This is a genomic window from Bradyrhizobium sp. HKCCYLS3013 (assembly GCF_051167615.1).
Classification (GTDB): Bacteria; Pseudomonadota; Alphaproteobacteria; order Rhizobiales; family Xanthobacteraceae; genus Bradyrhizobium.
In genome coordinates this window covers 283581-340287 of sequence record NZ_JBNPTK010000006.1, presented here as the reverse complement: position 1 = coordinate 340287, position 56707 = coordinate 283581, and the positions used below count along the sequence as shown (strand labels likewise).

Annotated in this window: 49 protein-coding genes, 1 tRNA gene and 1 pseudogene (2 of these 51 only partly in view); 27 read left to right on the top strand and 24 right to left on the bottom strand. The window is 66.6% G+C overall.

The window, feature by feature from the left end:
• The 4 genes from ACQR1F_RS14340 to ACQR1F_RS14325 form a co-directional block, all read left to right on the top strand.
• A protein-coding gene (locus tag ACQR1F_RS14340; protein ID WP_315800816.1) for an adenylate/guanylate cyclase domain-containing protein crosses the window boundary here: on the top strand, window positions 1-404 show its 3' end. 1006 nt of this gene lie to the left of the window's left edge; the window shows 404 of its 1410 coding nt (coding positions 1007-1410); the start codon falls outside the window, past its left edge; the stop codon is at window positions 402-404.
• Between the two features lie 126 nt (window positions 405-530).
• Window positions 531-998: a TerB family tellurite resistance protein gene (locus ACQR1F_RS14335; protein WP_434838772.1), complete on the top strand. Its 468-nt coding sequence runs from the start codon at window positions 531-533 to the stop codon at window positions 996-998.
• A gap of 217 nt (window positions 999-1215) precedes the next feature.
• Entirely contained in the window at window positions 1216-1995 is a 780-nt protein-coding gene (locus ACQR1F_RS14330; RefSeq protein ID WP_315800818.1) for an SDR family NAD(P)-dependent oxidoreductase, read from the top strand.
• An 80-nt stretch (window positions 1996-2075) separates the two neighbouring features.
• Window positions 2076-2882: a glutamine amidotransferase gene (locus ACQR1F_RS14325; RefSeq protein WP_434838771.1), complete on the top strand. Its 807-nt coding sequence runs from the start codon at window positions 2076-2078 to the stop codon at window positions 2880-2882.
• Window positions 2883-3064: 182 nt separating this feature from the next.
• On the opposite strand, the gene ACQR1F_RS14320 is transcribed toward ACQR1F_RS14325, so the two are convergent.
• Window positions 3065-3140 (bottom strand) — tRNA-Ala (locus ACQR1F_RS14320).
• A gap of 198 nt (window positions 3141-3338) precedes the next feature.
• Here ACQR1F_RS14320 and ACQR1F_RS14315 point away from each other — a divergent pair.
• Genes ACQR1F_RS14315 through folD form a run of 3 tightly spaced genes read left to right on the top strand, consistent with a single transcriptional unit; the run spans window position 3339 to window position 4916 of the window.
• Complete coding sequence (locus ACQR1F_RS14315; protein ID WP_315716734.1) at window positions 3339-3629, top strand: YggT family protein; 291 nt, start codon at window positions 3339-3341, stop codon at window positions 3627-3629.
• An 18-nt stretch (window positions 3630-3647) separates the two neighbouring features.
• Window positions 3648-3980 (top strand): DUF167 domain-containing protein, encoded by a 333-nt coding sequence (locus ACQR1F_RS14310; protein ID WP_315800820.1) that lies wholly within the window; start codon window positions 3648-3650, stop codon window positions 3978-3980.
• A 51-nt stretch (window positions 3981-4031) separates the two neighbouring features.
• Window positions 4032-4916, top strand: coding sequence for a bifunctional methylenetetrahydrofolate dehydrogenase/methenyltetrahydrofolate cyclohydrolase FolD (folD, locus tag ACQR1F_RS14305; RefSeq protein WP_315800821.1), 885 nt, complete (start codon window positions 4032-4034; stop codon window positions 4914-4916).
• 120 nt (window positions 4917-5036) lie between these two features.
• Here the strand turns inward: folD and ppa are convergent, their stop codons facing one another.
• Both ppa and ACQR1F_RS14295 read right to left on the bottom strand, forming a co-directional pair.
• A complete protein-coding gene (gene ppa, locus ACQR1F_RS14300; protein WP_011923519.1) occupies window positions 5037-5573 on the bottom strand; it encodes an inorganic diphosphatase in 537 nt (178 codons plus the stop codon).
• A 172-nt stretch (window positions 5574-5745) separates the two neighbouring features.
• Window positions 5746-6255, bottom strand: a complete 510-nt coding sequence (locus ACQR1F_RS14295) for a GNAT family N-acetyltransferase (RefSeq protein WP_006611902.1) — start codon at window positions 6253-6255, stop codon at window positions 5746-5748.
• 240 nt (window positions 6256-6495) lie between these two features.
• Between ACQR1F_RS14295 and ACQR1F_RS14290 the strand changes: the two genes are divergently transcribed.
• From ACQR1F_RS14290 to ACQR1F_RS14265, 6 genes are all read left to right on the top strand, one after another.
• The gene (locus ACQR1F_RS14290) at window positions 6496-7401 is read left to right on the top strand and encodes a dienelactone hydrolase family protein (protein WP_316180190.1); all 906 of its coding nucleotides are present in this window, start codon (window positions 6496-6498) and stop codon (window positions 7399-7401) included.
• Window positions 7402-7410: 9 nt separating this feature from the next.
• Entirely contained in the window at window positions 7411-7878 is a 468-nt protein-coding gene (locus ACQR1F_RS14285; protein ID WP_316180188.1) for a DUF2269 family protein, read from the top strand.
• A gap of 10 nt (window positions 7879-7888) precedes the next feature.
• Window positions 7889-9217, top strand: a complete 1329-nt coding sequence (locus tag ACQR1F_RS14280) for an SDR family oxidoreductase (RefSeq protein WP_434838770.1) — start codon at window positions 7889-7891, stop codon at window positions 9215-9217.
• Window positions 9217-9627 carry a thiol-disulfide oxidoreductase DCC family protein gene (locus tag ACQR1F_RS14275; protein ID WP_434838769.1) on the top strand — a complete coding sequence of 137 codons (411 nt, stop codon included), beginning with the start codon at window positions 9217-9219 and terminating at the stop codon, window positions 9625-9627. The genes ACQR1F_RS14280 and ACQR1F_RS14275 overlap by 1 nt, the downstream gene beginning before the upstream one ends.
• Window positions 9628-9760: 133 nt before the next feature.
• Complete coding sequence (locus ACQR1F_RS14270) at window positions 9761-10822, top strand: YeiH family protein (protein WP_410051952.1); 1062 nt, start codon at window positions 9761-9763, stop codon at window positions 10820-10822.
• Window positions 10823-10829: 7 nt separating this feature from the next.
• Window positions 10830-11732 (top strand): LysR family transcriptional regulator, encoded by a 903-nt coding sequence (locus ACQR1F_RS14265; protein ID WP_316180184.1) that lies wholly within the window; start codon window positions 10830-10832, stop codon window positions 11730-11732.
• A 142-nt stretch (window positions 11733-11874) separates the two neighbouring features.
• Here ACQR1F_RS14265 and ACQR1F_RS14260 read toward each other — a convergent pair whose 3' ends face one another.
• From ACQR1F_RS14260 to ACQR1F_RS14250, 3 genes are all read right to left on the bottom strand, one after another.
• Entirely contained in the window at window positions 11875-13119 is a 1245-nt protein-coding gene (locus tag ACQR1F_RS14260) for a flavin monoamine oxidase family protein (protein WP_434913322.1), read from the bottom strand.
• A 166-nt stretch (window positions 13120-13285) separates the two neighbouring features.
• Window positions 13286-15112 (bottom strand): translational GTPase TypA, encoded by a 1827-nt coding sequence (typA, locus tag ACQR1F_RS14255; protein ID WP_315800830.1) that lies wholly within the window; start codon window positions 15110-15112, stop codon window positions 13286-13288.
• A gap of 413 nt (window positions 15113-15525) precedes the next feature.
• Window positions 15526-16287: a Crp/Fnr family transcriptional regulator gene (locus ACQR1F_RS14250; protein WP_315800831.1), complete on the bottom strand. Its 762-nt coding sequence runs from the start codon at window positions 16285-16287 to the stop codon at window positions 15526-15528.
• A gap of 168 nt (window positions 16288-16455) precedes the next feature.
• On the opposite strand from ACQR1F_RS14250, the gene ACQR1F_RS14245 reads away from it, so the two are divergent.
• Entirely contained in the window at window positions 16456-16830 is a 375-nt protein-coding gene (locus ACQR1F_RS14245; protein WP_315800832.1) for a response regulator, read from the top strand.
• Between the two features lie 45 nt (window positions 16831-16875).
• Here the strand turns inward: ACQR1F_RS14245 and ACQR1F_RS14240 are convergent, their stop codons facing one another.
• Together ACQR1F_RS14240 and ACQR1F_RS14235 are read right to left on the bottom strand one after the other, a co-directional pair.
• On the bottom strand, window positions 16876-18447 hold the full coding sequence (locus ACQR1F_RS14240; RefSeq protein ID WP_316180181.1) for an alkaline phosphatase D family protein: 1572 nt from the start codon (window positions 18445-18447) through the stop codon (window positions 16876-16878).
• A 139-nt stretch (window positions 18448-18586) separates the two neighbouring features.
• Complete coding sequence (locus ACQR1F_RS14235) at window positions 18587-19933, bottom strand: TAXI family TRAP transporter solute-binding subunit (protein WP_316180179.1); 1347 nt, start codon at window positions 19931-19933, stop codon at window positions 18587-18589.
• Window positions 19934-20282: 349 nt separating this feature from the next.
• Here ACQR1F_RS14235 and ACQR1F_RS14230 point away from each other — a divergent pair, with 349 nt between their 5' ends.
• Window positions 20283-20585: a 4a-hydroxytetrahydrobiopterin dehydratase gene (locus ACQR1F_RS14230; RefSeq protein WP_434838765.1), complete on the top strand. Its 303-nt coding sequence runs from the start codon at window positions 20283-20285 to the stop codon at window positions 20583-20585.
• A 105-nt stretch (window positions 20586-20690) separates the two neighbouring features.
• Entirely contained in the window at window positions 20691-21104 is a 414-nt protein-coding gene (locus ACQR1F_RS14225) for a YkvA family protein (protein ID WP_315800836.1), read from the top strand.
• Between the two features lie 120 nt (window positions 21105-21224).
• On the opposite strand, the gene ACQR1F_RS14220 is transcribed toward ACQR1F_RS14225, so the two are convergent.
• The 3 genes from ACQR1F_RS14220 to ACQR1F_RS14210 form a co-directional block, all read right to left on the bottom strand.
• Window positions 21225-22400, bottom strand: coding sequence for a TAXI family TRAP transporter solute-binding subunit (locus ACQR1F_RS14220; protein ID WP_315800837.1), 1176 nt, complete (start codon window positions 22398-22400; stop codon window positions 21225-21227).
• A 148-nt stretch (window positions 22401-22548) separates the two neighbouring features.
• On the bottom strand, window positions 22549-23559 hold the full coding sequence (locus ACQR1F_RS14215) for a hypothetical protein (protein WP_315800838.1): 1011 nt from the start codon (window positions 23557-23559) through the stop codon (window positions 22549-22551).
• 528 nt (window positions 23560-24087) lie between these two features.
• Window positions 24088-25062 (bottom strand): NADPH:quinone oxidoreductase family protein, encoded by a 975-nt coding sequence (locus tag ACQR1F_RS14210; RefSeq protein ID WP_434913321.1) that lies wholly within the window; start codon window positions 25060-25062, stop codon window positions 24088-24090.
• Window positions 25063-25324: 262 nt separating this feature from the next.
• Between ACQR1F_RS14210 and ACQR1F_RS14205 the strand changes: the two genes are divergently transcribed.
• The 5 genes from ACQR1F_RS14205 (at window position 25325) to argG (ending at window position 30184) form a co-directional block, all read left to right on the top strand.
• Entirely contained in the window at window positions 25325-25936 is a 612-nt protein-coding gene (locus ACQR1F_RS14205; RefSeq protein WP_316238585.1) for an invasion associated locus B family protein, read from the top strand.
• A gap of 115 nt (window positions 25937-26051) precedes the next feature.
• Window positions 26052-27263, top strand: coding sequence for a 23S rRNA (adenine(2503)-C(2))-methyltransferase RlmN (rlmN, locus tag ACQR1F_RS14200; RefSeq protein WP_434913320.1), 1212 nt, complete (start codon window positions 26052-26054; stop codon window positions 27261-27263).
• A 168-nt stretch (window positions 27264-27431) separates the two neighbouring features.
• Window positions 27432-27917 (top strand): hypothetical protein, encoded by a 486-nt coding sequence (locus tag ACQR1F_RS14195; RefSeq protein WP_434913319.1) that lies wholly within the window; start codon window positions 27432-27434, stop codon window positions 27915-27917.
• 46 nt (window positions 27918-27963) lie between these two features.
• Window positions 27964-28743, top strand: coding sequence for a phosphatase PAP2 family protein (locus ACQR1F_RS14190; RefSeq protein ID WP_434913318.1), 780 nt, complete (start codon window positions 27964-27966; stop codon window positions 28741-28743).
• A 103-nt stretch (window positions 28744-28846) separates the two neighbouring features.
• Entirely contained in the window at window positions 28847-30184 is a 1338-nt protein-coding gene (gene argG / locus ACQR1F_RS14185) for an argininosuccinate synthase (RefSeq protein WP_434913317.1), read from the top strand.
• 233 nt (window positions 30185-30417) lie between these two features.
• On the opposite strand, the gene ACQR1F_RS14180 is transcribed toward argG, so the two are convergent.
• The 10 genes and pseudogenes from ACQR1F_RS14180 to sdhC form a co-directional block, all read right to left on the bottom strand.
• Window positions 30418-32466, bottom strand: coding sequence for an OmpA family protein (locus ACQR1F_RS14180; RefSeq protein ID WP_434913316.1), 2049 nt, complete (start codon window positions 32464-32466; stop codon window positions 30418-30420).
• A gap of 243 nt (window positions 32467-32709) precedes the next feature.
• Window positions 32710-32926 (bottom strand): annotated as a pseudogene (locus ACQR1F_RS14175) (hypothetical protein).
• Window positions 32926-33411: a pyridoxamine 5'-phosphate oxidase family protein gene (locus ACQR1F_RS14170; protein WP_315800847.1), complete on the bottom strand. Its 486-nt coding sequence runs from the start codon at window positions 33409-33411 to the stop codon at window positions 32926-32928. The pseudogene ACQR1F_RS14175 and the gene ACQR1F_RS14170 overlap by 1 nt, the downstream one beginning before the upstream one ends.
• Window positions 33412-33497: 86 nt before the next feature.
• Window positions 33498-34325 (bottom strand): FkbM family methyltransferase, encoded by an 828-nt coding sequence (locus tag ACQR1F_RS14165; RefSeq protein ID WP_316215445.1) that lies wholly within the window; start codon window positions 34323-34325, stop codon window positions 33498-33500.
• 118 nt (window positions 34326-34443) lie between these two features.
• Window positions 34444-36399 carry an ABC transporter ATP-binding protein/permease gene (locus tag ACQR1F_RS14160; RefSeq protein WP_434913315.1) on the bottom strand — a complete coding sequence of 652 codons (1956 nt, stop codon included), beginning with the start codon at window positions 36397-36399 and terminating at the stop codon, window positions 34444-34446.
• Between the two features lie 64 nt (window positions 36400-36463).
• Window positions 36464-38614, bottom strand: coding sequence for an ATP-binding protein (locus ACQR1F_RS14155; protein WP_434913314.1), 2151 nt, complete (start codon window positions 38612-38614; stop codon window positions 36464-36466).
• 116 nt (window positions 38615-38730) lie between these two features.
• Window positions 38731-39513 carry a succinate dehydrogenase iron-sulfur subunit gene (locus ACQR1F_RS14150; protein WP_315800851.1) on the bottom strand — a complete coding sequence of 261 codons (783 nt, stop codon included), beginning with the start codon at window positions 39511-39513 and terminating at the stop codon, window positions 38731-38733.
• A gap of 48 nt (window positions 39514-39561) precedes the next feature.
• Entirely contained in the window at window positions 39562-41400 is a 1839-nt protein-coding gene (gene sdhA / locus ACQR1F_RS14145) for a succinate dehydrogenase flavoprotein subunit (RefSeq protein WP_315800852.1), read from the bottom strand.
• A 3-nt stretch (window positions 41401-41403) separates the two neighbouring features.
• A complete protein-coding gene (sdhD, locus tag ACQR1F_RS14140; RefSeq protein WP_315800930.1) occupies window positions 41404-41778 on the bottom strand; it encodes a succinate dehydrogenase, hydrophobic membrane anchor protein in 375 nt (124 codons plus the stop codon).
• A 20-nt stretch (window positions 41779-41798) separates the two neighbouring features.
• Complete coding sequence (sdhC, locus tag ACQR1F_RS14135) at window positions 41799-42197, bottom strand: succinate dehydrogenase, cytochrome b556 subunit (RefSeq protein ID WP_315800853.1); 399 nt, start codon at window positions 42195-42197, stop codon at window positions 41799-41801.
• A gap of 555 nt (window positions 42198-42752) precedes the next feature.
• On the opposite strand from sdhC, the gene ACQR1F_RS14130 reads away from it, so the two are divergent.
• Window positions 42753-43010, top strand: coding sequence for a hypothetical protein (locus tag ACQR1F_RS14130; RefSeq protein ID WP_315800854.1), 258 nt, complete (start codon window positions 42753-42755; stop codon window positions 43008-43010).
• 7 nt (window positions 43011-43017) lie between these two features.
• On the opposite strand, the gene ACQR1F_RS14125 is transcribed toward ACQR1F_RS14130, so the two are convergent.
• Entirely contained in the window at window positions 43018-44544 is a 1527-nt protein-coding gene (locus ACQR1F_RS14125; RefSeq protein WP_434913313.1) for a malonate--CoA ligase, read from the bottom strand.
• Window positions 44545-44723: 179 nt separating this feature from the next.
• Here ACQR1F_RS14125 and ACQR1F_RS14120 point away from each other — a divergent pair, with 179 nt between their 5' ends.
• Window positions 44724-45482 carry an SDR family oxidoreductase gene (locus ACQR1F_RS14120; RefSeq protein WP_434913312.1) on the top strand — a complete coding sequence of 253 codons (759 nt, stop codon included), beginning with the start codon at window positions 44724-44726 and terminating at the stop codon, window positions 45480-45482.
• 1246 nt (window positions 45483-46728) lie between these two features.
• On the opposite strand, the gene bamA is transcribed toward ACQR1F_RS14120, so the two are convergent.
• On the bottom strand, window positions 46729-49233 hold the full coding sequence (gene bamA, locus ACQR1F_RS14115; protein WP_434913311.1) for an outer membrane protein assembly factor BamA: 2505 nt from the start codon (window positions 49231-49233) through the stop codon (window positions 46729-46731).
• Between the two features lie 887 nt (window positions 49234-50120).
• On the opposite strand from bamA, the gene ACQR1F_RS14110 reads away from it, so the two are divergent.
• The 3 genes from ACQR1F_RS14110 (at window position 50121) to ACQR1F_RS14100 (ending at window position 54781) form a co-directional block, all read left to right on the top strand.
• Window positions 50121-51335, top strand: coding sequence for an aminotransferase class I/II-fold pyridoxal phosphate-dependent enzyme (locus ACQR1F_RS14110; protein ID WP_434838756.1), 1215 nt, complete (start codon window positions 50121-50123; stop codon window positions 51333-51335).
• Between the two features lie 11 nt (window positions 51336-51346).
• On the top strand, window positions 51347-53824 hold the full coding sequence (locus ACQR1F_RS14105; protein ID WP_434913310.1) for a DNA translocase FtsK: 2478 nt from the start codon (window positions 51347-51349) through the stop codon (window positions 53822-53824).
• Between the two features lie 168 nt (window positions 53825-53992).
• A complete protein-coding gene (locus ACQR1F_RS14100; RefSeq protein WP_409997877.1) occupies window positions 53993-54781 on the top strand; it encodes an outer membrane lipoprotein carrier protein LolA in 789 nt (262 codons plus the stop codon).
• 19 nt (window positions 54782-54800) lie between these two features.
• Here ACQR1F_RS14100 and ACQR1F_RS14095 read toward each other — a convergent pair whose 3' ends face one another.
• Window positions 54801-55871: a DUF2336 domain-containing protein gene (locus ACQR1F_RS14095; RefSeq protein WP_315800860.1), complete on the bottom strand. Its 1071-nt coding sequence runs from the start codon at window positions 55869-55871 to the stop codon at window positions 54801-54803.
• Between the two features lie 213 nt (window positions 55872-56084).
• Here ACQR1F_RS14095 and ACQR1F_RS14090 point away from each other — a divergent pair, with 213 nt between their 5' ends.
• Window positions 56085-56707: the 5' end (the start) of a YifB family Mg chelatase-like AAA ATPase gene (locus ACQR1F_RS14090; RefSeq protein WP_434913309.1), read on the top strand. The gene runs 916 nt beyond the window's last position; the window shows 623 of its 1539 coding nt (coding positions 1-623); it begins with the start codon at window positions 56085-56087; its stop codon lies off the right edge, out of view.

Here is a 56707-nt window from a genome sequence, read left to right as displayed (position 1 = left end):
TCAACGCCGAGAAGGGCGCGGTGGTGAAGACGATCGGCGACGCCGTGATGGCGACCTTCATCAAGCCCGAGCATGCGCTCGCCGCGGGACTGCGCATGCGCGCGGCGATGCAGCGGCTGAACGCCGAGCGGGGCACCGAGGACCTCGTGGTCAAGATCGGCATCCATGAGGGGCCGTGCCTCGCGGTGATGCTGAACGACCGCCAGGACTATTTCGGCCAGACCGTCAACATCGCCGCCCGCGTGCAGAGCCTGTCGACCGCGCAGGAGATCCACCTCACCGCGCCGGTGATCGAGAGCCCGGGCGTCGCCGACATCCTGCGCAGCGCAAAGATCGCGCCGATCCAGAAGCACGCGGCGCTGCGCGGCATCGCCGACCGGATGATGGTGTACGAAATCCCCTGAGGCCTTACCGAAATGTCATGCGCTGCGCAGGCCGCGGCGGATTGCCGGCGGCGCGTGGCATTTGCATATAATGAGCAGTTGCCGACCGGCTTGCGGCCGCCAAGGGATCCAACAGCGAAGGACGTCATGCTCGAAGGACTGCGCCAATTCATCGCCGACGTGGTTTCGCCGCACGAAACCCCGGCCTTCGACGACAACAGCTATCAGCTGGCGGCAACCGCGCTGCTGATCCACGTGATCTCGCTGGACGGCGAGCCGAGCGAGATCGAGCGGCGCAAGCTGCACGGCCTGATCGAGCTGCGCTTCGGGCTCGACCACGGCTCCGCCGACCGGCTGATCGCCCAGGCCATGCTGGCCGAGGGCGAAGCGGTCGATCTCTATCGCTTCACCAGCGTGATCATGCGCGAGGTCGATGAAGCCGGCCGCCTGCGCATCGTCGAGATGATGTGGGAGCTGGTGTTCGCCGACGGCAAGGTGACCGAGTTCGAGGACAATGTGGTCTGGCGCGCCTCGGAGCTGCTCGGCATCTCCACGCATGACCGCATCGACATCAAGCACCGGGTCGCGGCGCGCAAGTCCGGCGCTCCCGCGTGAACCGCTCTGTCTCGGCCGGAACCGGCGTGATCCGGAGATGAACAAACTTTAATTTTGTTCCGGACCTCGCCCCTGCATTTAAACCTATGTGAATCCGAAACTATTACTGCAATCTGGTGCAGGACTGCCGATCGCGGCGTCTTGCATGTTCCCGTCCGCCTATGCTCTCGTCCGCCGCTATTGGATGATGTGTGGATTGTGATCGAAGAGCAGGATTGTGGGTGAACGTGTCACGCTGGTAACGGGTGCGTCGGCCGGGATCGGCAGCGAATTGGCGCGCGTGTTTGCCGCGAACGGGCACCGGCTCGCATTGACGGCCCGGCGCGAAGACCGGCTCGCCGCGCTGGCGCAGGAGATCGCGGCCAAAGGCGGCCCGGCGCCGCTGGTGATCCCCTGTGATCTCACCTCCGCCGACGCCGGGGCGACCATCGAGGCCGCGCTGGCCGCCGCCGGCGTGGAGCTGGAATATCTGGTCAACAATGCCGGCTTCGGCCTGTTCGGCAAGGCGGTGCAGCTCGACCGCGCCGAGCAGCTGGACATGATCTCGGTGAATGTCCGCGCCCTGACCGAGCTGTCGCTGCGCTTTTCCGAGCAGTTGATCCGCAACAAGGGCGGCATTCTCAATCTGGGCTCGGTGGCCGGGTTCCTGCCGGGGCCCGGCATGGCGGTCTATTACGCCTCCAAGGCCTATGTGATCTCGTTCACCGAGGCGCTGCGCAAGGAGATGGCGCCGCATGGCGTCCGGGTCACCGTGCTGTGCCCCGGTCCGGTGCCGTCGGAATTCCAGGATCGCGCCGGGTTCAAACCGGGCGTGGATTCGGTGATCCTCAACGTCTCGCCCAAGGCGGTGGCAGAGGCCGGCTACCGCGGCCTGATGGCCGACAAGCGCGTGGTGCTGCCCGGGCTCGGCATCAAGATCGTACCGTTCCTGCTGCGCTGGTTCCCGCGGGGCTTCATCCTCGATGCGGTCGGGCGGCTGCAATTGAAGCGGAGCTGATCGCGCTGGCCCGGCCCTTGCTTTGCAATGTGCGCTCGCTCACGCGCCGTTAACCTTTGCTTAGCTATGATCGCCAGGTGATGCTCAGGCAAGACCCTTCGTTCCATCCGAACGGGCCCCAGGCGGACGTTCGGCAGCTCCATCCGAAGCCGGCCATGGCGGCTACGCCGCATCGGCCGGTCCTCATCATCCTGCACCAGGAAACCTCGAGCCCCGGCCGGGTCGGCAATGCGCTGCGCGCCCGCGGCTATCCGCTCGACATCCGCCGGCCGCGGTTCGGCGATCCGCTGCCGGAGACGCTCGATGGGCATTCGGGTGCCGTTATTTTCGGCGGTCCGATGAGCGCGAACGATCCGGATGATTTCGTCCGCCGCGAGATCGACTGGATCGAGGTGCCGCTGCGGGAGCAGCGTCCGTTTCTCGGGATCTGCCTGGGCGCGCAGATGCTGGCGATCCAGCTCGGCGCCGAGGTGGCGCCGCATCCGCAGGGGCGCGCCGAGATCGGCTATTATCCGATTCGCCCGACCCGGGCCGGACGCAAGCTGTGCCCGCATTGGCCCGACCATGTCTATCATTGGCACCGCGAAGGCTTCGACCTGCCCGACGGCGCCGAGCTGCTCGCCGAGGGCGGCGATTTTCCGGTCCAGGCCTATCAATACCAGAACGCCACCGGGCTGCAGTTCCACCCCGACGTGACCTACGCGATGATGTGCCGCTGGACCACCCGCGGCCATGCCCGGCTGGACACGCCCGGCGCCCGCCTGCGCCACCATCATTTCGAGGGCCGCGCCGTGCATGACGCCGCCGAGCGGGCCTGGCTGGCGCATTTTCTGGATGGCTGGCTGGCACGCGAGCCGGTGGCAGCGATGGCGGAGGCTGCGGAGTAGGACCGGTGATTTGAGCGGATTGGCTTGGGCGATGCTGAAACAGCCCGGCTTCGCCCTTCAGGCTACTTGCGCGGCTGCGGACGACGGCCCGCCGCCGCCCTTCGGGCTATGGCGTGGCAACCTTCGCTATCGAATTGTTGAAATCGGCTTGCCGAGCCGAAGCTCGCGAAGCGAGCGAAGGTTGGTGGAGCCAGGCGGGATCGAACCGCCGACCTCGTCATTGCGAACGACGCGCTCTCCCAGCTGAGCTATGGCCCCGTAACACGACCGCTTCGATGTTGGGAAAAGGCGGCCGGCAGATCGGGCGCCATTTACAGTGGGTGCCGAGGTCAAGTCAAGAACGGTCACATCGGCCGTTAGCCTTGACGGGCACCTTCCCTTGTTTGCGCCGGGGGGAACCGATATCTAGCGGTCGTCACAGGTCGAATTCGCGACCTCGCCCCCGAGTGGACCCGCATGCGTGCCGTTCTCGACATCGTTCTGATCGTTCTCGACCTCTATGTCTGGCTGCTGATCGCCTCGGCGATTCTGTCGTGGCTGATCGCGTTCAACGTCGTCAACACGCGCAATCAGTTCGTCTCCGCCGTGGCCGAGTTCCTGTACCGAATCACCGAGCCGGTGCTGGCGCCGATCCGCCGCATGCTGCCCAATCTCGGCGGCCTCGACATCTCGCCGATCATCCTGATCCTCATCATCATGCTGATCCAGCGCGTGATCACCTACTACATCTATCCATTCGTGTTCTGATCGGCCTGGCCGCCCGCCATGGAGCCCTGGCGCGCCGCCGCTGACGGTCTCACCGTCGCGCTGCGCGTCACGCCGCGCGGCGGCCGCGACGCGATTGACGGCGTCGAAACGCTGTCCGACGGCCGCAGCGTGCTCAAGGTCCGCGTCCGGGCCATCGCCGACGGCGGCGAGGCGAATCGCGCGGTGACCGAGCTGCTCGCCAAGGCGATCGGCGTCACCAAGGCCTCGGTGCGAATCACCTCGGGCACCACCTCGCGGCTGAAGCAGGTTGCCATCGATGGCGATCCCGCCAAGCTCGATCAGGCCTTGCGCGACCTCATTGCAGCCCATAAGCCGACCGGGAAATCCTAGAGCGGGCCGCGCTCGTGCGACCAGCGGCGAACGACGAGGCAGAGAGCAGACATGACGGCGCGCATCATCGATGGAAAAGTGATTGCGGCGGATCTGCGCGCGCAAGTCGCCCGTGAGGTCGAGCGGGTCAAGCGCGAACATGGCCTGACGCCAGGGCTGGCCGTGGTGCTGGTCGGCAACGACCCGGCGTCCGAGGTCTATGTCCGCAGCAAGCACACCCAGACCCAGGCGGCCGGCATGGCCTCGTTCGAGCACAGACTGCCGGCCGACGTGTCGCAGGACGCGCTGCTGGCCTTGATCGGCAAGCTCAACCGCGATCCCGCCGTGCACGGCATCCTGGTGCAGCTGCCGCTGCCGAAGGGGCTGGAGACCGAGGTCGTGATCAATGCGATCGATCCGGCGAAGGACGTCGACGGGCTGCATCCGCACAATGCCGGCCGCCTCGCCGGCGGGCAGCCGGCGCTGGCGCCATGCACGCCGCTCGGCTGCATCATCCTCAGCAAGACCATTCACGCCTCGCTGGAGGGCCTGAACGCGATCGTGATCGGCCGCTCCAACCTGGTCGGCCGTCCGCTGGTGCAGTTGCTGCTCAACGAGAACGCCACGGTGACCATCGCGCATTCCCGTTCGCGCGACCTGCCGGCGCTGACCGCGCGCGCCGATCTGGTCTACGCCGCCGTCGGCCGCCCGGAGATGGTGAAGCGCGACTGGATCAAGCCGGGCGCGACCGTGATCGACGTCGGCATCAACCGCATCCCGACGGCCGAGGGCAAGACGCGGCTGGTCGGCGATGTCGCCTATGCAGAGGTGTCGGAGGTCGCCGGCGCGATCACGCCGGTGCCGGGCGGCGTCGGCCAGATGACCGTGGCCTGCCTGCTGGTGAACACGCTGCGCGCCGCCTGCGCCATTGCCGGGCTGCCGAAGCCGGCGGTCTGAGCTCACCGTCATTCCGGGGCGATGCGCAGCATCGAGCTGAGGTGCGCAGTTGCGCACCTGAGAATCTCGAGATTCCGGGTTCAGCCGCTGCGCGGCTGCCCCGGGATGACGTCAATCGTTTTACTTCTTCGCCGCCTTGGCGCGCGCGATGCCCTCGGCGATCAGCTGGTGGGCGTCGTCGGCATTGCCCCAGCGCAGCACCTTCACCCATTTGCCGGGCTCGAGATCCTTGTAGTGCTCGTAGAAGTGCTGGATCTGCTGCAGCGTGATGTCCGGCAGGTCGCTGTAGGTGCGGACCTTGTCGTAACGCTGGGTCAGCTTCGAGGACGGCACAGCGATGATCTTCTCGTCGCCGCCGGCCTCGTCCTCCATCAGCAGCACGCCGACCGGACGCACGCTCATCACCGCGCCCGGCACGATCGCGCGGGTGTTGGCGACCAGCACGTCGCAGGGATCGCCGTCATTGGACAGCGTGTGCGGGATAAAGCCGTAATTGCCGGGATAGCGCATCGCCGTATAGAGGAAGCGGTCGACGAACAGCGTGCCGGCTTCCTTGTCGAGCTCGTACTTGATCGGCTCGCCGCCGACCGGCACTTCGATGACGACGTTGACCTCGCGCGGCGGATCTTTCCCGATCGGGATGGCGTCGATGCGCATGGATGCTCCGTAGAACTTGAACGTTTCAGGGTCGGACGCCCGAGGAATGAGCGCTGGCATTCGCAGTCGCAAAAAAATCGCGGCTGCGCAACAGCTACCTCAAGCCAACACTTTCAGTTCAATTCACCGGCGCGTTAACGCTTAACGCGCCCAGAGCACAGCCGGTCCAGGCTCAGTTGGTCCAGGCAAAGGCAACCTTGTCGAGCGACTTCGGCCCGAAGCGCTCCGACGACCGCGCGACCATCCGGCCGCCCAAGGCGCGGTAGAACTCGGTGGCGGGATCGTTGTCGGACAACGCCCACACCACCATGCTCTTCAGGCCGCTCTGCGCGAGGTCGCGCTTGGCGGACTGAAAGAGCCGGCGACCGAACCCCAGCCCCTGAAATTCCGGTCGCAGATAAAGCTCGTAGACTTCGCCGTCAAAATGCAGGCTGCGGGCGCGATTGCGGCCGTAATTCGCGTAGCCTGCGACCTTGTCGTTGAACACCAGCACGCTGACGCGGCTGCCTTTGCGGATCGCGCTGTCCCACCATTGGGGGCCGCGCCGGTTGATCAGCTTCTCCAGCTCTGCGCCAGGGATGATCCCCTGGTAGGCGGAACGCCAGGCTTCATCATGGGCTGACGCCACCGCAGCCGCATCTGCAGCCTTGGCCGGACGGACTTCGATCAGGGTTGTGCTCATGAGTGGATCAAAGCAAGTCGGCGGTCCGCCTTCAAGGTGCCACGTTAAAGATCGGTTAACCTGTGGACTTTCGGCATCACCGTGGCGGAAAGCTGTGCCGAAAAGGGACAATTTCGCAACATTGTTGAGGGTCGGCGGTGCCCTGTCACCGCGCGTTCATACGTCGAACGAGAAATCGCATCCGACGGGCCGCGGCCTCGGCTAGTGTGGCGCGGGCTCAACATCTTCCCGTTCGGCTGAATGGTGCTGCTTCGCTGCGTCTCATGGTTGCTCGCGCTGGTCGTCCTGTCAGTAGCAGCCGGCGCAACGGCACAGCCGTTCGGTCCCGCGTCGCCCGAAACCGAGCCGGCGCGCCGGCAGCAATGGCTGATTCCGTCGATCGAGCCAGAAATTCCCGCGCATGCGATCCTCTATCGGCCTGCTGGCGATGGACCGTTTCCGCTGGCGGTGATCGCGCATGCCTCGACGCAGAATCCGCTGTGGCGGGCACAGCTGCCGCAGCCCACCTACACGGCGCTGGCGCGTCTCCTGGTCGGCCGGGGCTATGCCGTGCTGGTCCCGGAGCGGCTCGGGCACGGCCGCACCGGCGGTCCCTATGTCGAAGACCAGGGCGGCTGCGCCGACGCGGACTACGAGAAGGCAGGACGCGCGACGGCGGCGCAGATTTCGCGCGCGCTCGCCTACATGCGCGAGCAGCCGTTCGCGGCGAAGGGCGGCGCCGTCGTCATCGGCCATTCGGCCGGCGGCTGGGGCGCACTGGCACTCGCCGATCAGCCGCCGCAGATCGTCTCGGCAATCATCGTGTTCGCACCCGGCCGTGGCGGCCATGCCGACGACGTGCCAGGGCGCGTCTGTGCAGAGGCGCGCCTGCTCGATACGGCCCGCGTGTTCGGACTCGGCGCGCGTGCTCCGGTCACGTGGCTGGTCGCGACCAATGACAGCTACTTTCCACCAGCGCTTTCGCGTCGGCTCGCGGAGGCCTTCAATTCGGCCGGAGGCCGGGCGGGCTTCAAGCTGTTGCCAGCTTCCGGCGCGGAGGGGCATTGGATGATCGAGCACGACGACGGCGTGGCACTGGCGGCGAATTTGTTGTTGAAGGCGCTGACAACGACTCGTCGGTCGACGCATCCGATGCCGCCGAACTAGCAGGACACGATGACGCTGTATTTCCTGGTCAAATATCTCCACGTGCTCGGCGCCATCGTCATTCTCGGCACCGGCACGGGGATCGCATTCTTCATGCTGATGGCGCATCTCAGCGGCGAGGCCGCGTTCATCGCGCGCACCGCCGGCGTCGTGGTGATCGCCGACATGCTGTTCACGCTGTCGGCCGTGCTGCTGCAGCCGATCACCGGCGGCACGCTTATGTGGCTGTCGTCGACGGCCGTCACCGACGGCTGGCTGCTCACCTCGCTCGCGCTCTACGCCGTTGCCGGCCTGTTCTGGGTGCCGGTGATCTTCATGCAGATCGAGCTGCGCGACCTGGCGCGCCTCGCGGACATCGGCGCCGAGAAGCTGCCGCCGCGCTATTTCATCGTCTTCCGCCGCTGGTTCCTGTGTGGCATCCCCGGTTTCGGCGCGGTCATGGCCATCCTGTGGCTGATGATCGCAAAGCCGTTCTGAGGACAGGCGCATGATCCGTTCGGTCAACTCCCGCATCCTCGTGCTCGGCGCCTCCGGCCTGATCGGACGCTTCATCACCGACGATCTGCGCCAGCGTGGCTGTACGACGGTCGGTGTCGCGCGCGCGTTCTCGCCCTCGCAACGCGCGTCGCCGTTCGACATCGAGCTGCCGATCATGGCGCTCGATGCGCCGGCCTTGGCGAGCCTGATCCGCGCTCACGAGAGCGACGTCGTCGTCAATTGCCTCGGCGTGCTGCAGGATGGTCCGGGGAGCGATACCGCTGCCGTGCATCGCGACTTCGTCGCGCGCCTGCTCGCGGCGATCACGGCGTGCGGCCGTCGCGTGCGCTTCATCCACATCTCGATCCCCGGCATGGCCGACCAGGATCACACCGCCTTCGCCACCACCAAGCGCGAGGCGGAGCGGCTGATTGCATCCTCAGGCATTGCCCACGCCATCCTGCGCCCGGGCTTCGTGATCGCACCGTCGGCCTATGGCGGCAGCGCGATGGTGCGCGCGCTGGCAGCGCTGCCGGTCGACCTGCCGGCGAAGGATGCGGCGACGCCGTTCCAGCCGGTGGCGGTCGCGGACATCGCCACGACCATCGCCTGGCTCGCGACGCAGCCGACCGATGACGAGGCGACGCGCGCGGTGAGCTGGGACCTGATGCAGCCCGAGGCGGTGACGCTCGGCGACGTCGTCGGCGCGTTTCGGCGTAGTTTGGGCACAATGGATTGGCCGCGCGTTGCCGTGCCCACGACCCTGATCAATCTCGGCGCCTTCGCCGGTGACCTCTGCAGCAGGCTCGGCTGGATGCCGCCGATGCGCACCACCGCGATCGCCGAGCTTCGCCGCGGGGTGCAAGGCGATCCCGCACCGTGGATCGCGGCAACCGGCATCACACCCGCGACGCTGGACCGCGCCGTCGGCGCGCATGGCGCCACCATTCAGGACAAATGGTTCGCGCGGCTCTTCCTGATCAAGGCGCTGATCATCGCGAGCCTCGTGCTGTTCTGGGTCGCATCGGGGTCGATTGCGCTGTTCATCTCGTTTCCCGCGACCACGGCGATCCTAACCACGCGCGGCTGGCCCGACTGGTTCGCCGTTCCGTTCGCGGCGATCACCAGCATGATGGACATCTCGGTCGGCGTGTTGATCGCGTTCCGCAAAACGGCGACTTTCGGCCTCGCTACCGGCATCTTCGTCTCGCTCGGCTACATGGCGGGCTGCGCGGTGCTGACGCCTGATCTCTGGCTCGAACCGCTCGGCGCATTGGTGAAGACGGGACCGGCGATCGTGCTGATGCTGGTCGCGCTGCTCATGATGGACAATCGCTGATGACCAACTGGCCCGACGACGACGTGATTCTCTACGACGGCGTCTGTGTGTTCTGCTCCCGCTGGGTGCAGTTCGTGATCGCGCGCGACACCGCCAAGCGCTTCCGCTTCACGCCGATCCAGTCGCCTTACGGCACCCGGCTGGCGCAGGCCTTCGGCATCGATCCCCGGGATCCCGACACCAACGCCGTCGTGCATGGCGGCACGGCGCATCTGAAATCCGATGCTGCGCTGACCGTCTTGTCGAACCTGCCGGGCTGGGGCTGGACGCGCGCGCTACTCGCCATTCCGAAGCCGCTGCGCGATGCGGTCTACAGCGTGGTCGCGCGCAACCGCTACCACATCTTCGGTAAATACGAATCCTGCTTCGTGCCGGATGCCGAGCTGCGCAATCGAGTGCTGGAGTCGTGATCGGGTCGGCGGAGAGATGCGGCAGCGAGCCAATTAATCGATTGAAACGAATGATACATACAATATAATCTGTTGGATCGATTGATAACAGCATGAAATTCTTCTCCCCAGACTTGGTTTGGGAGAGATTTCCATGACTGCCCCTTCGCATGATCTGATCGCCGATGCGCCCATTGCCGTTCATCATCGACCTGCGCACGCGCCGGCGGCATCGGCGCTGCTGCCCGGGCTCGCGCTGTCAGCCGCGCTCGCGGCCGGCGCCTTCGGGCTGCGGCTGCTGCCGGGCCTCGGCCTGTTCAGCCCGATGATCCTGGCGATCGTGGCAGGGATGGCGCTGCACAACGTGGTCGGCACCCCGGCGCGGGCAAAGCCCGGCGTCGCCTTCTCGATGCGCCGCGTCCTGCGGCTGGCGATCATCCTGCTCGGCCTGCAGCTGACGGCGGCCCAGATCGTCGAGGTCGGCGCGCGTGGTCTCGCCGTGATCGCCCTGAGCCTCACCGGCACCTTCCTGTTCACGGTGTGGATGGGACGGCTGCTCGGCGTCAACCGCAAGCTGGCGGAGCTGATCGCCGCGGGGACCTCGATCTGCGGCGCGTCCGCCGTGATCGCGACCAACACGGTCACGCGCGCCCATGACGAGGACGTCGCCTATGCGGTGGCCTGCGTCACGGTGTTCGGCTCGATCGCGATGTTCATCTATCCGCTGCTTCCGGCGCTGCTGCATCTCGACGCGCACGCCTTCGGCCTGTGGAGTGGCGCCTCCATTCACGAGATCGCCCAGGTGGTCGCGGCCGCGTTTCAGCAGGGCCAGCAGGCCGGCGAGTTCGGCACCATCGCCAAGCTGGCCCGCGTGATGCTGCTGGCGCCGGTCGTGCTCACGCTCGGCCTGCTGGCAACGCGGCGTGTGCGCCATGGCGGCGAGACCCGGGGCAATGCGCAGCCGCCACTGCCCTGGTTCGTGTTCGGCTTCATCGCGCTGGTCGGCCTCAACAGCGTGATCAGCATTCCCGCCGAGATGAAGACGGTGATCGTGACGGCGACCACATTCCTGCTGTCGATGGCGCTGGCCGCGATGGGACTGGAAACCGATTTCGCCAAGCTCAAGGCAAAGGGCCTGCGGCCGCTGGCGCTGGGCCTGCTCGCCTTCCTGTTCATTGCAGGCTTCAGCCTGGCTCTGGTGAAGCTGACCACATAGGACGCATGTGACGCTCGAACAGCTCAGGATTTTCGTTGCGGTCGCGACCCGCGAGCACGTCACCCAGGCGGCCCGCGACCTCAATCTGACCCAGTCGGCGACATCGGCGGCCGTGGCCGCGCTCGAAGCCCGCTACGAGACCAAGCTGTTCGATCGTGTCGGACGCCGCATCGTGCTCACGGCGACCGGGAAGGCGTTTCTCGTCGAAGCAAAGGCGGTGCTGGCGCGCGCGGCCGCAGCCGAGACCGTGCTGAACGATCTCGCCGGCCTGAAGCGGGGGCAGCTGGCGCTGGCCGCGAGCCAGACCATCGCCGGCTATTGGCTGCCGGCCTTCATTCACCGTTTCAAGACGGCGCATCCCGCCATCAAGCTGCAACTGTCGATCGGCAATACGGAGCAGGTGGCGGACCGGGTGCGCGAAGGCTCCGCCGATCTCGGCTTCGTCGAGGGCGACGTCGACGATCCCGCGCTCGCGGCCCAGCCGGTCGCCGAGGACGAAATGGTGCTGGTCGGGCCGATCGATCATCCCCTGTGCCGCGGCGCGTCTGTCACAACCAGAGACCTGAAGACGGCACGCTGGGTGCTGCGCGAGCAGGGCTCCGGCACGCGCGCCGTGCTCGAATCAGCGCTCGGCGGGTTCGGGATCGCGCCAGCCGGGCTCGACGTGGCGTTCGATCTGCCGTCCAACGAAGCCGTGCGCGGCGCCGTCGAGGCCGGCGCCGGCGTCACGGTGCTGTCGCGCCTCGTCGTGATGCGCGCGGTCAAGGCGGGCCTGCTTGCTGTCGCCAATATCAAACTGCCCAAGCGCCGCTTCTACAGCCTGCGCCACAAGGAGCACCATCAGACCCAGGCTGCGCGGGAGTTCCTGCGAATCGCAGGGGAGACCGCGGCTGTCGACACTCATCGGTGACGGCTGAACCGCGAAAATCACAGAGAGAATCGAATCTGGATCAACGAATTCCGTCATTGCGAGCGCAGCGAAGCGATCCAGAACTCCGGCCACCTGCGTGACCCTGGATTGCTTCGCTGCGCTCGCAATGACGAAGGAGAGGCTAGTGCTTATCCAACGATGCCAGCGCTTCTCGCGCCGCGCGCTCGCCGCTGTCGCGTGCGCCATGGGCGGTGGAGAAGAAGTCCGGTGGCGTCGCTTCCCCGGCGAAGAACAGGCGGTCATCGACCGGCGCGGCGAGTACCGCGCGCTTGTCGGCATGGCCCGGCAGCGCATGCGAATAGGCGCCGCGCGCGAACGGGTCGGCGGCCCAGCGCGACTCGGCGAGCGGCTTGAGACTTTTGCGGATGTCGCCGCCGAGCAGCGCGACGACGTCATCGATCGCCTGGGCCGCGAGCGCGCCCTCGCCGGCCGCTTCGATGTCGCGGGCAAAGCTGCCGCCGTAGAAGCCTTCGATGCAAGGCTGGCCGAACGGGCGCAGCTGGAAGCTGCCGACCCGCGCGGTGCTGCTGCGGCCGCGCATCCCGGAATCTTTTGGCAGGTGCTCCCAGCCGTCGAGCGCCAGCGTCACCTTGTTGTCGAGGCCGAGCGGCAGACCGGCGGCGGCTTCGACCTTGGCCGGCAATCCGGGCGTAAAGCGGATCGCCTCGTCCGCGATGAGATTGGTCGGCACGGTGACGATCACCTTGTCGGCGGTCAGCGTGCCCTGTGATGTCGTCAGACGGATAGGCTTGTCGCTGTGATCGATCCGCGTGACGTCGCAGTTCAGCGCGATTGGCAGGCCGGCACCGTAGGCGGCAACCAGCGCGCCATAGCCGCGGCGGATCCGCCAGTTCAGCTCGGTGTCCTCATAGGCCTCGAAGTCGAGCAGCGACATCTGCTCGAGCTCGCAGCCGTTGAGATAGGTGCAGATCGCATCGATCATGCCGTTCCAGCGATTGCCGGGCTCGAGGCAGATGCTCGCAGGCGCATCGCGGCCGCTCTTCGCAGCATCTGCCGTGCGGGTGAAGAACGACTCCAGCGCGCCAAGGAAATCCTCGCGCTCAGGCTGCGGGAATGCCGCGTCATAGGCCTGGTCGCGCCACGGCGGACGTGAGTTGTCGATGGCGAAAGCGAGCTGCTCGGCGATGGCGACGAACGAATTGCGATCGGCCGAATGCAGCCAGCCGCAGCCGAGATCGAAGGTCACCTCGGGCGAGGCCATGATGGTGTGGGCTCGCCCGCCGATGCGGTCGCGCGCCTCCAGCACGATGAAGGAGACGCCCGCGTTCTTCAGTGCGTGCGCGGCGCCGAGGCCGGCCGCGCCGGCCCCGATGATGGCGATGTCGGTGGAGAGTGGAAAGGACATTGGCTCATCCAACTCCGTCGTCATGCCCGGGCTTGACCCGCCTGCGCGGCCGAAGCCGCTTCGGCGCGGCGAAGGCCCGGGCATCCACGCCGTCGCTTCCACGGCGCCAGACCGTGGATGGCCGGGTCAAGCCCGGCCATGACGAAGGAAAGAGCAAAGGCTGGCCTTACGCCACCGCTTCCTTCTGCTTCTCCGCGCGCTTGCGCTCGTTCGGGTCGAGGTGCTTCTTGCGCAGGCGGATCGACTTCGGCGTGATCTCCACCAACTCGTCGTCCTCGATATAGGCCAGCGCCTTTTCCAGCGTCATCCGGATCGGCGGAGTCAGACGGACGGCCTCATCCTTCGAGGTGGTGCGGATGTTGGTGAGCTGCTTGCCCTTGAGGACGTTGATCTCGAGATCGTTGTCACGGGTGTGCTCGCCGACGATCATGCCCTTGTAGACCTTCCAGCCCGGCTCGATCATCATCGGGCCGCGGTCCTCCAGCTTGAACATCGCGTAGGCCACGGCCTCGCCCTGGTCGTTCGAGATCAGGACGCCGTTGCGGCGGCCCTGGATCGCGCCCTTGTACGGCAGGTAGTTGTGGAACAGGCGGTTCATGATCGCCGTGCCCTTGGTGTCGGTCATCAGCTCGCCCTGATAGCCGATCAGGCCGCGGGTCGGCGCGTAGAACACCAGCCGCAGACGGTTGCCGCCGGACGGCCGCATCTCGATCAGCTCGGCCTTGCGCTCGCTCATCTTCTGCACGACGACGCCGGAATGCTCCTCGTCGACGTCGATCACGACTTCCTCGATGGGCTCCAGGGTCTGGCCGGTGGCCGGGTCCTTCTCGAACACGACGCGCGGACGGGACACGGAGAGCTCGAAGCCTTCGCGGCGCATGGTCTCGATCAGGATCGCGAGTTGCAATTCGCCGCGGCCGGACACTTCCATCGCGTCCTTGTCCTGCGATTCCACCACACGCAGCGCGACATTGCCCTCGGCCTCGCGCAGCAGGCGGTCGCGGATCAGGCGGCTGGTGACCTTGTCGCCTTCGGTGCCGGCGAGCGGCGAATTGTTGACGATGAACGACATCGACACGGTCGGCGGATCGATCGGCTGCGCCTGCAGCGGGCTCTCGACGACCGGATCGCAGAACGTATCGGCCACGGTGCCCTTGGTGAGGCCCGCGATGGCGACGATGTCGCCGGCTTCGGCGAAGTCCACCGGCTGGCGCTCGAGACCCCTGAACGCCAGGATCTTGGTGATGCGGCCGGTCTCGATCAGCTTGCCTTCACGCGACAGCACCTTGACCGCCTGGTTCGGCTTCACCGTGCCGGACGCGATGCGGCCGGTGATGATGCGGCCGAGATAGGGGTTGGCCTCGAGAATGGTGCCGAGCAGCCGGAACGGGCCCTCTTCGACCACCGGCGGCGCCACATGCTTGATGACGAGATCGAACAGCGGCTGCATGCCGTCCTCGTGCGAGGCATCGGGCGAGGTGCCCATCCAGCCGTTCTTGCCCGACCCGTAGAGGATCGGAAAATCGAGCTGCTCATCGGTGGCATCGAGGGCGGCGAACAGGTCGAACACCTCGTTGACGACTTCGGTGATGCGCGCGTCGGGCCGGTCGACCTTGTTGATGGCGACGATCGGCTTCAGGCCGAGCTTGAGCGCCTTGCCGACCACGAACTTGGTCTGCGGCATCGGGCCTTCGGCGGCATCGACCAGCACGATCACGCCGTCGACCATCGACAGGATGCGCTCGACCTCGCCGCCGAAATCGGCGTGGCCGGGGGTGTCGACGATGTTGATCTGGGTATCCTTCCACTGCACCGAGGTGCACTTGGCCAGAATGGTGATGCCGCGCTCGCGCTCCAGATCGTTCGAATCCATCGCGCGCTCAACCTGACGCTGGTTTTCGCGATAGGTACCGGATTGCTGCAGCAGCTTGTCGACCAGGGTCGTCTTGCCGTGGTCAACGTGGGCGATGATAGCGATGTTACGGAGGTTCATGGTCGGTGTCTTCTAAGCTTTCTCAAGAGCCCGTGCTCTGTCCCCGGCGGGGCGCGCGCTTTATGATAGTCGAATCAAGCTGTTAGCTTTGCGACGCGCGCTCGCGAAACTCGTTCGGCGGCAGGGGCCGGCAGCCCCAAATAGGAAGCCCGGCCAATCGACCGGGCAGACCTCGCGCGTTGCGGCGCAATATAGGCAGAAAATGCCAAAAAACAATGACTGCTTTCAGGAGCGAGGAGCAGTTTCCGGGCGGCAAGCTGCCCGTTTCGCGCCTGCACGCTGCCGGGCGGCGCAGTAGACGAGACGAGTCCAACCGCCCCGACCGGCGATCCCCACGAGGACCAGCACCGGCCAGCTCATGGCCGAAGCCGTCGGCTGCGCCTATGCGCAGGGAATCGAGAGCGCCTGCGGGCTCAGCCCGCCTCGGCCTGCTCGGTCGGATAGACACCGCGCAGGACCTCCTCGAAATGGGTCTTCACGGCCTCGTTGCACAGGCAGGAACGGCGCTTCAGCGCGTCGAAGTCCCGCACCATGAAGGCGCCGCGGCGGGTTTCGAGAATGCCCTCGGCCCTGAAGGTCTGGACAACCCGGCTGACGTAGCTGCGGCCGACGCCCAGCAGGGTGGCCAGCTGCTCATGCGTCAGCGGCACGATCGGCTCGCCATCGGTGCGGTCCATCGCGGCCACGATCCACTTCGCCGTGCGCTGCTCGATCGAATGGATCGCGTTGCAGGCGGTCGACTGGAACATCTGCGCCAGCATGCAATCGGCGTAGCGCGCGAACACGTTGCGCAGCGTCTTGGATTGCAGCTTGGCGGCGGCCAGGCGGGACAACGGCAGCCGGGCGAACGGGCCGCCGAACTTGACGACGATCCGCGTATAGGCGGGCAGGAAGCCCTCGCTGACGATGCCGCCGACGGCGCCCTCGCGGCCGACCAGGATGGTCTCGACGTCGCGACCGTCCTCATTGGGAACGAGATAGGACGTCAGCGCCGGCCCGCAGGGAAAATGCACGATCTGCACGTCGTCGCCCGGACTGTAGAGCAGCTCGTTCGGCGTTGCCGTGTCCTCGACCAGATTCGGCGAGATCAGCGCGTAGTCGGCCGGACTGAGCCGCCGCAGCAGGTTGTTGTAGGGCCGTTCCCGGCTCAGCGTGGTCACACCCTGGCTCAGCATCGTCATCCCCCGTGCGCAACGCATGTGCGTGATCCGTGCTCCTTGTGTTCACAAGTGCACCGACAGAGGAACTCTGATATGCTGCCTTGGTTCCAGGAACCCGCCAGCGCGCTCGAGAGGAGGCGCCGGCCGCGGGGTCCGTCCCTCCTCCTGGAACCCGCAGATCCCATGACCAGCTCGCAATCAGGCGTGCCCGAGTTCTATCAGCATGTGCTGGTCGTCGAAGACGACCCCATCATTGCGCTCGGATTGGAAGACACGATCACCGACCTCGGCGTTCCCGACATCAGGATCGCAGCCGACGTCGCCACCGCGCTCGCCATGATCGCCGAGCGTGTCCCGCAATTCGCACTCCTCGATGTCGGCCTGGTCCGCGAGAAGAGCTTTGCGATTGCCGAGCGGCTGGCGGCGCTCGGCATTCCCTTCGCATTCTCGACCGGTTATGGCGCCGACCGCGTGCCGGCCGCATTCGCCGACCGGCCGCGGCTGCCGAAGCCGTGCCCGACCGAGGCGCTGGAGGCCGTGCTGCGGCGACGCGATTAGTTGCCGTCGCAGCACGCGATCGTGTTGCCGCCGAGCAACAAGACCTCAGCCGAGCTTCGGATCGAGCGTGGTCGACCACAGCGCGACGTCGGCGCGATCCCGCAGGGTCACGGTCATCTGGCCCGTTGCGCCTTCGATCTTGACGTGGCCGAAGAACTGCATCCCGGCCGATGGCGGCAGGTTCTGCTTGTCGAGGCCGGGCGCCTTGATGAAGCGCACCTCGGGGCCGAAGGTGTTGTCGAGCTCGTTCGGACCGAACGTGCCGGCATGCAACGGACCGGAGACGAACTCCCAGAACGGCTCGAAGTCCTGGAACTGCGCCTTGTTCGGATCGTAATAATGCGCGGCCGCGTAGTGCACGTCCGCCGTCAGCCACACCGTGTTCTGGATCGGCGCCGTCTTGATGAAGCGCAGGATCTCGGCAATCTCGAGCTCGCGGCCGCGCGCCGGGCCGTCACCCTGGGCGATGGCTTCCGAGCCCTTCTTGTTGGCCGCGTCGTCATAGACGATGATGCTGAGCGGCATGTCGGAGGCGATCACCTTCCAGGTCGCGCGCGAATTGAGCAGCGCCTGCTTCAGCCAGCGCATCTGCTCCGGCCCGATGAAGTAGGACGCCGGGCCATATTTGTCCTCGAGATTGGGACCGTTGGCGCCGCGGTAGCTGCGCTCGTCGAGCACGAACACGTCGAGATGCGGACCGTAGTTGATGGTGCGATAGACGCGGCCCGGCTCGATGATGCTCTCGCGCATCGGATACATCTCGTGGAAGGCGCGCGCCGCGCGGGCCGCGAGCAGCTGGATGTTGCGCTCCTTGTAGCTCGCCGGCAGCTCCTTGGAAGCCGACCAGTTGTTGGTGACCTCATGATCGTCCCACTGCACGAAGATCGGCACCTCGGCATTGAAGGCGCGAACGTTCTCGTCGAGGAAATTGTATTTGTGGGCGGCTCGGAATTCGTCGAGCGTCTCGGCGACCTTGGCCTTCTCTTCCACGGTGAGGTTCTTCCACACCTTGTTGTCCGGCAGCTTTACCTCGGACTTGATCGGGCCGTCGGCATAGATGGTGTCGCCGGAATGCAGGAAGAAATCCGGGCGGTGCTTCTTCATCGTCGCAAAGGTGAACATGCCGCCATCATCGGGATTGATGCCCCAGCCCTGCCCCGCCACATCCCCGCCCCAGACGAACGAGACGTCGCGCTTGTTGCCGGGCGCGGTGCGGAAGCGGCCGGCCACGGCCTCGCTTTCGACCGCGGTATGCGACAGGTCGCGGAACTTGACGCGGTAGAAGATGTCCTGGCCGCTCGGCAGGCCTTCGATCAGCATCTTGGCCGTGAAGTCGCTCTCCGGAAGCGCGGCGATCGGTGGCAGCGCCCGCGCGTCCTTGAACGATTCGGTGGTCGCCACCTCGACCAGCATCTGCGACGGCCGATCGGCACGCGCCCAGACCACGCCGCCATCCATGCCGACGTCGCCGGACTGCACGCCATGCGTGATCTGCGGCCGGTCGGCGGCGCGGCTCAGATAGGGCATCGCCAGCGTCGTGACGCCGGCTGCGGCGGCCGTCGACAGGAAGCGGCGGCGGGACAGGGCTGTGTGCGGTCGAGGAATGCGAAGCGTCATGCGGATCTCCTGGTCGGATCGCGCGCGGGAGCAGGCGCGAGTCACGGCCCGGCAGACCTAGGAAAGATTGATGACGCTGGAATTACAATCGCGCCCCGGCCGCCGCGTGACACGGCCGCAGCGCAAGCGTGGTCCGACCTCAGGTGCCGGCGGCACGCAACTGCGCGCCGGTTCGCTGCAGATTGGCGGGCATGCTCATCAGGATGAGCTTGCGATCGGCCACCGCGTTGTGGAACTGCTCGAGCGCGATGTTGAACGCGGTCAACGCAGCGTGCTCGATCGCACCGTCCTCGAAGAAGGTCAGCGTGTTGCGCAGGATCTCGTCGGCCTCGCTCTGCAATTGGTCGAGCTCCTCGGTCGAATCGCTCCTGCGCGCGATGGTGATCATCTCCAGCAGACGATCGCGCAGCGAGGTGTTGATGGTGCGTTCGTCGCGCTTGAGATAGCCGGCGAACCACGCACCGGCCGAACCCATCGCCGAAAGCGCCATCAGGCTCCACCAGATGTAGTCGCTGTAGCGGTCGAGGAAGGTCTTCTCCTCGCCGTCGACGAACGCCGCCGCGCCGGGATGAGCGGGGATCGCCGCGTCCTTGTCAGTGTCCGGCGTCTCGATCTTGGCGGCAAGCGGAAATTCCGACAGCAATTGCTGGCGCACCGAGAACAGCTGATGCGTGAACGTCGAGACCGTCGAGTCGGTGAGGCCCTTGCGTGCCACGATGTGGTGATTGAAGCTGATCGTCTTCACTTCATCTTCGGGGCGATCGGGCGCCCCGCCGAACGCGCCGGCCGGAATCTCGGTGGCCTCGTATTCGGGATGGTTCTGTGCGATGGCTGCGGCGGAATCGATGGCCAGGAACGTCGGAGGCCCGCTTTCCTTGGTGGCGGCGGCGATCGCATCCGCCGTGATCTTGCTGTTGATGGGACCGGCCGCCAGATAGACATCGGCCCTCTGGCTTCGGACCGCTTCGGCGGCCTCGGTGATCGGGAATTGGACGATCTCGACCTTGCTGGGGTCGACGCCATATTGGCGCAGGATGACCTTCAGCAGGTTCGCGTTCGCCGGCGTCCGGCCGATGATGCCGACTTTGTGGCCCGCGAGCTGCGAGATCTTCGTGATCTTGGCGCCACCTTTGCGGCTCTTGCCCTTGCCGGACGAGGGCACCCAGAGGATGACGACGTTCTTGCGCAGCGTCGCCACCGCCTGTGCGTTCTTTGGGACCTCGAGGTCACCCCGCACGATCGCAAGATCCACCTTGGCGGCGGCCAGCGCCTGCGCGCTCTCGGCGGCGCCCTCGGTCGGAACCGGCCGCAGCCTGACGGAGGCGTGCGACTGGGAAAAGGCCTGGGTCAGGGCCTGGACGACCTTCAGGTCGTCGCTGTTGGGCGGACCGACCGCGATCTTGAGCACCACGGGACGCATCGCAAAATAGTAGGCACCCGTCAAAGCGCCGACGACCGCAAGGATCCCGGCGATGACGATGAACACGGCAGGGCGCATCCGTGAGCGCTGCGCTGGCGTGGTCTGAGCATCTACCAGATTCTGTCCTCCGGTGGTCCTGGGCCCGGGCGATGCCACAGGCGGCTTCGTCTGGCCACGTCGTCCTTCGATAGAGCTGAACTGTAGCAAATTTCTTGTCCGCCCGGGGTGACATCTGCGTCATGGTTACCATCGCACCAGCCACCGGGGGATCGGGACAGGTCCGAGCCCCTCCGGCAACGGCCTGTGACAAGGCTCTGATCGGGCGGACCCCGGCGCGATCCGGCTGGAGGTAGACCCCGCAATCGCCCGGATGTTGCCACGTGTCCGGTCGATTGCACCACGAGAGGAGATCGAGATGCCGCAACGATTGTCGGCGGAGGCACGCGCCACTGCCTTGCGGGAGCTTCCCGGCTGGTCCGAGGCGGTGGGCCGTGAGGCCATCGCCCGCACGTTCACATTCACAGACTTCAACGAAGCCTTCGGCTTCATGACCCGCATCGCCCTGGTCGCCGAAAAGGCTGACCATCATCCCGAGTGGCGCAACGTCTACCGCACCGTCGAGGTGGTCCTCACGACCCATGACGCCGGCGGCGTGACCCTGCGCGACATCGAGCTCGCCAAGGCGATGAACGCGATCGCCGCGACGATGCGCGGCTGAGGCCTTGGCGACGACGGCACGCGCCTTGCGGCCGGCGTCGCCATCACCACATCCGAGGGCGAGGACCGCGCCCCCGGCGCCGTCTGGAACCGGAGATCGGACATCATGTCGGATGCGACCGACTACAGCGTTGGCTTCGAGCCCGCGGAGCGGCTGGCCCGGGATCGCGAGACCCTTCGCCGTCGTTTCTGGATCAAGTTCAAGAAGGTTGTCGCGCGGTTGCCATTCGCCGAGGAGCTGCTTGCGGCGTATTACTGCGCCTTCGACAAGGAGACACCCCGGCACGTACAGGTCGCCCTGCTCGGCGCCATCGCCTACTTCGTCGTGCCGTTCGACTTCATGCCTGACGTGCTGCCCATCCTCGGCTTCACCGACGACGCGGCGGTGCTCGCCACCGCCATCCGCATGGTCGCCTCGAACATCACGCCCGACCATCATGCCGCCGCCCGCGCCGTACTCGCGCGGCTGGCGGCAGACAAGAACGCTGACGTCGCGAAGGACGGCGAGACGATCGGCTGACGACGGCTCCGGCCGGGCAAGCCGGGCGCCCGCAGTCAGCGCCTCGGAAGGGCGCAAAAGCAAAAAGCCCCGCATCCGCGGGGCTTTTCTCTTGATGGGACGTCGTCGAACGCTCCGAGCTCAGCGCTGGCCGCGCGCCTGGGCGCGGGCGCTGCCGGTCTTCTCGGCCTCCCAGGCCTGGTACTGCTTGAACAGCGCCTCGCGGTCGGCCTGGCTGGGCATCGCCCTGCCGGCGCTGCTCTGCTTCAGGAAGTCGTCGAAGCGGTCGCGTTGCGCGCCTTCCATGGCATGGCTCTCCAGCCATTTGCTGGCGGACGGCAGCCGCTGCCAGCCGGCGAGCGGGGCCGACAGCGAAACCTCCTTCCACTTCGGATGGAACGGCGGATTCTGGAATGCCGGGAATTTGGTGAAGAAGGCGTCGACGAAGGTTGCGAGCTTGCGATAGCGGTCGGTGTTCGGCGCCCAATTGTAGGCGGCGAGCACGGCCGGCACCGCGATCGTGTCGACCTTCTCGCCCTCGGCGATCAGGTTCGGGTAGTCCTTCGCCGTCAGGGTCGCGGGCAGATAGTCGGTCTGCAGCGGTCGATCGTAATCGACGTTGACGAGATGGAAGCGGCCGTCGTTCACGAAGGTCGAGACCGACTTGTAGGGCTTGCCGCCGACCACGATGACGGCATCGAGCTCGCCGCGCTTCAGCTTCTCCATCGCGATGCGCTGCTCGATGTAGGCGAAGTTGGCGCGCAGGCCAAGCCGCTCGAACACCGTCAGCGCCGTGACGAAGGTGCCGCCATTCGGCAGGTCGACGCTGACGCGGCGGCCCTCGAGGTCACGCAGGTTGCGCACCGCGCGCGGCGCGATCACCTGCATCTCTTCATTGTAGAGCTTGGTGACGTAGGTGAACTGCCGCTTGATGTCCTTGGCGAAACCCTTGCGCTCGAGATAGTCGAGCGTATCGGCGCGGACGATGCCGAGATCGACGCCCTGCAGGAACAGGATGTCGGCCACGCTCTGCACCGAGCCGCGGCCGACGATCGGCAGGACGCGCAGATTGTTGCCGTCGTCGAGCAGCGAGGCCAGGTCGGCGCCGAACTGCACGTAGGTGCCGCCGATCGTGCCGGTGATGAGCGTCACCGTGTTGGCGTTCAGCGCCTGCTTGGTCTGCACCGAGCCGAACTGGAAGATCGCCTTGAGGCTGTCGCTCACCTTGGCCGGGTCGAACTCGCCTTCCTCGGCGTGGGCAGCAAAACCGCACGCTATCATCATTGCGGCTAGGGCCGCTCCAACAAGACGTCGCATCTGTCCCCCTTGATGTAAGGCTGGCACATGGTTGCGAGCCGAACGCGGGCAACGCCAAGTCTCGGCTGGCGTCGCCCCTGAACGGACCCGAAAATCATGCGTGAAACAAAAAAATGAAACGGGGCGGCATCGCTGCCGTCACGAGCGTTCAGTTCTGCAGCTGATCGAGCCTGCGCTGCGCCTCTGACGAGCCGAGTTGGGCGGCGCGGCGGTACCAGTTGCGAGCCGCAGCCGGATCGGCATTGATATTGCGGATGTCCTTCGTTCCCAGCACGTGGGGATCGTAGGTCTGCGCCAGCATCAGCGCCGCGGCCGGTTCTTGCGCCTCGGCGGCGCGCTCCAGCAGCAGTCGCGCCGGCGGGATGTCACCCGCGGCCAGCAGACTCTTGGCGCGTTTCATGATGCCCGCGAGTTCGTCGGGATCGAGCCGGCGGACCTGCGCGGGCGGCGGAGCGGCGGTCACGGCGCCGAGGCCGGGTGCGACGATTGCCGATCCCGCGCCAGGCGAATTGATCGAGGACGGCTCCATCGCGCTCGGGGCCGGCGCGGCCGGTGCCGTGGCGAAGCTCGGCGGTGCTGCAACCGGCGCAGGCTGCGTCACGCTGCGATTCTGCAGCGCTGTCTGGTAGGCGTTGGCGATGTCGTCACGCGTCGGGGCGACGGCTGCCGTCTGCACCGGCGCCGCAGCGGCAGCCGGCGGCTCGGGCGGCAGTCGCGCCGGCTCGTTCAGCTGCATGTCGCGCGCGGTGAGCTGCGTGTTGGTGGCCTGCGGCGGGGCCGTCGGATCCGGCGTGGCGCCGATGATGGAAGCCTTGGCACTGGCGATCAGGTCGCGCGTCGCATCCGAGGTGACAAGCGCGAAGAGCACCGCGACGCCGGCCGCAGCCACCACGGCGAGAAGGATCCGGGACGAGATCGAGACGCGGCGGGTCCGCGCCGGCCACTGGTCCTCGAAATGCGTGCTGTCGATCTGATTGCCGCTCTCATACTCAGAGAGGAACATCGGCATCGATTCGTCGTTTGGATAGTTGTCCTGGGTCGACCGGCCGAAACGATAGTTCGGTGGGCGCTCCTGAGGGAGTTCGTCGGGGAAAGGCCTGAAGTCAGGCTCCGAAGGAGTTCTGTTGTTGAAACGTCCGCGCGTCGTCCGCTCAGCCATGGCCTTCATCCCCATCTCAACTTCACGCAACATACTTTTGGTCCCAAGCCCGTCAGAAGCTCGAGACACGTCACGATTGCCAGAGGCACCCCACTGCCGACAACTAATTGACTAATTGAATCCGACTAAAAGTGGACGAGAGCCGGCATGATTCTGGAAATATTTTGATCTGATTGTGGCGACGCACGTGCGACATCGCACGGCACCAAATCCAGAAACGTCGAGATAACAACGGCAAAGCCTTACAATTAACCATGCCATAATGTGGCGCGGTTGCGTTAACCAAGAAACGCTCGTTTTCGGATTTTCTGCTTCCGGTTGCGAATCCGTGACGCCGGCGCGGCAGCCCGCCGAACAAATTTGCGACCGCCGCGCATCGCGCGGATGTCACAGCGACCTCGGGCCGGCTCGGCTCGAGCCTTGCGCCCGCAGAACAGACAGGGCTCTGCCCGGTTTGGTTGCGCGGATCAGGGCGAGGCTACCCCGGGGGAATACAGCAACCCCGGGGGCCTTCATTGCGCGACGTCCTCAGGGGTGCAGGATCACCTTGCCCATCGCCTGGCGGCCGGCCAGCACCTTCAAGGCATCGGCGGTCTGCGCCAGCGGGAAGGTGCGGTCGACATGCGACGACAGCTTGCCCTCCGCGGTCCACTGCACGAGCTTTTCGAGGTTCGCGCGGTTCTTGGCGGGGTTGAGTCGGGTCCAGGCGCCCCAGAACACGCCGCGGATATCACAGCCCTTCAGCAGCGCGAGGTTCAGCGGCATCTTCGGGATGTCGCCGGCGGCGAAGCCGATCACCAGGAACCGGCCCTCCCAAGCGATGGAGCGCAGCGCAGCCTCGGCGTAGGTGCCACCGACGGGATCGAAGATGATGTCGGCGCCCTTGCCGTCGGTGAGCCGCCGCAGCCCCTCCTTGAGATCCTCCTTGGCGTAGTTCAACGTCAGCGTCGCGCCGTGCTGCCTGGCGAATTCGAGCTTCTCGTCCGAAGAGGCACAGGCGATGACCTTCAGCCCCATCAGCTTGCCCAGCTCGCAAGCGGCAAGGCCGGTGCCGCCGGCGGCACCAAGCACGGCCAGCGTCTCGCCCGGCTTCGGACTGGCACGATCCTCCAGCGCATGCAGCGCGGTGCCGTAGATGATGATGATGCCGGCGGCGCGATCGAAATCGAGATTGTCCGGAATCTTGACGATCGACGCGGCCGGCAGCGCGATCTTTTCGCGCGTGCCGTTGTGGCCGCAGGAGGCGACGACACGGTCGCCGACCTTCAGGTCGGTGACGCCATCGCCAACGCTCTCGATGACACCTGCGACCTCTGCGCCCGGCGAGAACGGGAACGGCGGCTTGATCTGGTACTTACCCTGGATCATCAGGATGTCGAAGAAGTTCAGCGCCGCCGCCTTGATCGCAATCACGGCCTCGCCGGGACCGGCCACCGGATCTGGCACCTCGGTGAGGACGAGATCGTCGGGCTGACAGAATTGCGAGCAGAGAATGGCTTTCATGGGCGCTCCTTGGTCGTTGCCGCCGGATCGAGGTCCGGCTTTGGGAACGTCATGCCGGATTTGCCGCCGCGCCACAATCATCATCGGGCCGCGGCATGGGCGCGGCGCCGGCCCGAGGACGCGAAGCGCCGGACAATCCGGCTCTGCGGCCTTTGCAAGCGGTGCATTTAGCCGCTATCCATCGCGACCACGGTCAGCGATTCCGGGCCATTTTCCAGTCACAATATTGGTGGAACGAAGTCGCGGGGGAACTCAACGTATCATGTTGTTCGGGCGATTGTTGACAACGCTGGTCGGCGGCGTGCTGCTGTTCGGAGCTCCGAGCCTCGTCGTGGCACAGAGCGCCGCGCCAAAGGCCGCAGCTCCGCATCCGAAGGCCGCACCGAAATCGGAATCGAAGCCGGCCGTTCCCAGCATCGGCGGCGCGGAACCGACGCTGATCGGACAGTTCGGCGGCTGGGGCGCCTACACCGCGATGCCCGGCGGCAAGAAGGTCTGCTTCGCGCTGGCCAAGCCGACAACCTCCAAGACCAATCCGCCCAACCGTCCGCGCGATCCCGCCTATGCCTTCGTGTCGACCCGGCCCTCCGAGAAGGTCTTCAACGAGGTTTCGATCATGATCGGCTATGCGCTGAAGCCCGGATCCGACGCCGCGGTGGAGGTCGGCGGTGCCTCCTATGCCATGTATACCCAGGGTGACGGGCTCTGGATCAAGAACGCCGCCGAGGAAGAGCGGATGGTCGAGGCCATGCGCAAGGCGCCCGAGGCGGTGGTCAAGGGCGTTTCGGCCAAGGGCACGGAGACCACCGACGTGTTCTCGCTGAAGGGGCTCGCCCAGGCGCTCGACCGCATCGCGCAGGATTGCCGCCGGTAGACGGCGGCCGCCGGTACCGCTCGTCAGGCGGGTCGCATTTGCCGGCCGGATCGTTATATAAACCCGCTGAACGCCTTCGGCCGCCGCGGCCGGGCAGCACTTTGGGCCCCTCGACATGGCAACGACTGCCGGGCTGCGCGACTCATCTGCGCCCCTCGAAAAGACTCCGCTCGAAACCTACGTCCCGCCGGCGAAGCCCTCGCTGATCGGCCTGTCGCGTGCGGAGCTGGCCGCGAGACTGGGCGAGGTCGGAGTACCCGCGCGCCAGCAGAAGATGCGGGTGCAGCAGTTGTGGCACTGGATCTATTTCCGCGGCGCCAGCTCGTTCGACGAGATGACGTCGGTGTCGAAGGACACACGCACCGCGCTGGCCGAGCGTTTCACCGTCGACCGTCCCGAGGTCGTGGCCGAGCAGATCTCCAACGACGGCACCCGCAAATGGCTGCTGCGGCTGCCGAGCGGCGACAATCTGCAGAAGGCCCACGAGGTCGAGTGCGTCTACATCCCCGAGACCGATCGCGGCACCTTGTGCGTCTCGTCGCAGGTCGGCTGCACGCTGAACTGTTCGTTCTGCCACACCGGCACGCAGCGGCTGGTGCGCAACCTCACCGCGGGCGAGATCGTGGGCCAGGTCATGGTGGCGCGCGACCGGTTGAACGACTGGGCCGACCGCGAGACCCCGCTCGGCAACCGGCTCATCACCAACATCGTCATGATGGGGATGGGCGAGCCGCTGTACAATTTCGACGCGGTGCGCGACGCGCTGCTGATCGTCTCGGACAACGAGGGCATCGGCATCTCCCGCCGCCGCATCACGCTGTCGACCTCGGGCGTGGTGCCGAACATCAAGCGCGCCGGCGAGGAGATCGGCGTGATGCTGGCGATCTCGCTGCACGCCGTGCGCGACGAGCTGCGCAACGAGCTGGTGCCGCTCAATCGCAAATATCCGATTGCCGAGCTGCTGCAGGCCTGCCGCGACTATCCCGGCGCCTCCAACGCGCGCCGCATCACCTTCGAATATGTGATGCTCAAGGGCGTCAACGATTCGCTCGATGACGCCCGGCTGCTGGTCAAGCTGCTCAAGGGAATCCCGGCGAAGATCAACCTGATTCCGTTCAATCCCTGGCCCGGTTCGGCGTATGAGTGCTCGGACTGGGAGCAGATCGAGAAGTTCTCCGAATACGTCTTCAACGCCGGCTATTCGTCCCCGGTGCGCACGCCGCGCGGCCGCGACATCCTCGCCGCCTGCGGCCAGTTGAAGTCGGAGACGGAGAAGCTGTCCGCACGGGAGCGCCAGGCGCTGCGTGCGATGGCAATGACGGATTGATTCTTCTAATCCTCGGCGACTTCAAGCAACTCGTCATGCCCGGGCTTGACCCGGGCATCCATCCGCCAGCATGACGCGATCTTGATCGAGTGATGGATGGCCGGGTCAAGCCCGGCCATGACGAGCGAAGAAAACGGAGCCTTGCTTGTCTAACGCGGGTCTAGAGCCATGGCGCTGATCGGCCGTCTCATCGTGATCGCGTTCGCCTTTTTCGCCGCGTGCTTCCTGGCCGGGCTGATCGTCGTGACCGCGATCCTGTTCCCGGAGTTCTCCGATCTCGGCAACGGCCCGATCGATCAGGGCGCGTTCGAAGTCATCATCGGCTTCGGCTTCATCTTCGTGTCGGGGTTCGCGCTGATCCCCGCGCTGCTGATCGCGCTGATCACCGAGGCGTTCTCGATCCGCAGCGTGCTCGCCTACGCGATCGGCGGCGGCGTTGTGGGTGCCGCCTGCTATCTCGGCCTGGTGCCGTTCGATCCCGAGACCTTCCGGTTCGAGGGCATCGTGCGTCGCCATCTCGAGATCCTGACCGGCGCAGGCATCGTCGGCGGACTGGTCTATTGGCTGATCGCCGGCCGCAACGCCGGCCGCTGGCGCGAGCCGTCGCCGCGCCTGCCGCCACCGCCGCCATTGCCGTCGGGATCGCCACGGTGAGCCGCCGGCCTTTCCATCGCCATCCGCTTTCGCTAAACCGCGCGCCATGAACCGGACCGGCCTCTTCATCGCATTGTCGCTCGCGCTCGTCATCGGCGTGCTGTTCGGCGTCTATCCCGAGCTCGACCTCAAGCTGGCCGCGCTGTTCTACGATCCGCGCACGCACAGCTTCCCCGTGAAGCTCGACGGCTATGCCGCGTTCGCGCGCGATGCAGCGATGTGGGTCGCCTGGGGCATCGCACTGCCGTCCATCGTTGCGCTGGTGGTGAAGCTCATCCGTCCCGACCGGCCGCTGCTGGTGAAGGGCCGAACCATGGCGTTCCTGCTGCTGACCTTGTCGCTTTCGGCCGGCGTGCTCACCAATTTCACCTTCAAGTCCTATTGGGGCCGTCCGCGCCCGGTTGTCGTGACCGAGTTCGGCGGCGACATGCAGTTCGTGCCGTGGTGGGATCCGCGCGGCGGCTGCGGCCGCAACTGTTCGTTCTTCTCCGGCGAGGGCGCCACCGCGTTCTGGACCCTGGCGCCGGCCGCGCTGACGCCGCCCGCCATCCGGCCCGTCGCCTACGGCGCCGCCGTCCTGTTCGGCATCGCCACCTCGGTGTTGCGGATGGCGTTCGGCGGACATTTCTTCACCGACATCGCCGCCGCCGGCCTGGTCACCTTCATCGTGATCTGGCTGCTGCACGGCTACATCTACCGCTGGCCGTCCACCCGCCTGACCGACGCCGGCATCGACGCCGCCCTGACCCGGTTTGCCTGGCCGGGCTACCGCCTGATGCGACGGATATTCAGCCGCCGCCAGCCAGACGCCAGCCCCGCGGCCTGAGCGCAGCGAGAAGCCGATTAATCGCGTGCCGATCGGGGCGAAATCTGCTATCCGCGCCCGAATTTCTGAACGATACGGCAATCAACACCGGTTGGACTCTCCCATGACCACGATCCTGAAAAGCCTGCCCAAGGGCGAGAAAGTCGGCATCGCCTTTTCCGGCGGCCTCGACACCAGCGCCGCGCTGCTCTGGATGAAGCAGAAGGGCGCGCGCTGCTTCGCCTACACCGCCAATCTCGGGCAGCCCGACGAGTCCGACTACGACGAGATCCCGCGCAAGGCGCTGAGTTTCGGCGGGGAAAAGGCGCGCTTGGTGGATTGCCGCACCCAGCTGGTGCATGAGGGCATCGCCGCGATCCAGTCCGGCGCCTTCCACATCTCGACCGGCGGCATCACCTATTTCAACACCACCCCGCTCGGCCGCGCCGTGACCGGCACCATGCTGGTCGCCGCGATGAAGGAGGACGGCGTCAACATCTGGGGCGACGGCTCGACCTACAAGGGCAACGACATCGAGCGCTTCTATCGCTACGGCCTGCTGACCAATCCGGACCTCAAGATCTACAAGCCGTGGCTCGACCAGCAGTTCATCGACGAGCTCGGCGGCCGCGCCGAGATGTCCGCATTCCTGACCGCCAACGGCTTCAATTACAAGATGAGCGCCGAGAAGGCGTATTCGACCGACAGCAATCTGCTCGGCGCCACCCACGAGGCCAAGGATCTCGAGAGCCTGAGCAGCGGCATCCGCATCGTCAACCCGATCATGGGCGTGCCGTTCTGGCGCGAGGACTGTGTGGTCAAGCCGGAAACCGTCGTCGTCCGCTTTGAGGAGGGCCAGCCGGTCGCGCTGAACGGCCAGACTTTCGGCGACGCCGTGGCGCTGTTCCTGGAGGCGAACGCGATCGGCGGTCGCCATGGTCTCGGGATGAGCGACCAGATCGAGAACCGCATCATCGAGGCCAAGAGCCGCGGCATCTACGAGGCGCCGGGCATGGCGCTGCTGCACATCGCCTATGAGCGGCTCGTCACCGGCATCCACAACGAGGATACGATCGAACAGTACCGCATCAGCGGCATGCGCCTGGGACGCCTGCTCTACCAGGGCCGGTGGTTCGATTCGCAGGCTTTGATGCTGCGCGAGACGGCGCAGCGCTGGGTGGCGCGCGCCGTCACCGGCGAGGTGACGCTGGAGCTGCGCCGCGGCAACGACTACTCGATCCTCAACACCGAGAGCCCCAACCTGACCTACCAGCCGGAGCGGCTGAGCATGGAGAAGGTCGAGGACGCCGCCTTCACGCCGGCCGACCGCATCGGCCAGCTGACGATGCGCAATCTCGACATCACCGACACCCGCTCCAAGCTGAAGCTCTATTCGGACACCGGGCTGCTGTCGGGTTCGGACGGCGCGGAGATCTTCCAGCTCGGCCACGACAAGGGCTGAGCGAGGCCTGCTGGGCTCGCGCGACAATCACCGGTGCCGTCCCTGCGAACGCATGGACCCACTGGCTGGCGTGGTGAGGGCTGGGTGTCGCTCCAGCCGTCGCAAAACTACACCCTGGGAGTATGTGGTCCCCGCGTTCGCGGGGAACCACACCGAGTGGGACGCGAGAGATTGCCACCTACAAAAATGGCCGGGATTGCTCCCGGCCATTTGCATTCGTCGTTGGGATCAGCTCATCGCGGCGGCGCCACGCCCGGAGGCGGCGGAGGCAGTGCGGCCTGACCGCCGTTGAGCAGCGGCGTGATGCGGCGGACCGTGACGCGCCGGTTGATGCGGCTCGGTCCCTGCGTCTGCTCCTTCAGGTACTGCGCGCCGTAACCCTGCGACGTCAGGTTCTCGGCGGGCACGCCGAACTGCTGCGTGAGCAAGGTGGCGGCCGATTCGGCGCGGCGATCCGACAGAGACAGATTGTCGGTATCGTTACCGACCGCGTCGGTGTGGCCTTCTATCAAGAAGACCTCCCGCGGGTTGCGCTGGATCGCCTGGTTGAGACCGTCGGCGATGACCTGCAGCTTCGCCACCTGGTCGGGACTGATCTCCCATGATCCCGTTTCGAAGGTGATGGTGTTGAGATCGATCGACGGCATCAGCTGGCGCACCGATGGCGAGTAGCGCACCTCGTCCAGCGAATAGCGGCGCTGGACGCGCTCGACAGGCGGCGCGATCAGCGTGTCGTAGATGACATCCGGCGGCGCCTCTTCGGCGTCGACGATGTAGCGGTTGTAGGGGATGCGGATCTCCGGCGGCGGCAACTCGACATAGAAGCCGCCGACCGCAGCCGGATCGCGATAGGTGTTGTCGATGATGATGATCTCGCGGCCGCCGATGTCGCGGCGGATGCGCCGCAACAGCCGGCCGTCGGGCGCGGTGACCGTCACGATCTGGCTGCCGTCGGGACGGATCACGACGGTGCGGGTCTCGCCACGCTCCTGCTGGACGCGGATGTCCCGCGCGCCGTAGCGGAAGCGCTCGAGCTCATCGTGGCGCACGAACTCTTGTCCGCTCGGGTCGCGGACAATGACGCGGCCGGGCTCGTAGATCACCGTGCGACCACCCTCCTGAACCTCGCGGCGCTGGCCGCGGAAGTCTTCCAGCCGCTGCGGCCCGGGCATCGGAGCGCCCGGTGCGATCGGCGTGAGCTGCTGGGGCGTCGGCGGGGGCGGCGCCGGAAGTGGCGCGGCGACCTGCGGCGGCGGCCGATTGGACATGGCCGGGGGACCGGCAGGCGGCACGGCGCCCGGCCCGGCCTGCGGCGCGCCGGCGGGTCCCGGTCCGGGTCCAGCAGCACCGGGACCTGCCGCCGGGGGCGCCGCCCCCGGGGCACCCGGGGCCGTTCCCGGACGTCCGCCGGGCGGGCTGCCAGCGACGGGCGGCGTGCCTTGCTGTGTTGGCGTCTGGGCGGCCGGAGGCGCGGGTGGCGCCGGCGGAGTTCCCGGAGCAGGCGCGACGGTGCCGGCGGGCGGGATCGGAGCCCCTCGCGGCGGGGGTCCGCCTTGCGGGGAACCGGGCGGCGGGCCGCCGGCGCCCGGACGACCGGACGGTGGAGTAGGCGCGGCCGAGGGTTGCGGCGACGGGCCCGCGGCGGGTGGCGGCGAATGGGGCGGTGTTGCGCCAGCCGGAGGCGGCGGGGTTCCTGGCCGCTGATTCGGCGCAGCACTCGGCGGCGGGGGCGGAGCAACCACGGGCGGCGCAGGCGGCGTTGGCCGCGATGGTGCCGCCGCGGGCGGCGGCGGAGCGGGCGGAGTTGCTGGACGCGGAGGCTCGCGCACCACGGGCGGCGGGGCCGGCGGATGCGCCGGAGGCGCTGCGACCGGGGGCGGGGGCGTTGTCGGACGCGGGGGAGCCGCCGGCGGCGGGGGCGCGGGGCGCGGTGGCTCCGCACGGGGTGGCGGCGGGGGAGGCGGCGGCGCGGGACGCGGTGCCGCAGCCGGGGGAGGCGGTGGGGGAGCAGGACGCGGCGGAGCCGCCGCGGGCGGCGGCGCAGGCGGTGCCTGATGGGGCGGTGCAGCGGCCGGCGGCGGGCCAGCCGGCCGCTGAGGCGGGCCTGGCGGTTGACCATGCGGCGGCTGCTTGGGCCGACCGTCCGGGCCGACCTCGCCGCCGGGGCCGCCTGGACCTTGCGCCATGATCATCGGCGCGCTCTGCGCGTGGGAGCCGGAGCTCATCAGTTGCATCGCCGACAGCGCAGTCGTCGCCAGCAGCAGGACGCGAAGTTTGCTCATGTGTCTTGTTTTCCCGGAACGATCTTTTTCAAGCACGGAGAGATCAACGAGTATGGGTTAGGCCGGATTGTGGCGCAGTTCAAATCCGCAGGCGGATTTATTTCGACGCGAAGCCACCACCGCAGGGCCGCCATTCAGGTTTCATTCAGCCTTGATTTTCAAGGGCTTGGCGTAACCGCAGAGATGCGGACCGGCTCGCGGCCAAGCCCTTGGCAGGCGATCATCATGACCGTCCAATCGCGGTCAATCCGTGGCCGGATTCGGTGTGGTGGGACCGAGCGGCCCTCGGCCGGGGATTTCGTCCGGCGTCGGCCCTGGCTGCTCGCGGCGGCGCCGGCGCATCAGGCTCGTACACCGGCGGCGGAATGTCGGGCTGTGGATTGCCGACCGGGTCTTCCTGCGGCGGTTCAACCGGATGGCCCGGCGTCGCCGGCGGAATCTCTGGCGGTTCGATCGGCATCACATCGCGACCTTGCGGTTGTCGCCGAGGTCGGGACGCGTGCCGGTCACCGCGGCCGCCGCCATCTTGACGTAGCTCACGACCGTGCCGGGCGAATCCCAGAACTCGGCGTCATCAGGCGTGATCTTCAACAGGCGGATGTTCGGATCCTCGGCGCTGTCCCACCAGGCCTTAGCCGGCGTCGAGAAGAGCTCCCGGATCTTGCCGCGATCGTTGGAGACGGCTGCCGTGCCCGTCAGCGAGACGTATTTCTGGGCTCCGGCGTCCGCAAACGACAGATTGATCTGCGGCGACCGCGCGATCTCCTCGTCCTTGTGACGCCGCGCGTCGGTGAGGAAATAGATCATGTTCTCGTCGCGCGCGAGATAGGCGCTCATCGGCCGTGCTCGCAGCCTGTCACCGTCGCGGGTGACCAGCATCGCAAATCCGATCTTCTTCATCAGGTCCCAAACGCGATCCTGATCGCGCGCGTCGTCATTGCTCATGGCCGGCTCCCTTGATGTCAGGGCCGACAACGCAGCGTGGGGCGCCGCGTTCCGGACGTAGCAGGGAAAGCGGACGGATGCGCGGTTCAGCCGCGCAGCAGCAGCGTGTTGCTGCGGGTGCGGCCGCTCTCGCGGTAACCGCGGCCGAGCATGTCGGCGAGGCAGTCGTTCTGCCATTCGTCGCGCGACAGATGTTCGATGACCACCGCCCGCGGCCACAAGGCGGCAGGCGCGTCACGGAAGAAGCAGGTCAGCACGCGGTCCTCGAAACCTTCCACGTCGATCTTCAGCGCGTCGACCTTGGTCGCTCCGGCCTGTTCGAGGATGGTCTGCAGCCGCAACGATGGGACCTTGAATGCCTCCGCTCCGGCCTCGCCGATCACGATATGGCTGGCGCCGAGATTGTCACCGTCCGTCTCGATCATCACCTCGCCGTCGCTGTCGCCTGCGGCCGCTGCCACCAGCCTGACCTGGGACAGCGCGGACGCAGCACGGTTGAAGCTCAGCCGCGCATGCGTGACCGGATGCGGCTCCACCGCGATCACGAGGCCGTCGGGCCCGACGTGACGGGCCAGCGGCAAGGCGAACGTTCCGACATTGGCGCCGATATCCACCACCACGCCGCCCTGCGGAACGTGGCTGCGCAGGAAATCCAGCTCCTCGCGATTGTAGTCGGGATTGAACAGCGCCCCGCGCTCGGTCGCACTGAGCTGATGGTAGAAGCGGAAACTGGCGCCCTGATAGCCGACGTCAACGGGGCCCGCCCCGAGCACATTGACGACGCGCGTCAACATCGGCCGGAACGCGCCGCGCTTGAGCCCGGAGCCGTGCGCCAGCCGAATCACCAGCGCCTGGGCGGCGTTGGGAGCGAAGGCACCAAAGGGAGGCGGAGAAGGATCGTTGTCGGGCGTCAAGGTCGCGTCCTGGGCTGAAGGCGACGTGTGATAGCCGGTTTCGCCGCGATCTCCAATGCAGGCCGCGCGGCCGCATTGTGTCGTCAGCGGGACAGTGCTGCGGCAGGGGCCGAGCGGCTCAGGCCGCCCTGCGCTGGCGCAGGAAACGTCCTATGAGGCGACGCTTCCCCTTGCGCGGGATGAGATCGATATCGCTGACGAGCTTGGCGCCGCCCTTGCGCCGCTCGAGCACGATCTTGCGGCTGTGGAAGGCCTCCAGCTCCACCCGGTGCGCCACGCTCACGATGGTCGCCTTCGGCAGCTCGCTCGTCACCATCTCCATCATCTTGTCCTGGCTCTTCTCGTCGAGCGCGGACGTCGCCTCATCGAGCACGACGATGTCGGGACTGTGCAGCAGCAGGCGCGCGAAGGCGAGGCGCTGCTTCTCGCCGCCCGAGAGCGTCTGGTCCCACGGCGCCTCCTCCTCGATCTTGTCCTTGAGATGATCGAGCCCGACCTTGTGCAGGGCTTCGCCGACCTGCGCCACGCTCCAGTCCTCGGCGGCGCCGGGATAGGCGACGGCCCGGCGCAGGCTGCCCGAGGGCACGTAGGGGCGCTGCGGCAGCATGAACAGCCGCCGGTCGGGATGGAAGTTGATGCTGCCGCCGCCCCACGGCCACAGGCCGGCAATGGCGCGCACCAGCGTGCTCTTGCCGGTGCCGGATTCGCCGGCGACCAGGAGGCGCTCGCCGGGATCGACGACGACCTCGGTTTCGCCGACCACGGCGGTGCCGTCGTCGAGCGTCACCTGCAGATCATTCAGACTGAGCATCGCTTCGCCGGCGGTCTCGCCGCGCTTGATGCGGCCAATGCCGTCGCCCCGCTCTGCACGCTCCAGCGCGTCGAGCGACATCATCAGCGAGGCGATGCGGCGGGCACAGGCGTTCCAATCCGCGAGACGCGGATAATTGTCGACCAGCCAGCCGAACGCAGTCTGAACGATCGTGAACGCGCTCGCGGCCTGCATCACCTGCCCGAGCGTCATGCTGCCGTCGAGAAATTTCGGCGCGCACAACAGCAGCGGCACGACCGGAGCGATGAGGCTCGAGCCCTGCGACACCAGCGTGGTGCGCATGTGCTGGCCGGCGAGCCGCGCCCATTGCTGCAGCACGTTGCCGAACGTTCGGTCGATGCCGGCGCGCTCTTCGGTCTCGCCGCCGAGCAGGGCGATGCTCTCGCCGTTTTCGCGGACGCGGGTCAGAGTATAGCGGAAATCGGCCTCGGCCTGGTTCTTGTCCTCGGACACCTGCACGAAGCGGCGGCCGATCGTCATGATCGAGCCCGAGGCGATGGCGGCGTATACGATCGCGGCAATGACCAGAAAGCCCGGAATAGTGATCTCGGTCGCGCCGAGATGCAACGTCAGCGCGCCGCCGATGGTCCAGAGCACGACGATGAACGTCGCGGCCGACAGCAGCGCAGAGGTCACGCCGGCGATGAAGTCGACCGGCGAATCGGTTGCGACGCGCAGGTCCTCGGCGATCCGGTATTCCGGATTCTTGTGGTCGCCGCTGACGAGATTGAGCTGATAGTAGCGCCCGCTGGTCAGCCAGCGGGTGATGACGCTGTTGGTCAGCCACGCGCGCCAACGCCGCTGGATCGCCATCCGCGCATAGACCTGGGCGACGCCGAGGATGACGCTGCCGATCGCGAGCGGGAAGAAGATCGCGGTGAGATGAAAGACGGTCGCCGAATCGCGTTTCTCGATCGCGTCGAAGATCGACCGATTCCAGACGTTGATGCCGTACTGAAATCCGACAGTCGCAACGATCAGGACCAGCAGCCCGATCGTGAACGCCCACGCCAGACGGTCGCCGCTCCGGCCCCAGTAACCGCGGGCGCTGATCCAGAACCGGGTCAGCAGATAGCGCTTGCGCAGTTGCTCGCCCTCTTCGGGCGACAGCTCCGGATCAGGCTCCACCAATTCGGGCGGCGGCGGCTCGACCTCAGCGCCATTCTCGGCCGCGATCTCGATGATCGGCGCCTTCTCGGGCGCCTGTGCCCCCGGCCGCGCGATGTCCTGAATCTGTCCCATGGCGCGATAACAGCAACGCAACCAGAAGGTTCCCGTCCGGGTTCCCGCGCAATGCGTGCCGGTCTCACGGCACCTGCGTGTTCGGCGCCATGGGTGGGGCGCGATACAGCGGCACCGGAACGACCTTGTGCAGCACGCGCGACAATTCCTCGATCGAATAGGGCTTGCGCAACAGCTCGAAGCCATGCGTGCCCTGCTGCACCAGCACATGGCTGTAACCGCTCGCGAGCACGACCGGCACGTTGAGCTCGAGCCGCCTGATTTCCTCGGCAAGTTCCAGCCCGGTCATGCCGGGCATCACGACATCGGTGAAGACGACGTCGAACCGGCTGGTGCCGCCGATCAGCTCCTCCAGCGCGTCCCGGGCGTTGTCGACCAGCGTGGTCCGATAGCCGAGCTCGGCCAGCGCTTCGGTCGCCGACCTGCCGACGTCGATGTTGTCCTCGACCACCAGCACCGACATGCCTCGACCGCCGATCGGCTCGGCAGGGCTGCCGTCCTCGCCGCGCTGCACCTGGGCTGGAGCGACGCGCGGCAGATAGAGCGTGAACGTCGCGCCGCGGCCCTTCTCGCTCGTGACCCCGATTTCGCCGCCGGACTGCTTGGCGAAGCCGAACACCTGCGAGAGGCCGAGGCCGGTGCCCTGGCCGATGGTCTTGGTCGTGAAGAACGGCTCGAAGATGCGTCCGAAATGCTCCGACGGGATGCCGACGCCGGTGTCCTGGACGTTGATGGCGACATAGCCCAGCGGCGGACGGTCATGCGGCGCCGCCGGAGTCGGCAGCGCCGCTGCGGGGGCGACGGTGATGCTGAGACGTCCCTGGCCGGCCATTGCGTCGCGGGCATTGACGGCCAGGTTGATCAGCGCCGTCTCGAACTGGCCAGCGTCGGAATTGACGTAGCACGGCTCGTCGGGAACGGAGATCACGACCTCGACGCGTGACCCGACCAGGGTCTTGGTCATGTCGCGCAGGGCGACGACGCTGCGGCCGATGTCGAACACCTCGGGCTTCAGCGTCTGGCGCCGGGCGAACGCGAGGAGCTGCGACGTGAGCTTCGATGCGCGCGCCACCGTATCCGAGATCGCGTCGATATAGCGCTGCCGCCGTTCGTCAGCCAGATCCGGCCGGCGCAACAGGTCGGCCGAGGCCCGGATCACGGTCAGCAGATTGTTGAAGTCGTGCGCGACGCCGCCGGTCAGTTGTCCCAGCGCCTCCATGCGCTGGCCGTGCTTGAGCGCATCCTCGGCCTCGAGGCGGCGGGCGGCCTCGACATGCAGGCGCTCGGTCCGCCGCTGGGCAAGGGTCAGGAAGACGACGAGCAGCGCGGTGGCCGGGATGCCGAAGATGAGGTGCCGGCCGATCGTGCCGAGCCAGCGGTTGCGGATGGTCGACGTCGCCAGCCCCGCCGAGACGTAGACCGGATAGCCGCCGAGCCGCTGATACCCGACGAGACGCTCGACGCCATCGACCGGCGAGATCTCGGTGACGAGCTGCTCCGCATCTGCGGCCCCGGCGGGAATGTCGCTGGGCCCTGCAGCCGCACCTCTCCCGCCGCCCGGGAAGCGCGCCAGGATGAGACCATCGAAGCGGCGCAGCGCGAAGTAGCTGCCGGGCGCCCGGCCGATCCGGGCGTAGAAGTGCTCGAAATAATCCGGCAGCACCGAGGCCTGGATGACACCGGTGAAGCTGCCGTCGTCGCTCTGGCGGCGGCGGCTGATGCTGAAGAACGGCGCGCCCTGATAGGGCGGCCGCGGCGTCAACCGCGCGCCGATGAAGGTGCCGATGCTGTCCTTGACGTGGGCGCTGAAGTAGTCGCGGTCGAGGAACGTCATGTCCGGCGCCGGATAGATCATGCTGTTGACCAGCGGCCGGCCATTGGCGTCGAACACCCAGGCGGACTTCATCTGCGGCAGCGCGTCCGACAATTGTCGCAACCGGGCGTGCAGCGCCTGCTCGCGCGCCTTGATGTCGGCATCCGACAGGTCGCGGACGACCTCGTCGATCTCCGAGAGGCTGCGCTCGATGGTCTCGAACACCTTCAGCGCGTGCTCGTGGACGATTTCGAGCGAGCGGCTGATCTCGCGATCGGCCTCCTCATATGTCGTGCCGTGGGAGACGTAGGCCGCGATCACGAACAGAGCGACAGGAAGCGCAAGTGACGCGACCATCATCCAGCGCAGCATCGTCAGCGATTTGCGTTGTGCGGTCTGCACGGTCGCTCCGGCCTCAAAGGGCCACAAGCTTAACGCAATCGACGGCGGCTACAAACTCGCTGCGCCCGGAACTTGTGCCGGTTCCGGGCGCATGATCGGTAAAGCTGTCCGCCCGGCTAGATCTGCCGCTCGACCAGCTTGAACTTGAGTTCCGCGATCGCCTCGGCGGGGTTCAGCCCCTTCGGGCAGGCCTTGGCGCAGTTCATGATGGTGTGGCAGCGATACAGCCGGAACGGGTCCTCGAGATTGTCGAGCCGCTCGCCGGTGGCTTCGTCGCGGCTGTCCTTGACCCAGCGCGTCGCCTGCAGCAGCGCGGCGGGTCCGAGATAACGCTCGCTGTTCCACCAGTAGCTCGGGCACGAGGTCGAGCAGCAGGCGCACAGGATGCACTCGTAAAGGCCGTCGAGCTTCTCGCGATCCTCGTGGCTCTGCCGCCATTCCTTCTGCGGCGTCGGCGAGGTCGTCTTCAGCCAGGGCTCGATCGAGGCGTATTGCGCGTAGAAATTGGTGAGGTCGGGCACCAGGTCCTTCACGACGGGCTGATGCGGCAGCGGATTGATCTTGACCGCGCCGTCCTTCACGTCGTGCATCGAGCGGGTGCAGGCCAGGGTGTTCTGGCCGTCGATGTTCATCGCGCAGGAGCCGCACACGCCCTCGCGGCAGGAGCGGCGGAAGGTCAGCGACGGATCGATGTGGTTCTTGATCCAGATGAGGCCGTCGAGCACCATCGGGCCGCAATCGTTGACGTCGACGTAGTAGGTGTCGACGCTCGGATTCTTGCCGTCGTCCGGATTCCAGCGATAGACCTTGAACTCGCGAACCTCGGTGGCACCGGCCGGCTTGGGCCAGGTCTTGCCACCGGTGATCTGAGAATTCTTTGGAAGTGCGAACTCAGCCATTTCGGAAGGCCTTCTTGGGTTTGACGGTCGGGCTCAGGTCACACGCGATCAGTACACGCGCGCCTTCGGCGGAATGTACTGCACGTCGTTGGTCATGGTGTAGTTGTGCACCGGGCGGTAATCGATCGTCGTCTTGCCGTCCTTGCTGTCGATCCACGCCAGCGTGTGCTTCATCCAGTTCGTGTCGTCGCGATCCGGAAAATCCTCGCGCGCATGGGCGCCGCGGCTCTCGGTGCGATTGACGGCCGAGTCCATCGTCACGACCGCCTGCGCGATCAGATTGTCGAACTCGAGCGTCTCGATCAGGTCGGAATTCCACACCAGCGAGCGGTCGGACACCGCGATGTCGCCGATGCCGCCATACACCTTGTGGATCAGGTTATGGCCTTCCTGCAGCACCTCGCCGGTGCGGAACACGGCGCAGTTGGTCTGCATCACGTTCTGCATGCTCTCGCGCAGCTTCGCGGTCGGCGTGCCGCCGGAGGCATGGCGATAATGGTCGAGCCGGCCGAGCGCCTTGTCGGCGGAGTCCTTCGGCAGGTCCGGCTGCTTGCCGTTCGGCGTCAGCTTCTCCGCCAGTCGCAGCGCCGCCGCGCGGCCGAACACCACGAGGTCGATCAGGGAGTTCGAGCCGAGCCGGTTGGCGCCGTGCACGGAGACGCAGGCGGCCTCGCCCACCGCCATCAGGCCGGGGACGATCGCGTTGTCGTCGCCGTCCTTCTTGGTCAGCACCTCGGCGTGATAGTTGGTCGGGATGCCGCCCATGTTGTAGTGCACCGTCGGCACGATCGGGATCGGCTCGCGGGTGACGTCGACATTGGCGAAGATCTTGGCCGATTCGGAGATGCCGGGCAGACGCTCGGCCAGCACCTTCGGATCGAGATGGTCGAGATGCAGGAAGATGTGGTCCTTCTTCCGGCCGACGCCGCGGCCTTCGCGGATCTCGATGGTCATCGCGCGGGAGACGACGTCGCGCGAGGCGAGGTCCTTGGCAGATGGCGCGTAGCGCTCCATGAAGCGTTCGCCCTCGGCGTTGACGAGATAGCCGCCTTCGCCGCGCGCGCCTTCGGTGACCAGACAGCCGGAGCCGTAGATGCCGGTCGGGTGGAACTGCACGAACTCCATGTCCTGCAGCGGCAGGCCGGCGCGCAGCGCCATGCCGCCACCGTCACCGGTGCAGGTGTGCGCCGAGGTGCAGGAGGCAAAGGCGCGTCCATAGCCGCCCGTCGCCAAGATCGTGGTCTGTGCGCGGAAGCGGTGCAGCGTGCCGTCGTCGAGCTTCAGCGCGATGACGCCACGGCAGACGCCCTGGTCGTCCATGATCAGGTCGATGGCGAAGAACTCGATGAAGAACTCCGCGGCGTGCCGCAGCGACTGGCCGTACATCGTGTGGAGCATCGCGTGGCCGGTGCGGTCGGCGGCGGCGCAGGTGCGCTGCGCCTGGCCCTTGCCGTAGTCCAGGGTCATGCCGCCGAACGGCCGCTGGTAGATCTTGCCGTCCTCGGTGCGCGAGAACGGCACGCCCCAATGCTCGAGCTCATAGACGGCCTCGGGCGCGTTGCGCACCATGTATTCGATCGCGTCCTGGTCGCCGAGCCAATCCGACCCCTTGACGGTGTCGTACATGTGCCAGCGCCAGTCGTCCTGGTGCATGTTGCCGAGCGAGGCCGAGATGCCGCCCTGCGCCGCCACGGTGTGCGAGCGGGTCGGAAACACCTTGGTGATGCAGGCGGTGCGCAGGCCCGCCTCGCTGCAGCCGACGACGGCGCGCAGGCCCGCGCCACCGGCACCGACCACGACGACGTCGTAGGTGTGGTCCTCGATCGGATAGGCTTTTCCGTTCGTCGCGGGCGCGCCGTTCGCGCTGCCATTTGCTCCGCCGGCCATGGGCTAGACTCCAGTGGACAGTTTGATGAGGGCGTAGATCGAGGCGAGCGCCACGGTCACCGCAAAGAAGTTATTGGCCATGATCGCAACGAGCTTGAGCGGCTCGCTGTGGACGTAGTCCTCGATCACGACCTGCATGCCGATCTTCATGTGCCAGCAGCTCGCGATCACGAACAGCAGCATGATCACGGCGATCGGAATCGAGCCCAGGATCTGGACCGCGCCGGCCTGGTTGCGGCCGAGCAGCATGATCACGACCACGACGACCGGCACGATCAGCAGGGTCATGGCGACGGCGGTGATGCGCTGGCGCCAGAAGTCGCCGGTGCCGGAATGCGCTGCGCCGAGGTTGCGGACGCGGCCGAGCGGGGTCCGCATCGATTTCGCGCGTGCGTTGCTCATCGGCCGCCTCCCACCGCGTAAGCCACGATCCACACCAGGACGGTCAAGGTGATGCCGCCGATCAGGGCACCCCAGGTCAGCGCCTCGCGCTCATTGGGCTTGAAGCCGTAGCCGAGGTCCCAGACGAAGTGGCGGATGCCGGACAGCAGGTGGTGCAGCAGCGCCCAGGTGTAGCCGAACACGATCAGGCGGCCGAGGAAGCTGCCCATGAAGCCCTGGACGTAGGAGTAGGCGCTGGGACCAGACGCGGCGGCGATCAACCACCAGGCCAGCAGCAGCGTCCCGAAATATAGTGCAACCCCGGTGGCGCGATGGACGATCGAGAGGATCATCGTCAGCGTCCAGCGGTAGGTTTGCAGATGCGGCGAAAGCGGTCGTTCGATCCTGGCTGTCATTGGTTGCTTTGATGATTTCTTGTGGGCCGTGAACGCGGGGGGCTTGCGGCCGTGTGGATCGGCAAGGCGGCCTTTATTTACGGAGAAGGAACAGGCGTTGCAACGAACAAATCGCTCAAAATAGAACGCGGATTCAGTACTAGGCGGCCCGAAGGAAAAGGATCAATCGCCGCCGTGGTATACCAGAAACCGGTCGCGACTTGATGCAGCGAACCACTATTCATTGCTACCTCCTCTCCCAGGCCGTTGCCAACGTGGCGGAACAGCTGAATAGCGCCGATCGCCGAGCACTGATTCACCGCTTAACGATGGTCCTGAGCGAGCGGTTTCGCGACAACAGCCAGCGCCATCTGATGATTCTGCAAACCTGCCCGGAGCGATACGCGGAGCAACAACCTGTCTCGGCGCCGGCCCGCGCGGCAGCAAAAGCGCCTCGATCTCCCGCGTTCCTCGCCGCGCACATGGCCCTCCGCCGGTCGATTTTGCCGCATGTCGCCACCCGGCGAAGCAGCCTAGTCTCAACGAGGTGCAACAGACGCGGTGCAGGGAGCCTCGATGCCGCTGCCGACGGTGCGACCGACAGCCACTGAACGCCCGGCGGAACTGCCGGCGCGCAAGGTGTCGTCGCACGAGCCCGTCGAGGAGCCCCTGACCTGCGTGCTCGGCTTCGCCGCCGCCGGCCTGTTCGCCGCCTGTCTCGCGCTGGCCATCCAGCATGAGATTGCCTCGCTCGCCGTGCTCGAATTCGTGCTGATCTGCGCCGCGCCGCCGCTGGCCGCGCTCGCCGGCCTCGCGATCGGACGACGGCGCTAGGCCGCCGTCACTTCGTATAGATGTCCTTGTACTGATCACGCAGCACGTTCTTCTGCACCTTGCTCATCGCATTGCGCGGCAGCTCGTCGACCACGAACACGCGCTTGGGCATCTTGAATTTCGCCAGTCGGCCGTCGAGACCCTTGAGCACGCCGGCCTCGCTGACATCAGCGCCGGGATGGCGCACCACGACCGCCGTGACACCTTCGCCAAAATCGGGATGCGGCACGCCGATGACGGCGGACTCGACCACGCCCGGCATGGCGTCGATCTCGCTCTCGATCTCCTTCGGATAGACGTTGAATCCGCCGGAGATCACGAGGTCCTTGCCGCGTCCGACGATGTGGACGTAGCCCTGTTTGTCGATCTTGCCGAGATCGCCGGTGATGAAGAAACCGTCGTCGCGGAATTCCGACTTGGTCTTCTCCGGCATGCGCCAATAGCCCTTGAACACGTTCGGGCCCTTCACCTCGATCATGCCGATCTCGTCGCGCGCCAGCTCCTTCGCGGTCTCCGGATCGGTGACGCGCACCGAGACTCCGGGCAGCGGGAAGCCGACCGCGCCGGGCACGCGCTCGCCCTCATACGGGTTCGACGTGTTCATGTTGGTCTCGGTCATGCCGTAGCGCTCGAGCACGGCATGGCCGGTGCGCGCGAACCATTCGCGGTGCGTGTCGGCGAGCAGCGGCGCCGAACCGGAGACGAAGAGACGCATGTGACTGGTCGTCTCCTTCGACAGCCGCGGGTTCTGCAACAGCCGCGTGTAGAAGGTCGGAACGCCCATCAGCACGGTGGCGCGCGCCATCAGATTGATGATCAGGTCGGGATCGAGCTTGGGCAGGAAGATCATCGAGGCCCGCGCGAACAGCGTCACGTTGCTGGCCACGAACAGGCCGTGGGTGTGATAGATCGGCAGCGCGTGGATCAGCACGTCGTCCTTGGTGAAGCGCCAGTAGTCGATCAGGGTCAGCGAGTTCGAGGCGAGATTGTCGTGAGACAGCATCGCGCCCTTGGAGCGGCCGGTCGTGCCCGACGTATAGAGGATCGCCGCCAGGTCATCGGCGCCGCGCGACACGGTGGTGAACGCCTTGTCGGCCTTGTCGGCCGCTTCGGTCAGCGAGCCCCTGCCCGACGCATCCAGCGTCTCCACCTTGGCGCCGACCTTGGCCGCAAGCGCACCGATGCCCTCGGCTTTCGACGGATCGCACACCACCACGGTCGGCTCGGCGTCGCCGATGAAATAGTCGAGCTCGTTGAGCGTGTAGGCGGTGTTGAGCGGCAGATAGACGCCGCCGGCGCGGACCGTGGCGAGATAGAGCACCAGGCCGGACACCGACTTCTCGGTCTGTGCCGCGACGCGATCGCCGGGCTTGACGCCACGGGCCACCAGCACGTTCGCCATCTGGCCCGCGCGCGCGATCAGATCGCCGTAGGTGATGCGCCGGCCGTCATGGGTCTCGATCGCGAGACGGCTGGGATCGTCGAGACCGTCGAACAGGCGGGAGAACAGATTGGCGTTGGCGGCTTGGTTCATGCGACATTCCCCTGGAGCGGTGGCCCGCCGGCAGTGCCAGCCTGCGGAACATGATGCTCGACGAAGACGAAAAGGGCTGGGACGGCGGATGGCACCGGCGATGTCGCCAGGGTTGCCGTCTCTGATCGAGGCTGCCTTAGCAAAAACGCCCTTTCAAAGGCAACGGGAGACGCCAAGATATGACCAAAGGGAAACGGATCGCGTGGATCACGGGCGGCGGCACGGGCATCGGCGAGGCCGGCGCGCTGGCGCTGGCGTCCGATGGCTGGACGGTCGTGGTGTCGGGCCGTCGCAAGGCGGCGCTCGACTCCGCGGTGGCGCGGATCGCGGCGAGCGGCGGCACGGCCGAAGCTGCAGTGCTGGACGTCGCCAAGGCGGCGGACGTGCAGGCCGCCGCCGATGCCATCCTGATGCGGCACGGCCGCATCGATCTCCTGGTGAACTCCGCCGGCGTGAACGTACCGAGGCGGCGCTGGGACGACATGACGCTCGACGGCTGGAACCAGCTCGTCGAGATCAATCTCAACGGCGTGCTGTATTGCATGAAGGCAGTGCTGCCGGCGATGCGCGCGCAAGCGGACGGCACCATCATCAACGTCTCGTCCTGGGCCGGGCGCCACGTCTCGAAGATGCCGGGGCCGGCCTACACCTCGACCAAGCACGCGGTGCTGGCGCTGACGCACTCCTTCAACATGGAAGAATGTGTGAATGGCTTGCGCGCGTGCTGCCTGATGCCGGGCGAAGTCGCGACGCCGATCCTGGAGCAGCGCCCTGTGGTGCCGAGCGCGGAGGAGCAGGCGCGGATGCTGCAGCCGGAGGATCTCGGCCGCACCATTGCTTTCGTCGCGAACATGCCGCCGCGCGTGTGCATCAACGAGATCCTCATCAGCCCGACTTGGAATCGGGGGTTCATCCAGACGCCGGGCAACAGGGATTGAGGGGGCTTGCATATCAAACATGCCGAACGTTCCCTACAACGACAGAGGACCTCGGGCCTGGTCTCACGGGATAACCACTGTCGGGCGGGCCTATCACGCGCGACCCCACCGGTGTCGTCCCCGCGAACGCGGGGACCCATACCGCGTGATGTCTGAAACAGGCAGGCGGCCAGTATCGAGCACGACAACTTAGCCCTGTGGTTATGGGTCCCGGATCTGCGCGCTTCGCGCTTGTCCGGGACGACAGTGGAGGTTGGCGCATCGAGCGCCGCCTCCGAAAAGCAGATTGAAATCGTGCGGTCTCATCCTCGCGACACGGTGCGCCCGAGCTGTGCTGAAACTCATCGCCCTCAAACAAACAGAGGGCGCAGGGAAGGCCGGGCGCTGGCCGCGCCCGTGGCCCGCCTGCGAAAGAAAATGCAGGCGGCAGGTACCACAGGTCTGGCCGAACACACCCGGCCCTCCCTGCGCAACGGTTTTAACGGCTGCTTCGCGTTCTCCCTGGTGCGCCGGCTTGCTGGCCACCATCACGAGCGCGACACGCCAGGGCATCGCCACCCGCTTGATATCAGCGTCGGGATATCAGGACCGCGCGACTTGACCGTGCGTGCATCGCCGTTCGTCCGCGCAGACGGATCCACGCTGCAGCCACACACGCCCATCGCATCCCACTGCCAACGTCTCGTGACGGTCGCGACACGCCCCTCATGCGGCAGCAGGGACGCGCGGAAATGTGCAGGTGATTTGCCCGACGGCGCAAGGCCGAATATCGCGACAAACTAACACGACGGGCAGTTTGCGCATGGGAGGGATGCGAGCGACGTCAGGCGATCTCGCATGAGACCGACAGCCACATCGTCCGCTTCTACGGCCGAGACCTCGGCTTCATCGACCGCGACCGCCGTTTCCTGCGCTTTGCTCCGCCGCGTGCGCGGCTCCGCGTCGCGCAGGAAACGGCGGAGACAAAACAGCAGTGATCGAATACTGTCAGGAGTCAGCCCGGTCCAAAATGTCAGGGATCAACCCGGTCGGTCAGGGCGATGAATCCAGTGGCGCGCGTCGTACGATCAGCAAAACGGCTGGCCCGTCGCTATCAAGACATGGGCATCGACTCTCATCGACAGCGGAATTCGTGGCCCCCCCACCCCCGACCCCTCCCCGCAAGGGGGAGGGGTGCGCACCGCGGTTGGAATTGGCGGGCGAGGTTCAAACGCTCAAGGATCGATCAGGCAATCTGCACCCGCCCTCAGAACGACGTGCCGCCGCCGAACCGGAATTCCTGGGTGACGTCGTATTTGCCCTTGGACAGCGGCACCGCGTAGTCGAAGCGGAGCGGGCCGAACGGGGAGGCCCAGATCAGGCCGACGCCGACGGAGGAGCGCACGACCTTGCTGTCGTCATACAGCATGCCGCATTTGCAGGCGGCCGAGTTGACCTCGCCGGTGGCGGCCCAGGAGGTCGGGCCCTGATAGCCCCACAGCGAGCCGGCGTCGGCATAGACGGCGCCCTTGAGGCCGACTTCCTTGGGCAGGAACCAGAACGGCATCTGCAGCTCGGCGGAGGCGCCCCAATATTTGGTGCCGCCCAGCGAATCGCCGGTGGCGCCGAGGCTGCGATAGGTGATGTCGCGCGGCCCGATGCCGTTGGACGCGAAGCCGCGCACCAGCGTCGGGCCCATCTGGTAGTGGTCGAGCATGCGCAGGTCCTTGTCGCCGATCTTGTTCAGCATGCCGCCCTGCAGATGGATGACGCTGACGATATCGGCGACCAGCGGGGTGTAATATTTCGCGTCCACCGCCGACTTCAGATAGCTGACATTGCCGCCGACGCCGGCGAAATCCTGCCGCCAGTCGATCAGCAGGCCGTCGGTCGGGTTCTTGGTGTTGTCGAGCGTGTTGTAGGTCAGAGTGTAGCCGAGCGCCGAGGTCAGCGCGGCGCCGTCATTCAGCTCCTTGCGCACCGCCAGGCTGGATTCGCCGTCGCCGTAGCAGCCATAGCCATAGACGCCGGAGCTGGTCGCGTTGGTCGGATCGACGCCGCCGAGCACGCTCTGGATATAGGCCGGGGTCGGATTGAAGGCGAGCAGGCCGTTGGCGTTGTTGTTGTTGCAGTTCGCCAGATAGGACGGCAGCGTGATCTCCTGCCGGTACAGCGAGTAGCGCAGCTGCAGCGACAGGTCCTCGCGCAGCTGGAAGCCGAGCCGCGGGCTGAAGCCGATCGTGCGCGTGCCGTAGCTCGTATAGCTGTTGGCGAGCTGCTGACGATAGGAGACGTCCAGCCCGAGCGCCACGCGGTAGTCCAGCAGATAGGGCTCGACAAAGGACAGCGACACGCCGCGGGTATATTGTCCGTAGGTGACCGCCGCCTTGGCGTACAGGCCGCGGCCGAGGAAATTGCGCTCGGAGATCGAGACCTCGGCCAGGGCGCCGTCGGTGGTGGAATAGCCGCCCGAGATCGAGAAATCGCCGGTCGACTTTTCCTCCAGATTGACCACGAGGATGACGCGATCGCTCGACGAGCCCGGCTCTGCGGTGATCTTCACGTCCTTGAAGAAATCCAGGTTCTTCAGCCGGCGCTCGGCACGGTCGACCAGCGCGCGGTTGTAGGCGTCGCCCTCGGACAGATCGAACTCGCGCCGGATCACATAGTCGCGGGTGCGGGTGTTGCCGCGGATGGTGATGCGCTCGATATAGGTGCGTGGGCCCTCGTCGACCTGGAACACGATCGCGACCGTATGCGCTTCCAGATTGCGGTCGCCGCGCGGACGCACGACGGCAAAGGCAAAACCGCGACGCGAGGCCTCGATCTGCATCTCCTCGACCGACTTCTCGAGCTGCTCGACGTTGTAGAGCGCGCCGACATTGACGCGCGAATAGCCGCGCAGCGTGTTGGCGTCGAGCGCCGCGACGCTCGACTGGAACTGCACCGAGCTGACGCGGTATTGCTGGCCCTCCTCGATCTGGAACGTGACCAGGAAGCCCTTCTGGTCCGGATCATATTCGCTGAGCGCCGCGACGACCTGAACGTCGGCATAGCCGTTCTTCAGATAGAACCGGCGAATCAGGTCTCGATCGGCCTCGACGCGATCGGGGTCGTAGACGTCGTTGTTGCCGAGAAAGCTGAGCCAGTTCGATTCGTGGGTCTTGATCACGTCGCGCAGGCGCGCGGCGGAATAGGCGTTGTTGCCGACGAAGCTGATCGACTTCACGCCGGTCTTGACGCCCTCTTCGATGGTGAAGACGAGATCGACGCGGTTGTTGGGCTGCTCGATGATCTCGGGCGTGACGCGGACGTCGTAGCGGCCGGAGCGGCGATAGATCTCGGCGATGCGCTGCGCGTCGGACTGCACCATCGGACGGGACAGCGTGCCGCGCGGCTTCGACTGCACTTCCGCCGTGAGCTGCTCGTCCTTGACCTTCTTGTTGCCCTCGAAGGCGACGCGGCCGATCACGGGATTCTCGACAACGCGCACGATCAGCCGGCCGCCCTGCCGGTCGATCTTCACGTCGGCGAACAGGCCGGTCTCGACCAGCGCCTTGAGACCGTCGTCGACCTGGCCGGCATCCAGCGTCCCGGACGGGCCGGGCTTGAAGTAGGAGCGGATGGTGTCGGATTCGACGCGCCGGTTGCCCTCGACGGTAATCAAAGTAGCAACCGCGGCCGGCGCAGCCATGGCGATGCAGGGCGGCGCGGTCATTGGCAGGGCCAGCATGATCAGGGCAAACACGCCCGGCAGTCTCAGACGCATCATCGACGCTCTTTCGAAAGTCAGAGTCCTCGGCGCGCACGCATTCGCCGGCACGCCACGGGAATCGCTGATGCCCGCCAATCATGGTCGCGATGCGCCGATCTCGTTTCGCGAAATGTCTGATGATTCTGGATGTGGCTGATTATGTCCGGCCAGACAAGATTCTCGGCCCGGCGGGTCGACAAAGCGTGCGACACGCTAATAAGTGCGTCGGCCGCGCTGCGACCGGAAAGCCACGGCGGAGGCGGACATCTCCGTTAAGCAATTGGTCCATCCACGCCGCACTCGGTGGCTTCCGAAATCAAATTCTACAAATCTTCGGAAGTTGGCAATACAAGGGAAAAACCAGGGTGCTAATTGACCATCACCCGAACTAAGCCCCCAAGTAGTTCGGCCAAGGCCCGGTGCGCGCAGATTCCCATTGATATTCCGGCGCACCGGGCCGCCCGTTTTTGTCATCTGCGGCGGTGCTTATGAATGCGCCCTCTCCCCTTGTGGGAGAGGGCATGTATGAGCGTGCGGCAGGCGCGGTTGAGTGAGGGGTATCTCTCCACAAGTTCAGCCCGTGGAGAGACCCCTCCTCACCCAACCGCGCTCGCGGATGGGCCAGCGATGCCCTCTCCCACAAGGGGCGAGGGCGCTGTATCGGGCAGCGCGCTGGCGGCGGCTTGGGCCTAGCCAAATGAGACGGTTCCCTCCGCCCCCCGAATCACCACAATGTCCGCCGCTGTTGCGAAATTGCCTCTGGATCGGGGCGGGAAAACCGATCAAAACGGGCGGCAGCGCCGATGGTTAATCGCGTCTTAACCTCGCCCCACCTATGGTGACCGCTAAAGGCACCGGTTCATGGGCGATCGGCGGCTTCCACTGGTTTGGCGCGCGTTTTACGTATGGCAATGACCGCTTCATCCCCCGCGCCCGCTGGCGCCAGCCATTCGGAGAGCGAACGCTCGCCGTTTGCGCGGCTGAACGAGCTGCTCGCCCCCTACAAGCCGGGCAAGCCGATGATCACGCTCGCCGTCGGTGAGCCGCAGCATCCGGTGCCGGGCTTCGTCGGGCCGGTGCTGGCCCAGCACATCGCCGAGTTCGGCCGCTACCCCGCGGCCAAGGGCATCGAGCCGTTCCGCAAGGCGGCCGCCGGCTGGCTGTCGCGCCGATTCGCGCTGCCGCGCGCTGTTGATCCCGAGCACGAGATCCTGGTCCTCAACGGCAGCCGCGAGGGCCTGTTCTTCGCCGCCCATGCCGCGCTCCGCCATGTCGGCCCGCGCCGCGGCAAGCCCGCGATCCTGATGCCGAACCCGTTCTATCCGGTGTATGGCGTCGGCGCGCGCACCGCCGGCTGCGACTCCATCTATCTGCCGACGACGCGCGAGAACGGCTTTCTGCCGGACCTCGATGCGATCGACGAGGCGACGCTGTCGCGCACGATCGCGTTCTACCTCGCGACGCCGGCCAACCCGCAGGGCTCGGTGGCATCAGCGGACTATATGCGCAAGCTGGTCCGGCTCGCCAACGCCTACGGCTTCCTGATCTTCAGCGACGAATGCTATTCGGAGATCTACACGAAGGCGGCGCCCGGCAGCATGCTGGAGCATGCCGGGCCCGACTACACCAATGTGGTCGCGTTCCAGTCACTGTCGAAGCGCTCCAACGTGCCGGGCATGCGGATCGGCTTCGCCGCCGGCGACCGCCGATTCCTCGCGGGCTTTCACGAGCTGCGCAACGTCGCGGCGCCGCAGGTGCCGGTGCCGCTGCAGCACGTGGCGGTCGCCGCCTATGCCGACGAGGCCCATGTCGAGGAGAACCGGCGGCTGTACCGCGCCAAGTTCGACCTCGCCGACCAGATCATCGGCAACCGCTATGGCTACAGGCGGCCCGATGGCGGCTTCTGCGTCTGGCTCGACGTCACTGAGCGCGGCGGCGACGAGGAGGTGACGTTGCGGCTGTATCGCGACGCCGGCGTGCGCGTGGTGCCCGGCAGCTACCTGGCGCGGCCGCAGGCCGACGGCTTCAATCCGGGCCTCGGCTACATCAGGCTGGCGCTGGTGGCCGATGCCGAATCCACCGGTGAGGCGTTGCACCGGCTGGTCGAGGTCCTGGGATAATCGCGGGGCTGATGCAGATGCCGGCGATCGAACGAGTCATTCCCCTGGTCAACCACCTGCCGACGTCGCTGCGCGACGCGCTGGTGCGGCGGCTGCGCGAGCTCGCGGGCCTCTGCCTGATCGCGCTGTGCGGCGTGGCCGCGGCGGCGCTGATGACGTGGTCGGTGCAGGACCCCAGCCTGAGCCACGCCACCTCGCGCGCGATCCGCAACATCGTCGGCTATCCCGGCGCGATCAGTGCCGATCTGCTGATGCAGATCCTCGGTCTCGGCTCGATCATGGCGATCCTGCCGCTTTCGATCCGCGGCTGGCGGATGATGACGCACCGGCCGTTCGACCGCGAGGCGCTCCGCTTCGGCGCCTGGGTGCTCGGCGCCGTCATCGCCGCCGGCTTTGCCAGCTGCTGGCCGCGCTCGCATGCCTGGCCGCTGCCGACCGGTCTCGGCGGTGTCGTCGGCGATGCCATGGTGCGCGCACCGGCCGTGGTGTTCGGACCGCCCGGCGTGATCTATCGGCTGGTGCTCGGCGCCCTTCTTCTGGTTGCCATGATCGGCTGCCTGCTGGTGGCCGGCGGCATGGGCGCGAAGGAAGCCGATCCGAGCCTGCTCGCGGACGAGGACGACGACACGCCGCTGGCCGACCCCGAGGACGACGACGACCGCAAGGCGATCCGGCTCGGCTGGGTGTTCCACGCCATCATGAGCGCCAAGGCGCAGGTCGTCTGGTTCCTCAGCACGGCCTACCGCGCGCTGGTGTCGTCAGGACCGCAGCCGCGCGCCGCCGCCGCAGGCCGGCAGGAGCCGAGCCTCGGCCGCGGCCAGGGCAAGCCGACGCTCGCGCCCGAGATGGACGAGGACGGCGGCGACGAGGAAGAAGCCGAGGAGGGCGAGGACGAAGAAGAGGAGGAGGAGCCCGCTCCGAAGTCGCGCAAGAAGCCGGCGCCGAAGACTCCTGCGAAAAAGTCCAACGACAAATACGATCTGCCCTCGGTCTCGATGCTGGCGGCGCCGAAATCCTCCGACCGCCAGCCGCTGTCGAAGAGCGAGCTGGAGGCCAATTCGCGCGCGCTGGAAGGCGTGCTGCAGGATTTCGGGGTGCGCGGCGAGATCGTCAAGGCGCATCCCGGCCCGGTCGTCACGCTGTACGAGCTGGAGCCCGCGCCCGGCATCAAGTCGTCGCGCGTGATCGGCCTGGCCGACGACATCGCCCGCTCGATGAGCGCGCTGTCGGCGCGCGTCGCCGTCGTGCCCGGCCGCAACGCCATCGGCATCGAGCTGCCCAACGTGCATCGCGAGAAGGTGTACCTGCGCGAGCTGCTGGTGGCCAAGGAGGCGACCGAGAGCGTCGCAAAGCTGCCGCTGTGCCTCGGCAAGAACATCGGCGGCGAATCCATCATCATCGATCTCGCCCGCACCCCGCACATGCTGATCGCCGGCACCACCGGCTCGGGCAAGTCGGTCGCGATCAACACCATGATCCTGAGCCTGGTGTATCGGCTGCGCCCCGATCAGTGCCGCCTCATCATGGTCGACCCGAAGATGCTCGAGCTTTCCGTCTATGACGGCATCCCGCATCTCCTCACGCCCGTCGTGACCGACCCGAAGAAGGCCGTGGTCGCGCTGAAATGGGCCGTGCGCGAGATGGAGGAGCGCTACAAGAAGATGGCCAAGCTCGGCGTGCGCAACATCGACGGCTACAACGCCCGCCTCGGCGAAGCGCGCGCCAAGGGCGAGGAGCTGACGCGCACCGTCCATACCGGCTTCGACAAGGAGACCGGCAAGGCGATCTACGAGGAAGAGAAGCTCGACCTCGATCCCCTGCCCTACATCGTCATCATCGTCGACGAGATGGCCGACCTGATGATGGTCGCCGGCAAGGACATCGAGGGCACGGTGCAGCGCCTCGCCCAGATGGCGCGCGCCGCCGGCCTGCACGTCATCCTGGCGACGCAGCGTCCGTCGGTCGACGTCATCACCGGCACCATCAAGGCCAACTTCCCGACCCGCATCTCCTTCCAGGTGACGTCGAAGATCGACAGCCGCACCATCCTGGGCGAGATGGGCGCCGAGCAGCTGCTCGGCCAGGGCGACATGCTCTACATGGCCGGCGGCGGCCGCATCAGCCGCGTGCACGGCCCGTTCTGCTCCGACGAGGAGGTCGAGAAGGTGGTCAAGCATCTCAAGGCCCAGGGCTCGCCGGAATATCTCGAGGCGGTCACCGCCGAGGAGCCGAGCGAGGAGGATGGCGCCGTGTTCGACGCCACCGGCATGGGCGGCGGTGGCGGCGGCGACGACCTGTTCTCGCAGGCGGTCGCCGTGGTCAAGCGCGACCGCAAGGCCTCCACCAGCTACATTCAACGGCGGCTGCAGATCGGCTATAACAAGGCCGCTTCGCTGATGGAGCGGATGGAACAGGAAGGCATCGTCGGCCAGGCCAACCACGCCGGCAAGCGCGAGATCCTGGTGCCCGAGGAGGAAGGCGGGTTCTGACGGCCCGATGGCCGCAGAAACGCCGCTTCGGTGCCCGATCTTCACGCGATTACGATCACGCTGCCCGGCCGAACCGGGATAGAACGCGTAAAACCTCAGGACGTCGTTTTGAAAAGCTCCTTGTTGAACAGCACGTTTTCGTATCACGCAGCTTGGCGCGGGCGCCGGATCGGCGCCTGGCTGGTCGCCTGCGCCGTGACGACATGCTCCATCGCCGGAGCGTCCGGTCACGCCGCCGCGCAAGGCACGCCGGCTCCGAAATCAGGCCCGAAGAGCGGCTCCCAGCTCAGCGCCTCCGACCAGCAGCGGGCCGGCCAGAGCCCCTCGACCACGCAGACGGCCCCGCCCAATCCGGTCATTCCCGATCCCCGGCGCAACGTGCCGGCCAGCATCTTCACCTCGTTCGACGCCAACCAGAAGGCGCAGGCGGCCAAGGTCAGCGCCTATCTGTCGTCGCTGCAGACGCTGGTCGGGAATTTCGTTCAGGTCGGCCCGGACGGCAGCAAGACCAAGGGTGATTTCTACATCCAGAAGCCCGGCAAGGTCCGCTTCGAATATGACCCGCCGACCCCGATCGACATCATCGCCGACGGCTCCTCGCTGGTGGTGCGCGACCGCAAGCTCGCCACCCAGGACGTCTATCCGCTGTCGCAGACGCCGCTGCGCTATCTCTTGTCCGACCGCATCGACCTGTTGAAGGACACCAATGTGATCGCGGTCGCCGCCGACGACCTCTACGTCACGATCACGATCGAGGAGAAGCAGGCCCTGATCGGCACCAGCCGGCTGATGCTGATGCTCGGCGCCAAGGACGGTCAGCTCAAGCAGTGGACCGTGACCGATCCGCAGGGCTACGACACCACGATTGCCGTCTACAATCTCGATACGACCAAGAAGCTCGACCCGGCGATGTTCAAGATCGACTTCACGGCCTACCCGTCGACCCCGCCGGGCTGACGCCGCTTCCCGCGCTCGCTCAGCGCGATTCGAGCCCGCGCACCTTCCACTGCGCTTCGGACAGCGCAAGCTTCTCGAAGCGCTTGCGCGCCTCTTCGAGGTCATCGGCTGGAAGCGCGTCGCAGCCGGGCCGGTCGCGCAGGATCATCGACGTCGTCGCCCAGCTCAGCCGTGCCGCCTTGCAGGCCAGCAGCAGATCCGTGAGGCGATCCTCCTCCAGCAGCGTCTCGATCGTCTCGATGGTGACGACGCAGAGCAGCGCCAGCGCCGCGATCACGGCAGGGAAATCGCCGGTGGCACAGAAGCGGTTGACGGCGGAGTCGCCGAGCTTGCCGGTGCGGCTGAGGGCGGCGACCTCAGCCTTGACCTGCTGATAGTCCCAGATCGCGCGCATCGCCGCGCCGGGCGAGCGGGTCGGCGTCGCCTGAAGGGTCGCGCGGGTCGCCGGCGGTGCGGCCTTGATGAAGCGGGCGCGGGCGCCCTCGCTGGCCGCGGCGACGAAGGCGCGCGACAGCTTGGCCGGCAGGTCGGTGCGCAGCGCGAGCTTCTCGGCGAGATCCTCGTCGCGCTCGGCGATCTTGAACAGGCTGCGATAGCCGTCCTCGGACAGCTTTGACGTGAGGTTCTGCGCCAGCGCCATGCGCACCGCCGGAAAGCCGCGCGCGATCAGCTGCGTCGTGAGGGCGTCGCCGATGCCCCTGCGGCTGGCGATCGCGGCCAGATGCGCCGGGCTGCCGGTGCGGATGAACTCGGCGAGGTCGCGCTCGGTGAGCACCGCCGCCTTGGCCAGCATCGGCCCGGCGACGCGCAATTCGGGGTGAACGGCGAGCATCCGCGCCGTCGCGTAAGGCGCGCGCTCCACGCCGGCGAGCGCCATGCTCAGCTCGGCCAGCAGCTCGGTCGCGACCTGCGGCATCAGCCGGGCAAACATCTGATCGTAGAGATCGAGCTGCTCGGCGGACGCCGGCCGTGGACCGGCCAGGAACAGGCTGGTGGTCCGGCGCAGCATGTCGGTGGCGAGCTCGGACACCGTCCGCGCATCACCGGCGGGCGTCTTGGCGGTCGGAGCTGCCGCAGGCGCTGGAGGCATCACACGTCCCTCGTTGGGCGCCTCTCGGCCGTGACGGAGGCGCGGGTCGATCATCGATTGCGGAAGAATGCGAAGGCCGGACTAAAGGGGCGTTAAGCCCAGCGGCCGGAGCTGCAACCTCACGCGGCTGTCGTTAATGGATTGCAGCAGAGCGCGGCAACGACAATGTTCCCGTATTGTTCTTGCGAACAATGCCCAGACGGGAGGGGCATCATGGTCCAGCGCGTTTCCACCGTCGCTTTCGAAGGCATCGAGGCCCGCGCGGTCGACGTGCAGGTCCAGGTCGCGCCGGGACTGCCGGCGTTCACGATTGTCGGGCTGCCGGACAAGGCGGTGTCGGAAGCGCGCGAGCGGGTGCGCTCGGCGCTGATCGCCTCCGGGCTGGCGCTGCCGGCGCGGCGGATCACCGTGAACCTGGCGCCGGCCGACGTGCCGAAGGAAGGCAGCCATTACGATCTGCCGATCGCGCTCGGCCTGATGGCCGCGATCGGCGCCATTCCACCGGATGCGCTCGGCGGATTCACCGTGCTCGGCGAGCTCGGCCTCGACGGCTCGATCGCGCCGGTCGCCGGCGTGCTGCCCGCCGCCATCGGCGCCAATGGCCGCGAGGAAGGCCTGATCTGCCCGGCCGCCTGCGGCGCCGAGGCGGCGTGGGCGAGCCCCGATCTGCAGATCATCGCGGCGACATCGCTGATCCAGATCGCCAACCATTTCAAGGGCACGCAGGTGCTGTCGCGGCCGCAGCCTAAGATCCAGGAGGCGCCTGCCAGCCTGCTCGACCTGCGCGACATCAAGGGCCAGGAGAGCGGCAAGCGCGCGCTCGAGATCGCCGCCGC

Excerpts from the sequence above, each read along its gene's own strand:
- ACQR1F_RS14335 (WP_434838772.1), top strand. The coding sequence starts at position 531 with ATGCTCGAAGGACTGCGCCAATTCATCGCCGACGTGGTTTCGCCGCAC.
- ACQR1F_RS14325 (WP_434838771.1), top strand. The coding sequence starts at position 2,076 with ATGCTCAGGCAAGACCCTTCGTTCCATCCGAACGGGCCCCAGGCGGAC.
- ACQR1F_RS14315 (WP_315716734.1), top strand. The coding sequence starts at position 3,339 with ATGCGTGCCGTTCTCGACATCGTTCTGATCGTTCTCGACCTCTATGTC.
- ACQR1F_RS14310 (WP_315800820.1), top strand. The coding sequence starts at position 3,648 with ATGGAGCCCTGGCGCGCCGCCGCTGACGGTCTCACCGTCGCGCTGCGC.
- folD (WP_315800821.1), top strand. The coding sequence starts at position 4,032 with ATGACGGCGCGCATCATCGATGGAAAAGTGATTGCGGCGGATCTGCGC.
- ppa (WP_011923519.1), bottom strand. The coding sequence starts at position 5,573 with ATGCGCATCGACGCCATCCCGATCGGGAAAGATCCGCCGCGCGAGGTC.
- ACQR1F_RS14295 (WP_006611902.1), bottom strand. The coding sequence starts at position 6,255 with ATGAGCACAACCCTGATCGAAGTCCGTCCGGCCAAGGCTGCAGATGCG.
- ACQR1F_RS14290 (WP_316180190.1), top strand. The coding sequence starts at position 6,496 with ATGGTGCTGCTTCGCTGCGTCTCATGGTTGCTCGCGCTGGTCGTCCTG.
- ACQR1F_RS14285 (WP_316180188.1), top strand. The coding sequence starts at position 7,411 with ATGACGCTGTATTTCCTGGTCAAATATCTCCACGTGCTCGGCGCCATC.
- ACQR1F_RS14280 (WP_434838770.1), top strand. The coding sequence starts at position 7,889 with ATGATCCGTTCGGTCAACTCCCGCATCCTCGTGCTCGGCGCCTCCGGC.
- ACQR1F_RS14275 (WP_434838769.1), top strand. The coding sequence starts at position 9,217 with ATGACCAACTGGCCCGACGACGACGTGATTCTCTACGACGGCGTCTGT.
- ACQR1F_RS14270 (WP_410051952.1), top strand. The coding sequence starts at position 9,761 with ATGACTGCCCCTTCGCATGATCTGATCGCCGATGCGCCCATTGCCGTT.
- ACQR1F_RS14260 (WP_434913322.1), bottom strand. The coding sequence starts at position 13,119 with ATGTCCTTTCCACTCTCCACCGACATCGCCATCATCGGGGCCGGCGCG.
- typA (WP_315800830.1), bottom strand. The coding sequence starts at position 15,112 with ATGAACCTCCGTAACATCGCTATCATCGCCCACGTTGACCACGGCAAG.
- ACQR1F_RS14250 (WP_315800831.1), bottom strand. The coding sequence starts at position 16,287 with ATGCTGAGCCAGGGTGTGACCACGCTGAGCCGGGAACGGCCCTACAAC.
- ACQR1F_RS14245 (WP_315800832.1), top strand. The coding sequence starts at position 16,456 with ATGACCAGCTCGCAATCAGGCGTGCCCGAGTTCTATCAGCATGTGCTG.
- ACQR1F_RS14240 (WP_316180181.1), bottom strand. The coding sequence starts at position 18,447 with ATGACGCTTCGCATTCCTCGACCGCACACAGCCCTGTCCCGCCGCCGC.
- ACQR1F_RS14230 (WP_434838765.1), top strand. The coding sequence starts at position 20,283 with ATGCCGCAACGATTGTCGGCGGAGGCACGCGCCACTGCCTTGCGGGAG.
- ACQR1F_RS14225 (WP_315800836.1), top strand. The coding sequence starts at position 20,691 with ATGTCGGATGCGACCGACTACAGCGTTGGCTTCGAGCCCGCGGAGCGG.
- ACQR1F_RS14220 (WP_315800837.1), bottom strand. The coding sequence starts at position 22,400 with ATGCGACGTCTTGTTGGAGCGGCCCTAGCCGCAATGATGATAGCGTGC.
- ACQR1F_RS14215 (WP_315800838.1), bottom strand. The coding sequence starts at position 23,559 with ATGGCTGAGCGGACGACGCGCGGACGTTTCAACAACAGAACTCCTTCG.
- ACQR1F_RS14210 (WP_434913321.1), bottom strand. The coding sequence starts at position 25,062 with ATGAAAGCCATTCTCTGCTCGCAATTCTGTCAGCCCGACGATCTCGTC.
- ACQR1F_RS14205 (WP_316238585.1), top strand. The coding sequence starts at position 25,325 with ATGTTGTTCGGGCGATTGTTGACAACGCTGGTCGGCGGCGTGCTGCTG.
- rlmN (WP_434913320.1), top strand. The coding sequence starts at position 26,052 with ATGGCAACGACTGCCGGGCTGCGCGACTCATCTGCGCCCCTCGAAAAG.
- ACQR1F_RS14195 (WP_434913319.1), top strand. The coding sequence starts at position 27,432 with ATGGCGCTGATCGGCCGTCTCATCGTGATCGCGTTCGCCTTTTTCGCC.
- ACQR1F_RS14190 (WP_434913318.1), top strand. The coding sequence starts at position 27,964 with ATGAACCGGACCGGCCTCTTCATCGCATTGTCGCTCGCGCTCGTCATC.
- argG (WP_434913317.1), top strand. The coding sequence starts at position 28,847 with ATGACCACGATCCTGAAAAGCCTGCCCAAGGGCGAGAAAGTCGGCATC.
- ACQR1F_RS14180 (WP_434913316.1), bottom strand. The coding sequence starts at position 32,466 with ATGAGCAAACTTCGCGTCCTGCTGCTGGCGACGACTGCGCTGTCGGCG.
- ACQR1F_RS14170 (WP_315800847.1), bottom strand. The coding sequence starts at position 33,411 with ATGAGCAATGACGACGCGCGCGATCAGGATCGCGTTTGGGACCTGATG.
- ACQR1F_RS14160 (WP_434913315.1), bottom strand. The coding sequence starts at position 36,399 with ATGGGACAGATTCAGGACATCGCGCGGCCGGGGGCACAGGCGCCCGAG.
- ACQR1F_RS14150 (WP_315800851.1), bottom strand. The coding sequence starts at position 39,513 with ATGGCTGAGTTCGCACTTCCAAAGAATTCTCAGATCACCGGTGGCAAG.
- sdhA (WP_315800852.1), bottom strand. The coding sequence starts at position 41,400 with ATGGCCGGCGGAGCAAATGGCAGCGCGAACGGCGCGCCCGCGACGAAC.
- sdhD (WP_315800930.1), bottom strand. The coding sequence starts at position 41,778 with ATGCGGACCCCGCTCGGCCGCGTCCGCAACCTCGGCGCAGCGCATTCC.
- sdhC (WP_315800853.1), bottom strand. The coding sequence starts at position 42,197 with ATGACAGCCAGGATCGAACGACCGCTTTCGCCGCATCTGCAAACCTAC.
- ACQR1F_RS14130 (WP_315800854.1), top strand. The coding sequence starts at position 42,753 with ATGCCGCTGCCGACGGTGCGACCGACAGCCACTGAACGCCCGGCGGAA.
- ACQR1F_RS14125 (WP_434913313.1), bottom strand. The coding sequence starts at position 44,544 with ATGAACCAAGCCGCCAACGCCAATCTGTTCTCCCGCCTGTTCGACGGT.
- ACQR1F_RS14120 (WP_434913312.1), top strand. The coding sequence starts at position 44,724 with ATGACCAAAGGGAAACGGATCGCGTGGATCACGGGCGGCGGCACGGGC.
- bamA (WP_434913311.1), bottom strand. The coding sequence starts at position 49,233 with ATGATGCGTCTGAGACTGCCGGGCGTGTTTGCCCTGATCATGCTGGCC.
- ACQR1F_RS14110 (WP_434838756.1), top strand. The coding sequence starts at position 50,121 with ATGGCAATGACCGCTTCATCCCCCGCGCCCGCTGGCGCCAGCCATTCG.
- ACQR1F_RS14105 (WP_434913310.1), top strand. The coding sequence starts at position 51,347 with ATGCAGATGCCGGCGATCGAACGAGTCATTCCCCTGGTCAACCACCTG.
- ACQR1F_RS14095 (WP_315800860.1), bottom strand. The coding sequence starts at position 55,871 with ATGCCTCCAGCGCCTGCGGCAGCTCCGACCGCCAAGACGCCCGCCGGT.